General features: G+C 49.6%; 53 protein-coding genes and 1 pseudogene (1 of these 54 running past the window's edge). 7 read left to right on the top strand and 47 right to left on the bottom strand.

Annotated elements, in window-relative coordinates:
- Positions 1 to 21: 21 nt before the first annotated feature.
- Together feoB and PGS38_RS01590 are read right to left on the bottom strand one after the other, a co-directional pair.
- A complete protein-coding gene (gene feoB, locus PGS38_RS01595) occupies positions 22 to 2,367 on the bottom strand; it encodes a ferrous iron transport protein B (protein WP_055265179.1) in 2,346 nt (781 codons plus the stop codon).
- A 76-nt stretch (positions 2,368 to 2,443) separates the two neighbouring features.
- Entirely contained in the window at positions 2,444 to 3,973 is a 1,530-nt protein-coding gene (locus tag PGS38_RS01590; protein WP_117508985.1) for an ASKHA domain-containing protein, read from the bottom strand.
- Between the two features lie 213 nt (positions 3,974 to 4,186).
- Between PGS38_RS01590 and PGS38_RS01585 the strand changes: the two genes are divergently transcribed.
- Positions 4,187 to 5,665, top strand: coding sequence for a S1C family serine protease (locus tag PGS38_RS01585; RefSeq protein WP_118594762.1), 1,479 nt, complete (start codon positions 4,187 to 4,189; stop codon positions 5,663 to 5,665).
- Positions 5,666 to 5,783: 118 nt separating this feature from the next.
- Here PGS38_RS01585 and PGS38_RS01580 read toward each other — a convergent pair whose 3' ends face one another.
- Positions 5,784 to 7,445, bottom strand: a complete 1,662-nt coding sequence (locus tag PGS38_RS01580; RefSeq protein ID WP_055265183.1) for a Na/Pi cotransporter family protein — start codon at positions 7,443 to 7,445, stop codon at positions 5,784 to 5,786.
- A gap of 312 nt (positions 7,446 to 7,757) precedes the next feature.
- On the opposite strand from PGS38_RS01580, the gene PGS38_RS01575 reads away from it, so the two are divergent.
- The gene (locus tag PGS38_RS01575; RefSeq protein ID WP_118594792.1) at positions 7,758 to 9,173 is read left to right on the top strand and encodes an NCS2 family permease; all 1,416 of its coding nucleotides are present in this window, start codon (positions 7,758 to 7,760) and stop codon (positions 9,171 to 9,173) included.
- A gap of 98 nt (positions 9,174 to 9,271) precedes the next feature.
- On the opposite strand, the pseudogene hisI reads toward PGS38_RS01575, so the two are convergent.
- The 14 genes and pseudogenes from hisI to PGS38_RS01505 form a co-directional block, all read right to left on the bottom strand.
- A pseudogene (gene hisI, locus PGS38_RS01570) lies at positions 9,272 to 9,586 on the bottom strand (phosphoribosyl-AMP cyclohydrolase); the annotation flags it as partial.
- Positions 9,587 to 9,641: 55 nt separating this feature from the next.
- A complete protein-coding gene (gene hisB, locus PGS38_RS01565) occupies positions 9,642 to 10,232 on the bottom strand; it encodes an imidazoleglycerol-phosphate dehydratase HisB (protein ID WP_118600648.1) in 591 nt (196 codons plus the stop codon).
- A complete protein-coding gene (hisD, locus tag PGS38_RS01560) occupies positions 10,233 to 11,531 on the bottom strand; it encodes a histidinol dehydrogenase (protein WP_118659159.1) in 1,299 nt (432 codons plus the stop codon). It abuts the gene before it with no gap.
- Positions 11,528 to 12,166: an ATP phosphoribosyltransferase gene (gene hisG, locus PGS38_RS01555; RefSeq protein ID WP_022461875.1), complete on the bottom strand. Its 639-nt coding sequence runs from the start codon at positions 12,164 to 12,166 to the stop codon at positions 11,528 to 11,530. Before hisG ends, hisD begins: the two co-directional genes overlap by 4 nt.
- Before the next feature lie 21 nt (positions 12,167 to 12,187).
- Positions 12,188 to 13,429, bottom strand: a complete 1,242-nt coding sequence (gene hisZ / locus PGS38_RS01550) for an ATP phosphoribosyltransferase regulatory subunit (RefSeq protein WP_118600646.1) — start codon at positions 13,427 to 13,429, stop codon at positions 12,188 to 12,190.
- A 107-nt stretch (positions 13,430 to 13,536) separates the two neighbouring features.
- Positions 13,537 to 14,085, bottom strand: coding sequence for a Holliday junction resolvase RecU (locus PGS38_RS01545; RefSeq protein WP_117509155.1), 549 nt, complete (start codon positions 14,083 to 14,085; stop codon positions 13,537 to 13,539).
- A gap of 25 nt (positions 14,086 to 14,110) precedes the next feature.
- Entirely contained in the window at positions 14,111 to 14,689 is a 579-nt protein-coding gene (gene lepB / locus PGS38_RS01540) for a signal peptidase I (RefSeq protein ID WP_022461878.1), read from the bottom strand.
- Positions 14,686 to 15,672, bottom strand: coding sequence for an RluA family pseudouridine synthase (locus PGS38_RS01535; protein WP_055226359.1), 987 nt, complete (start codon positions 15,670 to 15,672; stop codon positions 14,686 to 14,688). The genes lepB and PGS38_RS01535 overlap by 4 nt, the downstream gene beginning before the upstream one ends.
- 12 nt (positions 15,673 to 15,684) lie before the next feature.
- Positions 15,685 to 16,302, bottom strand: coding sequence for a DUF4191 family protein (locus PGS38_RS01530; protein WP_118659158.1), 618 nt, complete (start codon positions 16,300 to 16,302; stop codon positions 15,685 to 15,687).
- 51 nt (positions 16,303 to 16,353) lie between these two features.
- Positions 16,354 to 18,297 (bottom strand): YgiQ family radical SAM protein, encoded by a 1,944-nt coding sequence (locus PGS38_RS01525; RefSeq protein WP_055226360.1) that lies wholly within the window; start codon positions 18,295 to 18,297, stop codon positions 16,354 to 16,356.
- Between the two features lie 3 nt (positions 18,298 to 18,300).
- Positions 18,301 to 19,059: a pseudouridine synthase gene (locus tag PGS38_RS01520; protein ID WP_119188455.1), complete on the bottom strand. Its 759-nt coding sequence runs from the start codon at positions 19,057 to 19,059 to the stop codon at positions 18,301 to 18,303.
- Positions 19,056 to 20,429 carry an RsmB/NOP family class I SAM-dependent RNA methyltransferase gene (locus PGS38_RS01515; protein WP_055218352.1) on the bottom strand — a complete coding sequence of 458 codons (1,374 nt, stop codon included), beginning with the start codon at positions 20,427 to 20,429 and terminating at the stop codon, positions 19,056 to 19,058. Before PGS38_RS01515 ends, PGS38_RS01520 begins: the two co-directional genes overlap by 4 nt.
- A gap of 24 nt (positions 20,430 to 20,453) precedes the next feature.
- Positions 20,454 to 21,266: a GTP pyrophosphokinase gene (locus tag PGS38_RS01510; protein ID WP_118659157.1), complete on the bottom strand. Its 813-nt coding sequence runs from the start codon at positions 21,264 to 21,266 to the stop codon at positions 20,454 to 20,456.
- 158 nt (positions 21,267 to 21,424) lie between these two features.
- The gene (locus tag PGS38_RS01505) at positions 21,425 to 22,885 is read right to left on the bottom strand and encodes an aminoacyl-histidine dipeptidase (RefSeq protein WP_082424449.1); all 1,461 of its coding nucleotides are present in this window, start codon (positions 22,883 to 22,885) and stop codon (positions 21,425 to 21,427) included.
- A 76-nt stretch (positions 22,886 to 22,961) separates the two neighbouring features.
- Between PGS38_RS01505 and PGS38_RS01500 the strand changes: the two genes are divergently transcribed.
- On the top strand, positions 22,962 to 23,912 hold the full coding sequence (locus PGS38_RS01500; protein ID WP_118659156.1) for a nucleoside recognition domain-containing protein: 951 nt from the start codon (positions 22,962 to 22,964) through the stop codon (positions 23,910 to 23,912).
- On the opposite strand, the gene PGS38_RS01495 is transcribed toward PGS38_RS01500, so the two are convergent.
- The 4 genes from PGS38_RS01495 to PGS38_RS01480 are packed head-to-tail and all read right to left on the bottom strand — an operon-like array spanning position 23,886 to position 26,050.
- Positions 23,886 to 24,509 (bottom strand): hypothetical protein, encoded by a 624-nt coding sequence (locus PGS38_RS01495; protein WP_055265193.1) that lies wholly within the window; start codon positions 24,507 to 24,509, stop codon positions 23,886 to 23,888. The genes PGS38_RS01500 and PGS38_RS01495 overlap by 27 nt on opposite strands.
- A gap of 11 nt (positions 24,510 to 24,520) precedes the next feature.
- Positions 24,521 to 25,033, bottom strand: coding sequence for a pantetheine-phosphate adenylyltransferase (coaD, locus tag PGS38_RS01490; protein WP_055265195.1), 513 nt, complete (start codon positions 25,031 to 25,033; stop codon positions 24,521 to 24,523).
- Positions 25,030 to 25,608, bottom strand: a complete 579-nt coding sequence (gene rsmD / locus PGS38_RS01485; protein ID WP_022461889.1) for a 16S rRNA (guanine(966)-N(2))-methyltransferase RsmD — start codon at positions 25,606 to 25,608, stop codon at positions 25,030 to 25,032. The genes coaD and rsmD overlap by 4 nt, the downstream gene beginning before the upstream one ends.
- Before the next feature lie 40 nt (positions 25,609 to 25,648).
- Positions 25,649 to 26,050 (bottom strand): methylglyoxal synthase, encoded by a 402-nt coding sequence (locus PGS38_RS01480; RefSeq protein ID WP_022461890.1) that lies wholly within the window; start codon positions 26,048 to 26,050, stop codon positions 25,649 to 25,651.
- Positions 26,051 to 26,346: 296 nt separating this feature from the next.
- On the opposite strand from PGS38_RS01480, the gene PGS38_RS01475 reads away from it, so the two are divergent.
- Positions 26,347 to 26,568, top strand: a complete 222-nt coding sequence (locus tag PGS38_RS01475) for an alpha/beta-type small acid-soluble spore protein (protein ID WP_022461891.1) — start codon at positions 26,347 to 26,349, stop codon at positions 26,566 to 26,568.
- 112 nt (positions 26,569 to 26,680) lie between these two features.
- Here PGS38_RS01475 and PGS38_RS01470 read toward each other — a convergent pair whose 3' ends face one another.
- The 4 genes from PGS38_RS01470 to PGS38_RS01455 form a co-directional block, all read right to left on the bottom strand.
- On the bottom strand, positions 26,681 to 27,199 hold the full coding sequence (locus tag PGS38_RS01470) for a DUF6465 family protein (protein ID WP_119188458.1): 519 nt from the start codon (positions 27,197 to 27,199) through the stop codon (positions 26,681 to 26,683).
- A 263-nt stretch (positions 27,200 to 27,462) separates the two neighbouring features.
- The gene (gene recG / locus PGS38_RS01465) at positions 27,463 to 29,517 is read right to left on the bottom strand and encodes an ATP-dependent DNA helicase RecG (RefSeq protein WP_119188459.1); all 2,055 of its coding nucleotides are present in this window, start codon (positions 29,515 to 29,517) and stop codon (positions 27,463 to 27,465) included.
- A gap of 18 nt (positions 29,518 to 29,535) precedes the next feature.
- Positions 29,536 to 31,215, bottom strand: a complete 1,680-nt coding sequence (locus PGS38_RS01460; RefSeq protein WP_022461894.1) for a DAK2 domain-containing protein — start codon at positions 31,213 to 31,215, stop codon at positions 29,536 to 29,538.
- Between the two features lie 24 nt (positions 31,216 to 31,239).
- Positions 31,240 to 31,596: an Asp23/Gls24 family envelope stress response protein gene (locus PGS38_RS01455; protein ID WP_022461895.1), complete on the bottom strand. Its 357-nt coding sequence runs from the start codon at positions 31,594 to 31,596 to the stop codon at positions 31,240 to 31,242.
- A gap of 244 nt (positions 31,597 to 31,840) precedes the next feature.
- Here PGS38_RS01455 and rpmB point away from each other — a divergent pair, with 244 nt between their 5' ends.
- Positions 31,841 to 32,026, top strand: a complete 186-nt coding sequence (gene rpmB, locus PGS38_RS01450; RefSeq protein ID WP_022461896.1) for a 50S ribosomal protein L28 — start codon at positions 31,841 to 31,843, stop codon at positions 32,024 to 32,026.
- Between the two features lie 393 nt (positions 32,027 to 32,419).
- Here the strand turns inward: rpmB and PGS38_RS01445 are convergent, their stop codons facing one another.
- The 11 genes from PGS38_RS01445 to ruvA form a co-directional block, all read right to left on the bottom strand.
- Positions 32,420 to 32,566 (bottom strand): hypothetical protein, encoded by a 147-nt coding sequence (locus PGS38_RS01445; protein ID WP_167622772.1) that lies wholly within the window; start codon positions 32,564 to 32,566, stop codon positions 32,420 to 32,422.
- A gap of 6 nt (positions 32,567 to 32,572) precedes the next feature.
- Positions 32,573 to 32,977: a GerW family sporulation protein gene (locus PGS38_RS01440; protein ID WP_119188460.1), complete on the bottom strand. Its 405-nt coding sequence runs from the start codon at positions 32,975 to 32,977 to the stop codon at positions 32,573 to 32,575.
- Between the two features lie 3 nt (positions 32,978 to 32,980).
- Positions 32,981 to 33,964: a DUF2953 domain-containing protein gene (locus tag PGS38_RS01435; RefSeq protein ID WP_119188461.1), complete on the bottom strand. Its 984-nt coding sequence runs from the start codon at positions 33,962 to 33,964 to the stop codon at positions 32,981 to 32,983.
- A complete protein-coding gene (locus tag PGS38_RS01430) occupies positions 33,961 to 34,290 on the bottom strand; it encodes a hypothetical protein (protein ID WP_022461899.1) in 330 nt (109 codons plus the stop codon). Before PGS38_RS01430 ends, PGS38_RS01435 begins: the two co-directional genes overlap by 4 nt.
- Positions 34,274 to 34,750 (bottom strand): NUDIX hydrolase, encoded by a 477-nt coding sequence (locus tag PGS38_RS01425; RefSeq protein ID WP_119188463.1) that lies wholly within the window; start codon positions 34,748 to 34,750, stop codon positions 34,274 to 34,276. Before PGS38_RS01425 ends, PGS38_RS01430 begins: the two co-directional genes overlap by 17 nt.
- A gap of 204 nt (positions 34,751 to 34,954) precedes the next feature.
- Entirely contained in the window at positions 34,955 to 36,313 is a 1,359-nt protein-coding gene (locus PGS38_RS01420) for a peptidoglycan D,D-transpeptidase FtsI family protein (RefSeq protein ID WP_270475827.1), read from the bottom strand.
- Positions 36,314 to 36,368: 55 nt separating this feature from the next.
- Entirely contained in the window at positions 36,369 to 37,883 is a 1,515-nt protein-coding gene (locus PGS38_RS01415; protein WP_117760323.1) for an FtsW/RodA/SpoVE family cell cycle protein, read from the bottom strand.
- Positions 37,884 to 37,909: 26 nt separating this feature from the next.
- The gene (locus PGS38_RS01410; protein WP_117508998.1) at positions 37,910 to 40,123 is read right to left on the bottom strand and encodes a U32 family peptidase; all 2,214 of its coding nucleotides are present in this window, start codon (positions 40,121 to 40,123) and stop codon (positions 37,910 to 37,912) included.
- 57 nt (positions 40,124 to 40,180) lie between these two features.
- Positions 40,181 to 40,612 carry a cell division protein ZapA gene (locus PGS38_RS01405; protein ID WP_055226374.1) on the bottom strand — a complete coding sequence of 144 codons (432 nt, stop codon included), beginning with the start codon at positions 40,610 to 40,612 and terminating at the stop codon, positions 40,181 to 40,183.
- A gap of 130 nt (positions 40,613 to 40,742) precedes the next feature.
- Entirely contained in the window at positions 40,743 to 41,753 is a 1,011-nt protein-coding gene (gene ruvB, locus PGS38_RS01400) for a Holliday junction branch migration DNA helicase RuvB (protein ID WP_022461905.1), read from the bottom strand.
- 40 nt (positions 41,754 to 41,793) lie between these two features.
- Positions 41,794 to 42,408, bottom strand: a complete 615-nt coding sequence (ruvA, locus tag PGS38_RS01395) for a Holliday junction branch migration protein RuvA (protein ID WP_022461906.1) — start codon at positions 42,406 to 42,408, stop codon at positions 41,794 to 41,796.
- A gap of 171 nt (positions 42,409 to 42,579) precedes the next feature.
- Between ruvA and PGS38_RS01390 the strand changes: the two genes are divergently transcribed.
- Positions 42,580 to 43,668: a ribonuclease H-like domain-containing protein gene (locus tag PGS38_RS01390; RefSeq protein WP_119188464.1), complete on the top strand. Its 1,089-nt coding sequence runs from the start codon at positions 42,580 to 42,582 to the stop codon at positions 43,666 to 43,668.
- A 64-nt stretch (positions 43,669 to 43,732) separates the two neighbouring features.
- On the opposite strand, the gene PGS38_RS01385 is transcribed toward PGS38_RS01390, so the two are convergent.
- From PGS38_RS01385 to PGS38_RS01335, 11 genes are all read right to left on the bottom strand, one after another.
- A complete protein-coding gene (locus tag PGS38_RS01385; RefSeq protein WP_055226378.1) occupies positions 43,733 to 44,809 on the bottom strand; it encodes a putative ABC transporter permease in 1,077 nt (358 codons plus the stop codon).
- A 147-nt stretch (positions 44,810 to 44,956) separates the two neighbouring features.
- Positions 44,957 to 46,858 (bottom strand): bifunctional 4-hydroxy-3-methylbut-2-enyl diphosphate reductase/30S ribosomal protein S1, encoded by a 1,902-nt coding sequence (locus PGS38_RS01380; RefSeq protein ID WP_117509002.1) that lies wholly within the window; start codon positions 46,856 to 46,858, stop codon positions 44,957 to 44,959.
- Between the two features lie 32 nt (positions 46,859 to 46,890).
- Positions 46,891 to 47,556, bottom strand: coding sequence for a (d)CMP kinase (gene cmk, locus PGS38_RS01375; protein ID WP_118719020.1), 666 nt, complete (start codon positions 47,554 to 47,556; stop codon positions 46,891 to 46,893).
- A 44-nt stretch (positions 47,557 to 47,600) separates the two neighbouring features.
- Positions 47,601 to 48,848: a BaiN/RdsA family NAD(P)/FAD-dependent oxidoreductase gene (locus PGS38_RS01370; RefSeq protein WP_118719018.1), complete on the bottom strand. Its 1,248-nt coding sequence runs from the start codon at positions 48,846 to 48,848 to the stop codon at positions 47,601 to 47,603.
- Positions 48,845 to 49,819, bottom strand: coding sequence for a MurR/RpiR family transcriptional regulator (locus PGS38_RS01365; protein WP_117509159.1), 975 nt, complete (start codon positions 49,817 to 49,819; stop codon positions 48,845 to 48,847). The genes PGS38_RS01370 and PGS38_RS01365 overlap by 4 nt, the downstream gene beginning before the upstream one ends.
- Before the next feature lie 230 nt (positions 49,820 to 50,049).
- Entirely contained in the window at positions 50,050 to 51,459 is a 1,410-nt protein-coding gene (locus PGS38_RS01360) for an oxaloacetate decarboxylase subunit alpha (RefSeq protein WP_117804070.1), read from the bottom strand.
- 49 nt (positions 51,460 to 51,508) lie between these two features.
- Positions 51,509 to 52,660, bottom strand: a complete 1,152-nt coding sequence (locus PGS38_RS01355) for a sodium ion-translocating decarboxylase subunit beta (RefSeq protein ID WP_022462333.1) — start codon at positions 52,658 to 52,660, stop codon at positions 51,509 to 51,511.
- 33 nt (positions 52,661 to 52,693) lie between these two features.
- Entirely contained in the window at positions 52,694 to 53,071 is a 378-nt protein-coding gene (locus tag PGS38_RS01350) for a biotin/lipoyl-containing protein (RefSeq protein ID WP_117509004.1), read from the bottom strand.
- 14 nt (positions 53,072 to 53,085) lie between these two features.
- Positions 53,086 to 53,859, bottom strand: coding sequence for an OadG family protein (locus tag PGS38_RS01345; protein ID WP_118659149.1), 774 nt, complete (start codon positions 53,857 to 53,859; stop codon positions 53,086 to 53,088).
- A 15-nt stretch (positions 53,860 to 53,874) separates the two neighbouring features.
- Positions 53,875 to 55,308 carry an acyl-CoA carboxylase subunit beta gene (locus tag PGS38_RS01340; protein WP_022462330.1) on the bottom strand — a complete coding sequence of 478 codons (1,434 nt, stop codon included), beginning with the start codon at positions 55,306 to 55,308 and terminating at the stop codon, positions 53,875 to 53,877.
- Between the two features lie 270 nt (positions 55,309 to 55,578).
- Entirely contained in the window at positions 55,579 to 56,802 is a 1,224-nt protein-coding gene (locus PGS38_RS01335) for a 6-phosphofructokinase (protein WP_055226388.1), read from the bottom strand.
- A 268-nt stretch (positions 56,803 to 57,070) separates the two neighbouring features.
- Between PGS38_RS01335 and PGS38_RS01330 the strand changes: the two genes are divergently transcribed.
- On the top strand, positions 57,071 to 57,671 hold the start of the coding sequence (locus PGS38_RS01330; protein ID WP_055226390.1) for an MATE family efflux transporter. It continues 782 nt past the right edge of the window; the window shows 601 of its 1,383 coding nt (coding positions 1-601); its start codon is at positions 57,071 to 57,073; its stop codon lies beyond the right edge, outside the window.

The following is a 57,671-nucleotide window of genomic DNA, read 5'->3' as shown; positions in this document are numbered from 1 at the left end:
TTTCTTATTTAACGTTCTTTTTTACATGCCAAACAGCAGTGCAAAGCCATGTACGACAAAAGCTGCCAGCCAGGCGATCACACACTGGGAAACGACAACACCGGCTGCCCATCTGCCGCCAAGCTCCCGCTTGATGGAAGCGACTGCCGCCACACACGGCGTATAGAGGAGGCAGAAAACCAGAAGGCTTAATGCGGAAACCGGTGTCAGGATTTCGGTCAGCTGCGCGGTCGTGCCGAACAGTACGGAAAGTGTCGAGACGACACTCTCCTTTGCCATAAATCCGGTTAGAAGGGCGGTCGATACTCTCCAGTCTCCAAATCCAAGCGGCCGAAAAACCGGGGCGAGACGGCCGGAGACAACGGCGAGAATGCTGTCCTTGGAGTCCTCCACGACATTGAGATGCGTTCCAAAGGTCTGTAAAAACCAGATCACAATCGTGGCAACAAAAATGACGGTGAATGCCCGTTGCAGGAAGTCTTTTGCCTTATCCCACAAAAGCTGTCCGACATTTTTTGCCCCCGGCATGCGGTAGTTTGGAAGCTCCATGACAAACGGAACGGCTTCCCCCTGGAATAAAGTTCCCTGCATCAGCATCGCCATCAGGACAGCCATGAAGATACCACCGAAATACAGAAGAACCATCACAAGGGCACTGTATTTCGGGAAGAATGCGGCGGTAAAGAACGCGTAAATCGGAAGTTTTGCCGAACAGCTCATAAACGGAGTTAATAGGATCGTCATTTTCCGGTCACGCTCGGAAGGCAGGGTGCGGCTCGCCATGACGCCCGGCACGGTACAGCCAAAACCGACCAGCATCGGCACGATACTGCGGCCGGAGAGGCCGATTTTCCGGAGCAGCTTATCCATCACAAATGCCACGCGCGCCATATAGCCGCTGTCTTCCAGAATGGACAGGAAGAAAAACAGGGTGACGATGATCGGAAGGAAGCTTAAGACACTTCCGACGCCGTTAAAAATACCGTCAATCACAAGGGAATGAAGCACCGGATTGACGCCCCATGCTGTCATGGCGCTGTCCACGAGCTCGGTCAGTTTTCCGATCAGAACCTCCAGCACACTCTGCAGCGATGCTCCGATCACATGGAAGGTCAGGAAAAAGACAGCCGCCATAATCCCGGCAAAACATGGCAGAGCCGTATATTTTCCGGTCAGCACACGGTCAATTTTTGTGCTCCGCACATGCTCGCGGCTCTCTTTTGGTTTTACCACGGTCTCACGGCAGACTTTTTCAATAAAATTAAAACGCATATCCGCAATCGCCGCCGCGCGGTCCAGGCCACGCTCCGTCTCCATCTGACAGACGATATGCTCGAGCATCTCTTTCTCGTTTTCATCGAGGGCCAGCTGCTCCAGGATCAGCGCATCGCCCTCTGCCAGCTTGCTCGCCGCAAACCGCACCGGAATATCCGCCCTTGCGGCGTGATCCTCGATCAGATGCATGATCGCATGCAACGCACGGTGGACGGCACCGCCGTGGTCATTCGCCTCACAGAAGTCCTTTCTGCCCGGTTTTTCCTGGTATTTGGCCACATGGACAGCATGGGCAACCAGTTCATCGATTCCCTCGTTTTTTGCAGCGGAAATCGGGATAACCGGGATGCCAAGTCTCTCTTCCATCTGGTTCACGAGCACAGAACCGCCGTTTTCGCGTACCTCATCCATCATGTTGAGGGCCAGTACCATCGGAACGTCGAGTTCCATCAGCTGCATCGTCAGATACAGGTTTCGTTCGATATTTGTCGCATCTACAATATTGATGATGCCGCGCGGATGCTCGTTCAGAACGAAATTCCGGGTGACGATCTCTTCGCTTGAATACGGCGACATCGAATAAATGCCGGGAAGATCGGTGACCAGCGTGTTTTTCTGGCCGCGGATTTCACCGTCCTTCCGGTCTACGGTCACGCCGGGGAAGTTTCCGACGTGCTGGTTGGATCCCGTTAATTGGTTGAACAGGGTGGTCTTGCCGCAGTTCTGGTTTCCGGCCAGCGCAAAGGACAACAGCTCTCCTTCCGGCAGCGGATGCTCCTCTGCCTTATTGTGGTACTTTCCGCCCTCTCCAAAGCCGGGATGCGGAATTGCTTTCGCATCCGGCTGCTCTTTTTCTTTTACAGCGTCCCGCATCTCATCAATGGCAATCCGTCCGGCATCGGCGAGGCGGAGTGTCAGTTCATAGCTGTGAATCCGCACTTCCACAGGGTCTCCCATCGGTGCATACTTTACCATCGTCACTTCCGCCCCCGGAATGATTCCCATATCTAGGAAGTGCTGCCGCAGCGCGCCCTCTCCTCCTACCGTGCGGACGGTCGCTGTTTTGCCGATCGGCAGTTCTTTCAGTGTCATATATTTCACTCCTTATTGATTCTCATTATCAATAGTAAGTATATGACACAATTCGACTGCGGTCAAGCAATTGCCATTATTTCTCTTTTTGTTTTTCTTCGAGCTTCTTCTGTACACTCGGAAACAGCTCCAGATCCGTGTGTGGGATTGCCTGGGCCGCTTTCATCATAGAGATGAAAGCGGCGACCTGGCCGAACTGGATGTAGACCATCTCGTCCAGAATGCGGTCAATATCGTCGATGCAGGTCCGATCCAGCAGGATTTTTTCTGCTCCCGCAAGCGACGTATTTCCGGCGCAGATCAGGCGGCTGCGGTCCATATCCGGGTACATGCCGATCGTGATGGCGGATTCCTTTGAAACGTGCTTTCCAAATGCACCAGCCGCGTAAAACCGGTCAATTTCTTCCATGGAAATGCCGGATTCACGCATCATGTACTCAACCATCGTGTAGGCCGCTGACTTTGTACGAAGGAATTCGGCGATATCACTCTGATAGAAGCACAGCCCTTCACTATATTCAACGCACCACTCTCCCGTCTCCGGGTCTTCCTTGATCTTTTCGGACCGCTCCGGCTGCAGGGTACCGAACAGGTTGATCCAGCCATTTAGGAATAATTCCGCGAGCAGATCGATAATGCCGGAACCGCAGATGCCCTTTGGCTTACCCTCTCCGATTACATGGCACTGGATTTTCCCGTCTTCTATTTTTACCGTATCAACAGCGCCTTCTGCAGCTCGCATGCCGGTTTTGACCACGCCGCCCTCGAGCGCCGGACCGGCAGCGCCTGCGCCGCAGAGCAGAAATTCCCGGTTTCCGACGACAAGCTCGCCGTTCGTTCCGATATCAAAAAAAACGCTGATCGTTTCTTTTTTATAGAGTTCCGTTGCGATCATACCGCTTAATATATCACCGCCCAGGTAATTGGATTTTCCCGGCACGCAGTAGACACATCCCTTCATGGGAAATCCCATCTCTTTCGCCGGAAGGAATCCGACGCGGTCTGCGCGCACGGCGTACGGGGATGAAAAGACGCAGAACGGATCCAGTCCCAGCAGGAAATGGATCATCGTTGTGTTGCCGGATACGACCATTGAGAGAACATCCGACGGCGCAATTCCTGTCTTTTGGCGAAGTTTTTCAAAGAGCAGTGTAAATGTCTCCATCGTACACGCACGGATGTCCTGCAGTACCTCCGGTTTATCCTTACAGGCAAAGATTCTCGTCAGAATATCGGTTCCATAGGCAGTCTGGCGGTTGTATTCGCTCTCCTCGGCAAGCACAGTACCGTCGCTGCAGTTTACCAGGCGCACAACGACGGTCGTACTTCCAAGATCAGCGGCATAGCCGTAATGCTCTGCTGCTGTATCGCCCGCTTCCAGATCAACCACCTGCCAGATGCTTCCATTCCATGCGAGGGAAACCGTTATGTTATAGTCTGCCTCATCGCAGATGGGATACAGTTTCTGCAGCGCTGGAAGGGTAAATGATGCGGTGATTCCTTTCTCTTTTAATGCATCCAGTATCCGCATCTGGCTGGAGCGGGCGTCCTCCTCCGTCGGCGGGACCAACCCCAGATACTGTTTCTGTGTTATTCCTCTATTCATTATTACTTCCTCATTTCCTGATCATTTTTCTGTTTCTTATTGTAGCACTTTTCTCTTTTCCAGAGAACTTATTTTTTTCACATTTTTACTACATTTCCATCACAGATTCCCATTATACTGCAAAGCATAGAAACAAAAAAGGAAGCAAACAAAACCGGAAGCCGATTCCGGAACACAGTTTAAAATACAGATACCAGAAAGGAAGCATTTATTATGATGGACTACAGAAACAACTACAATAACGAAAACGAAACCAATAATGAGAACATGATGGCAGCAGAGCAGAACAGCTTCAACGGAAAGAAACCTTCTTCCAAAAACAAAAAAGCTGCTAAGCTTGCAAAAAAAATCGGAGCCATCGCCTTAAGCGCAGTTCTGTTCGGCGGTGTTGCCGGCGGTACCTTCCAGGCAGTCAACCACTTTGCCGGAAGCACGACAGCCACTGCAACAACAACCACTGCACAGCAGACGACTTCCAACAGCAGCCTCTTAAAAGCCGCTGCCACATCCTCAAGCTCCACTTCCACCGGAACGATGGATGTTTCCACGATTGCGAAAAACGCAATGCCGTCGATCGTCTCCATCACAAACCAGTCCGTACAGGAAGTACAGAACTACTTCAGCATGTTCGGTTACGGTGCCCAGACTCCGCAGACCGAGGAGACCACAAGCTGCGGTTCCGGTATCATCATCGGAAAGAATGACACCGAGCTTCTGATCGTCACCAATAACCATGTAGTAGAAGATGCCGATACTCTTTCTGTTAGTTTTGTAAACAATCAGGTCTGCAAGGCAAATATCAAAGGTACCGATGCCGATAACGATCTTGCCGTCATCGCCGTTCCGCTCTCCGAGATCCCGGATGACACGATGAGCAGCATCGCTGTTGCCACGATGGGCGATTCTGATTCCGTTGAGGTCGGCGAGCAGGTCGTTGCGATCGGCAACGCACTCGGCTACGGCCAGTCCGTTACGACCGGTATCATCAGTGCTGCAAACCGTGTGATCGACAGCGATTCCTCTTCTGACGGAAGCTCCGATGGAACAACGGCAGATACTTCTTCCACTGATACAACCGGAAAGACCTACTTACAGACCGATGCAGCCATCAACCCTGGCAACAGCGGCGGCGCTCTTCTGAACATGAACGGAGAGGTCATCGGTATCAACTCCGCAAAACTTGCTTCTACAGAGGTAGAGGGCATGGGCTATGCAATCCCGGTCTCCCGTGTTTCCGATATCATTGAAAATCTGATGAATGAGCAGACCAGAACAAAGGTTGCCGCAGAAGATCAGGGAACGATCGGCATCAAATGCCTCGATGTCAGCAGCCAGATCCAGCAGGCATACAATATGCCGGCCGGCATCTATATCTCCGAAGTAACCTCCGGCGGTGCCGCTGAAAATGCAGGTCTGAAATCCGGATACGTTCTGACCAGCTTTGACGGACATTCCATCACCTCCACCAGCGAGCTGAAATCCCTGCTGCAGTATTACTCTGCCGGCGAAACCGTCGAGGTGGAAGTACAGGTTCCAGACAACGGATCCTATGAGACAAAGACCTTCTCCCTGACCCTCGGAACGAGCATCAGCTCTTCGGATGATCAGCAGAGCGATTCCCAGCAGAATGCGGGTTCATCCCGCTCTGCAGAGGGAGGAAATACCCTGACCTCCGCTACTCCTTCGATCTGACTGCCCGCTCTCCCGTGAAAGAAATCCATAAATAAAAAACATCATAAGCATGAAAGAAAGGCCCCGAAACATAACTCCAATGTTTCGGGGCCTTTCTCCTATTCTCTTAATCCATTTCTTATTTTTCTGCTCCTGCAACTGCCTCGCGGGCTGCTTTCTCTTCCGGATCTTCATCCAGAATGGAGAATGCAATATTGGTTGCATGGTCCGCGACACGCTCGAGTCCGGATACAAGATCGGAGAAGATCATGCCGGCTTCCGGCGTACATTCGTTGCGGGTCAGACGCTCTACATGCTTCTGCTGCAGATCCCGCTCCTCCTGATCAATGGAATTTTCAATATCAATGATCTCCTGCAGGTGCTGCAGATCATTCTTTGCAAACATTTCGATCGACTCATCGAGAATTTTTAATACCATATCCAGCATCTCGGAAAGATCCAGTTCGCCCTGTTTGCTGAAGGTCACATTGTCATTCGTCATCTGCACAGCAGAATCTGCGACATTTTCGGCATGATCACCAATCCGCTCGATATCATTGACCACATGGAACAGCGCACCGATGCGCATAACGTCTGATGTCGGCAGCGATGCCTGATTTAAGTGAACCAGATAGTTCGTAATCTCTTTGTTCAGGAAATTAATATTTTCCTCGACACGGTAGACCTCGTCGATTTCTTTCTGATCGCGGGTCACCAGCGTATTCATCGCGCGAATCAGGTTGGTCTCTGCCATCTGTGCCATACGCTCCATCTCACGGACAGCCTGCAGAACTGCAGTCGTCGGGGACATCGCATGTTTCGAGCTGATGTAGGCAAGCTCGAACTTTTTGTCTTCCTCGTCATTTCCGCGGATGATAAAGTACGTTGCCTTCACCAGAAGCGGGGTAAACGGCAGCATCAGGAGTACCTGGCATACTTTGATGATCGAGTTTGCATTTGCGATCATACGGCCTGCTTCGTTTCCGGAAATACCCATAAAGAAGTCAACTACCTGTTTTCCAAACAGCAGGAAAATAATGGAGCAGACAATCGTTCCGGAGATGTTGAACAGCAGGTGGACACATGCCGCACGTTTTGCATCTTTTTTGCAGCCGAAGCTGGCAAGAATCGCGGACATCGTACATCCGATGTTGCATCCAAGCATCATAAACAGACAGATCGGAAGTCCCATCAAGCCCTCTCTTGCAAGAAGCATGATGATTCCGACCGTTGCAGAGTTACTCTGCAGAATCGCGGTAGCCACCCAGCCGACTAAGAACGCAAGAAACGGATTCGTCAGGGATCCGAGGGCGTTAACGACTGCCGGGATCTCTTTTGCTTCGTTCAGGGCTCCTGAGATACCGGAGATACCCATAAACAGAATACCAAATCCCAAGATAACCTCGCCGAGACGGCTGATCGTCAGATTGTTCTTTACGAACATAACCATCAGAACACCGATGATGACAAACAGCGGCGCGATATCCGCAAGGTCAAACGCAATCAGCTGTCCGGTAACTGTCGTACCGATGTTTGCTCCGAGGATAATTCCAGGAGCCTGTGCCAGTTTCATCAGACCGGAGTTTACGAAGCTGACCACCATAACGGTTGTAGCGTTGGAGGACTGAATCAGCGCGGTAAAGAAAATACCGACCAGAAGACCGATCACACGGTTCTTCGTAAATACCTCCAGAATGCTTCTCATCTTGGATCCGGCAACCTTCTGCAGTCCTTCACTCATCAGCTTCATTCCATATAAGAAGAAGCCCAGACCGCCCATCAAAGACACTATTACACTCATATTCTTTTTTCTTCCTTGTCTTTTTCTGATGTCTTTTCAAAATCCCTGTCAAAGCATTTTCATGTTTTGGTCTCAATATTTTACATTTCCTTAACGCAGATTTTACAAGACACCTTTTTTATCATAAAAGAAATCATGACATTTGTCTATAGAAAAATTAAAAATTTCGACAAGAAATTTTCAGATTCTTTTCGTTTCTTTCTTGCATTCTACTTGATAATATTGTAACATTTAGGATGTTTCCATATTATGAGGCGACATTTCCGCCTACAAAATTCAAAAGGAGAGAAAACTATGGAAAAGTTTAGCAAGCTGATGGAAAACACATTCAAGCTGCGGGAAAATGGAACAACGGTCAAAACCGAGATCATCGCCGGTGTCACCACGTTCATGACGATGGCGTACATTCTTGCCGTCAACCCGAACATCCTTTCCTCCACCGGCATGGACCACGGCGCTGTCTTTACCGCAACGGCTCTGGCAGCCTTCCTTGGCACCCTGCTCATGGCACTTTTCGCCAATTATCCATTCGCTCTGGCACCAGGAATGGGCCTCAACGCCTATTTCGCCTACACCGTTGTTCTCGGCTACGGATATAGCTGGCAGGCAGCCCTGACCGCCGTTTTTGCAGAAGGTATCATCTTTATTGTACTTTCTCTGACCAACGTCCGTGAGGCGATCTTCAACTCCATTCCGGTCAGCCTGAAATCTGCAGTCAGCGTCGGCATCGGTCTGTTCATCGCATTCATCGGACTTCAGAATGCAAAAATTGTACTGTCGAACTCTTCAACCGTGGCAGGCCTCTATTCCCTGTCTTCCTACAATGCCAACCTGCAGTCTGCAGCCACATTAAACGGAACAGAGTATGTGGCAGGAACGTTTAACGATGTCGGAATCACCGTTCTGCTCGCAGTCATCGGTGTTATCCTCACCGCCGTTCTTGTCGTACGCAATGTAAAGGGAAACATCCTCTGGGGAATTCTTGCAACCTGGATCCTCGGCATGATCTGCCAGGCATGCGGTCTCTACGTTCCGAACCCGGCAAACGGCTTCTACAGCCTGTTCCCGGATTTTTCCAACGGACTTTCCATTCCAAGCCTTGCCCCGATTTTCGGAAAACTGGATTTCTCCATTCTGAAAACAGGCGAGTTCTTCGTGATCATGTTTGCATTCCTGTTTGTCGATATGTTTGATACCATCGGAACTCTGATCGGTGTATCTTCCAAGGCAAACATGCTCGACAAAAACGGAAAACTTCCGCGCATCAAGGGCGCGCTGATGGCAGATGCTGTTGCTACCTGCGCAGGTGCTGTTCTTGGTACTTCTACCACAACGACTTTCGTTGAGAGTGCTTCCGGCGTTTCCGAAGGCGGCCGTACCGGTCTTACCGCTGTTACCACTGCAATCCTCTTCGGCCTCGCTCTGTTCCTCTCCCCGATCTTCCTTGCCATCCCGTCCTTTGCAACGGCTCCGGCACTGATCGTGGTAGGCTTCTACATGCTGACCAACGTAGTCAACATTGATTTCAGCGATCTTTCCGAGGCGATTCCGTGCTACATCTGCATCGGAGCAATGCCATTCTTCTACAGCATTTCCGAAGGTATTGCCATGGGAGTTATCTCCTACGTTGCAATCCAGATCCTGAGCGGAAAAGCAAAAGAAAAAAAGATCAGCGTGATCATGTACATCCTGGCTGTTCTGTTTATCTTAAAATACCTTCTTCTGTAATGGCTTTTTAACGATACAGAACTGCATAAAAAGGCTCCTGTCCTACAGATTTTATTCTGTGAAACAGGAGCTCTTTTTATGCTCTGAATCAAAAATTTTTATTCTGCCAGGGTCCGGTAAAAGCAGGTACGGTTTCCGGTGTGGCACGCTGCGCCGACCTGTTCTACTTTGGCAAGAATTGTATCGTTGTCGCAGTCAATCAGAAGCTGTTTTACATACTGCACATGGCCGGAGCTCAGTCCTTTCGTCCAGAGCTCATTGCGGCTTCTGCTCCAGTACGTCATTTTTCCAAGGCGCAGTGTCGTCTCAAACGCTTCTTCATTCATGTAGGCGAGCATCAGCACTTCGTCATTTTCCGCATCCTGTACAACAACCGGAACCATGCCGTCGCTGTTTGTCTTAAAATCCGCCCAGGTAAAATCACATTTTAATGCTTGTTTCATGTCTTGTTCTCCTCTTTTTCTGCTCTTACAGGCTGCCCTTGGTCGAGAGCACGCCGGCAATTCTCGGATCGAAGGAAGTTGCCTCATCGAGTGCCTTCGCAAATGCTTTGAACATCGCCTCGATGATGTGGTGGTTATTTCCGCCGTCAAGCACTTTGATATGCAGATTCATCTGCGCCGCATAGGAAACGGCGTAGAAGAATTCTTTTACCATCTCGGTCTCCATCTCTCCTACTTTCTCCCGCGTAAATTCTGCCTGGAAAGAGAGATACGGTCTGCCGCAGAGGTCAACGGCCGAGAGCACCAGTGTCTCGTCCATCGGAAGGATTCTGTCGCCGTAGCGGCGGATGCCCTGTTTGTCGCCGACTGCCTCGCGGATTGCAGTTCCGAGCACGATACCGGTGTCCTCGATCGTGTGGTGGCCGTCTATATCAAGGTCTCCATCTACAGAAACGGAAAGGTCGAAAAGACCGTGGCGGGCAAAGCCGTCGAGCATATGGTCAAAAAAGCCGATGCCGGTGTGGATGTCGCTCTTTCCCGTTCCATCCAGATTTAATGTCATGCGGATCTTTGTTTCTTTTGTCACGCGTTCTACGCTGGCTGTTCTGTTCTCCACTTACTCTTCCCCCTCAAAACGGACGGCAATCGAATTGGCGTGTGCCGTCAAGCTCTCTGATTTTGCAAAGCTCTCGATATCCTCGTGGATCTCGGAAAGGGCTTCTCTGGAATAATAGATGATGCTGGATTTCTTCACGAAATCGTCTACGGACAGCGGGGAGAAGAATTTTGCGGTTCCGTTCGTCGGCAGGATATGGTTCGGGCCGGCAAAATAGTCACCGAGAGGCTCGCTGGAGTTCTCGCCGAGGAAAATAGCACCGGCGTTATGTACCTTCATCATATCCTCAAACGGGTTCTTCGTCACGATCTCGAGGTGCTCCGGTGCGATGGCATCTACGGTGTCGATCGCTTCCTGATGCGAATCGGTGACAAGGATGTAGCCGAAGTTGTCCAGTGATTTGGAGATGATGTCGCTTCTGGAGAGGACTTTTAAGAAACCGTTTACCTCTTCACTTACCTTCTCTGCCAGTTCCTGGGAGGTGGTAATGAGGATCGCACTTGCAAGCTCATCATGCTCAGCCTGGCTTAAGAGATCGGCTGCCACGAACCGCGGATTTGCAGTCTCATCAGCAAGGACAAGAATCTCACTTGGGCCTGCGATGGAGTCGATGCTGACATTTCCGTATACGGCTTTCTTTGCAAGGGCAACGTAGATGTTTCCAGGTCCTACGATTTTATCGACTTTTGGAATGCTCTCGGTTCCGTAAGCAAGGGCTGCAATTGCCTGTGCACCGCCGATTTTAAAGACGCGGTCCGCACCGGCTTCTTTTGCTGCCGCAAGGACAACCGGGTTGACTTTTCCGTCTCTGCCGCACGGCGTTGTCATGCAGATTTCTTTGACTCCTGCCACTTTTGCCGGAAGAATGTTCATCAGAACAGAGGACGGATACGCTGCCTTTCCTCCCGGAACGTATACGCCGACACGGTTCAGGGCGGTCAGCTTCTGGCCAAGCATCGTTCCGTTCTCGGTAGAGGTGAACCAGCTGTTCTGTTTCTGTTTTTCGTGGAACTCACGGATATTTTTCATGGATCTGCGGATGACACCGATCAGCTCTGGATCTACGATGTTGTACGCCTCATCAATCTCTTCCTGTGTTACTTCTACGGTAGAAGCATCGAGTACCGCGTGGTCGAATTTCTCGGTATATTCGAAAACGGCTGCGTCTTTTCTTGTTTTTACATTCTCAATGATCTCCTGCACGGAAGCCTCGTACGTTCCGTACTGTGTCGGGCTTCGTTTCAGCATATTCTCCAGAATATTTTCTGTGGTCTCTTTTGTCAGTTTTACGATTCTCATACCAGTGCTCCTTTCAGATCCTGAATTAATTTGGTAATTCTCTCATTTTCCATCCGCATGCTCACCTGGTTGACAACCATGCGCGCAGACAGCGGGCAGACCTCCTCGAGAACGGTCAGGCCGTTTTCCCGTAAAGTGCTTCCTGTCTCTACAATATCCACAATCACTTCGGAAAGTCCGACAATCGGTGCCAGCTCGATCGAGCCGTTCAGCTTGATCATCTCAACGGTCTGGTGCTTGCGGTTGTAGAAGTAATCCTTGGCAATGTTTGGGTACTTCGTTGCCACACGGATCTGCTGGTTGTGCTGCAGCAGCTCACGCGCGGACTCCGGTCCGCAGACACACATGCGGCACTTGCCGTAGCCAAGGTCCAATACCTCGTAGAGGCGTCTTCCTTCCTCCAGAATCGTGTCCTTTCCGACGATTCCGATATCCGCTGCGCCGTACTCCACATAGGTCGGCACATCCGGACCTTTGGCGAGGAAGAAACGGAGCTTATGCTCTTCGTCCGTGAAAATCAGCTTTCTCGTATCTTTATTTTTCATTTCATCGCAGGTGATGCCGACTTTTTCCAGCAGCTCCAGCGTCTGGTACGCCAGGCGTCCTTTTGTCAGTGCAATGGTCAAATATCTCATCTTTTTCGTACCCTTCCTCTCCTACAGCTCCACCGGCTGTACTTCTCCTGTCGACAAATCGATAGCAAGCACCGAATCGCTCTTCTGAATATAGACAATGCCGCCGAACTGGTTCTTTCTGCCGTATTCTTCATAATCTGCAAGAACCTTGTCCCTTGCAAAGCAGACCAGCGCGACATCCATGCCCTTGCTTCTGTGCTCGTTAGCAAGTTTTACGGCCAGCGGCTGAAGAAAATCCGGGTAGAGCAGCATCGTTTTCGTATTGGCAATCGGAAGAGAAATTTTCTGGCGCTCCAGTGCATTCATCAGAGATTCCATGACAGTACAGAATCCGATCGCCGGCGCTTTCTTTCCGAAGTGCTGCAGCAGTGCATCGTAGCGGCCGCCTTTTACGATCGGCTCGCCGGTGCCGTAGGTGTAGGCCTGGAAAATAATACCGGTGTAGTAATGGAATTTGCTTAAAAGGCCGAGATCGAAGAAGACGTATTTTTCATAGCCGTAATCTTTAACGATCTCATAGATCGTAGCCAGACGATCGAGTGCCTCTCTTGCCGCCGGATTTCTTGTAAGGCCTTTTGCCTTTTCGAGAATCTCTGCATTTCCGAACAGTTGCGGAACATCACGGAGTGCTTCAAACAGATCACTTCGAAGGTTCTGTTTTGCCAGCAGCTCCTCGGCGCCAAAATGATTTTTAATGGAAATCAGTTCTTTTAATTCGTTCAGAACATCCTCGGCGAGCGCAGCTTCCTCGGCGAGCGCCTGGAAGAAACCTACGTGGCCGATGCTGATCTGGAAATCGGTAAGACCGGCATCCAGCATAACTTTTACGGTCATCGCAATGATCTCTGCGTCTGCCATTGCGGAATCATCGTTTAAGAGCTCGACGCCCATCTGGGTGGACTCTTTTAAGCGGCCCTGATAGCTGCTGCTGTTGACGAAGCTGCTTCCTCTGTAGCAAAGGCGGATCGGCATCGTCTCTTCCATGAAATACATGGAGGCTGCGCGTGCAATCGACGGGGTAAAGTCCGGACGGAGCACAAGGGTGTTGCCGTCGCGGTCAAAGAATTTGTAGAGCTCGCGGGACGGTGTTGTTCCCACTTCTCTTCCGAATACATCAAAAAACTCGAACGTCGGTGTTTCAATATCCTGATATCCAAACGCATGAAATACCTGCTCAATCTGATTCTCCAGGTATAATTTTTTCGTACATTCCTGATTGTAGACATCCCGGACGCCTTCCGGGGTATGAATTAATCGATCCATGTTTTGTTGTCCTCACTTTTTCGCTTTAGTTCACTACCATATTACCATATTGAATTTAAAACTATGGTTAGTATATCGGAAAACATTTTCCCTGTCAACTCAAAATTTTAATCCGCTTTCGAATCCCGTATCTCCAGATCCTTCTGGATTCCGTTCAGGTACGGGACGAGAACGCTGCTTCCCGTTCTGGGAAGGAAGAATGACGTTTCAAGCTCGGTGTAGGAAAAATGCTTCTTTCCGCCGTTCTGTCCGCGGTCCCAGAAGGTTTTCATCGTCTCATACCGCAGGTAATAATATTCGTCCCGCGCCGTAAAATACAGCAGCAGGAAGGAAATCCCCCCCTGCTGCTCGAAATCTTTCATAAACGTGACCTGGTGCTCGTGGATGTTTGCGAGCGGAAAGGAATCCGTTTTGCACTCTTTGGCATCGAAGCAGACGGGAATGCCCTGTACAGCGCCGATGTAATCAACGGTACTCTTCTTTTCAAAATAAGCCAGCGTGATGTGTCTGCTCTCCTTATCTATTTTGATCGGGGTGATCGGCGTCGGCACCTTCTGGATCAGTGCCAGATGCTTGTCACGGTACTGCTCGTTTGTGCGGTTGATCATTTCCTCCAACGTTGATCCGCGGAGTCCCCTCGATGTCCATGCCATAATTCCTGTCCTCGTCTTCGTTCTGTTCTTATTCAATCAGAGAAATTTTGTTCAGCGGCCAGTAGCGCAGAAAGGCCTTGCCGATGATCTTGTCTTTCTCTACGTACGGATTCAGCCAGTAGCGGGAATCCTTTGATACGTTCCGGTTGTCGCCGAGCATAAAGTAGCAGCCCTCCGGCACCTCATACGGTCCGAAATCGCCGACCGGTGTTTCCGGGCAGAAATCATCGCGCAGCGGCTCGGTGGAATCGTTGATATACACCTTTCCGTCGCGGATCGTAACCGTCTCTCCCGGCAGTCCGATGACGCGCTTGATAAACTTCTGCTTCTCGTCGTCCGGATAATAGAAAATAACGATGTCATACCGCTGCGGATCGCTCTTTACATAAGCAAGGCGGTTACCGAAGATCTGGTCTCCGGTCATAATCGTGTTTTCCATGGAAGGAGACGGGATTCTTGCGTTGATGACAATGACCTGCTCCACAAAAACAACGACTGCCACGACAATGGCGATCATTTTTACATATTCCCAGATTTCCCGTCCGATGCTCGTCTCCTCCGTTTTTCTTGGTTTTGTTTCTTTCTTTTCGTTGTCTTTTCGGCTCATAATCCTTCTCCCGTCAAATGTTCTCCCTGTAAAATCCGGCGCACGGATGATGGCAGGGGCGCTGTAAAGGTTTTTCCGGACAGATCCGATAAGGTGCCCGTAAGCTCTGGAAATACCGCCTTCCACGAATGGAGAAGTTGGTATTTCAGTCCGTATTTTTCCCGGAAGCGGCGGTTAAACTCCGCATCCCCGTATTTCGTATCTCCCGCAAGCGGATGACCGATGCTCGCGAGATGGCTGCGGATCTGATGGCTCTTTCCGGTCACCAGCTCAACCTCCAGCAGCGTACAGCCTCTTCCGGCACAGAGCGGCCGGTATGCGGTTTCTATGTAAACAGCATCTCCCTGCTGCTCTCTCTGAATCGAAACACGGTTTGTCCTCTCATTTTTTGTGAGATATCCGCGGATCCGCTCTGTCTCTGTCACGGTTCCTTTTACAACCGTCAGATAGTATTTTCCAACAGCCCGCTCTGCGATCAGTTCTGAAAGCTGCTGCGTCGCCGCAACGGTTTTTCCGGCAAGAATCAGACCGCTGGTGTTCCGGTCCAGACGATTGCAGAGTCCGGCGCGGAACATGGTCTCCTCCCCGGCATTTTTTTCCGAAAGATAGGCGCCGAGCGCTTCGGTAAGGCTCACATCCGTCTCTTTCGCCTTCTGTGAGAGGACACCTGCCGGCTTGTTCAGGAAAATTACTTTTTCGTCTTCATAGACGATATCCAGCTTCGGATACTTTACCTGTTTTCCAGCCGCCGGTTTTTCCGGTGTTTTCCGAAATTTTTCGATGGTCTCTTCCGCCAGATACAGCCGGATCGTATCGCCTGTTTTCAGCTTTTCACTGCCGTCCGCCTTTTTCTGGTTCAGCACAATGTTTTTCTTTCGCAGCATTTTATAGAAGAAACTCTTTGGCGCCTCCTCCATATATTTGGACAGATATTTGATGAGCTGCTGCGCGCAGTCTTTTTCTGTCACGGTCAGTTCTCTCATAGCAATGGTCTCCTACAGTGCCAGCGCCAGCATCGTGTGTTTCACCAGTTCCGTGCGGGACAGATCCGGGTACCGCTCATCCGGTTTGAAGTTTTCACTGGCGCCCTTTTCCAGCTCATCGTAGTTGCGGTTCAGGGAATCGAGGCGCTCCAGAAATGCTTTTTCCCGATCAAAAATCTTCACATGGCATTTGTAGCCGTTGGCACGGATGATCTTGTTCAGATACGTAGCGCAGTCCTCGATCTGTTTCTGGTCTTTGGCGCGCGTGGTGTAGCAGGCGATCTCCTCACCGCAGAACGCCGCTGCTTCGATCATCAGACTCGATTTTTCCTGTGTGATATACATTTCATATCCCATCAGCAGTTTTCCTTTTTTTGCCTCAATGGCATCGTACACTGCTTTGTCCACTGACTTTTGCATAACCATCATGATAAAACCGACGGCGGCGCGGCAGCCCGGCAGACAGCCTACTACGGCGACAACCGTAAAAATGTTGCTCTTGTTTCCGTCTGCAAGCACAAGCCCGACAATAAAAACGATGGCCGGAAGGACGAACAGTCCCAGTGTCACAAGCAGTCTTTTTTTCTTTTCCCGGCGGATATAGCCGTAATCCCCTTTTCTGATCTTCATTCTTCTGTCATTTCCCTTCTTCGATAAGATCCCCGCTCATCTTCTGCGTGTTTATTTCTTTTTGTGCACGTTGCGGAGCGTCTTTTTCGGCCGTCCGCCTGTTTTGGCTTTTCCCTGTCCGGAACGGTCATTCGCCGTCTTCTGGCCAAAGCCTTTTCCGTTGGACCCTTTTCCTCTTGACGGTTTTCCTGCCTCCCCGGCCATCTTTCTCGGTCGTACGAGACATTTCGGTCCGAATCCGATCAGATCCTCCCGGTGTGTCCGGCGCAGTGCCTCGCAGACGAGCTCATAGTTCTCCGGATTCCGGTACTGAATCAGCGCACGCTGCATCGCCTTCTCATGCGGCGATTTCGGCACGTAAACCGGATCCATCGTCCGCGGGTCAAGACCGGTATAGTACATACAGGTGGAAAGTGTGGAAGGCGTCGGATAGAAGTCCTGTGCCTGCTCCGGGATAAATCCCATATCGCGGATGTACTCGGCAAGCTCCACCGCATCCTCCAAGTCACACCCCGGATGGGACGACATAAAATACGGAAGTGCGTACTGCTGCTTCCCCGTCTTTTTGTTGCACGCATCGAAGCGGCGGATAAATTCCTGATATACTTCGTGGCGCGGTTTTCCCATATAGGAAAGCACACGGTTCGAAACGTGCTCCGGCGCAACGCGGAGCTGACCGCTGACGTGATCCTTTACCAGCTCGGAAAGGAACGTCTGGTCTTTATCGGCCAGGACATAGTCAAAACGGATGCCGGAGCGGATAAAGACTTTCTTCACGCCCGGAATGTCTTTTAATTCCCGCAGCAGCTTCACATAATCTCTGTGATCTGCCACCATATTTTTACACGGCTCCGGGAAGAGACAGTTCCGGTTCGGGCAGGCGCCTTTGGTGAGCTGCTTTTTGCATGCCGGACCGCGGAAATCCGCCGTCGGGCCGCCGACATCGTGAATATAGCCTTTAAATTCTTTTTCCTGAACCATCTGCCGCGCTTCCGCCAGAATGGATTCGTGGCTTCTTGTCTGCACAACGCGTCCCTCGTGGAACGTCAGCGCGCAGAAACTGCAGGATCCAAAGCAGCCGCGGTTGCTCGTCAGACTGTATTTGATTTCCCCAAGCGCCGGCACACCGCCGTCTTTTTCATAGCTTGGGTGATAGGCGCGCATGTATGGAAGCGCATAGACATCATCCATCTCCTGCTCTGTCAAAGGACGGGAAGGCGGATTCTGTACAATGTAGCCCTGGCCCTCATACGGCTCTGCCATCGGCTTCGCATTGATGGCATCGGTATTTTTATACTGAATCGCAAAGCTCTCCGCATACGTCCGCTTGCTCTCCCGCACCTCCTCGAATGACGGCAGCACCACCGGGTCAATCAGGTGATCCAGCGTTTTGCTCCGATAAACGGTTCCCGGAATAAAGGTGACATCATGAACGTCAATGCCGGCCGCAAGTGCATCTGCAATCGCTACGATCGAAAGTTCTCCCATTCCGTACGAAATCAGATCCGCACCGGAATCGAGAAGGACGGAGCGGCGCACCTGGTCAGACCAGTAATCGTAATGCGAAAGGCGCCGGAGCGATGCCTCGATGCCGCCGAGGATCATCGGTGTATGTTTATACGTTCTCCGGATCAGATTGCCGTACACGGTAACCGCGCGGTCCGGCCGTTTTCCCATGACACCGCCCGGCGTAAAGGCATCTGTTTTTCGGTGCTTTTTCGCCACGGTATAATGGTTGACCATGGAATCCATATTTCCGGAAGAGACAAGAAAGCCAAGACGCGGTTCACCGAAAATCGAAATGCTGTTCTCGTCCTTCCAGTCCGGCTGTGAGATGATGCCGACGGAATAGCCGTTCGCCTCGAGCACACGGCTGATGATTGCCGGTCCGAACGAGGAATGGTCCACGTAGGCATCTCCGATGACATAGACAAAGTCAAACTGTTCGATTCCCCGTTCCTTCATCTCTTCTCTTGTAATTGGTAAAAAAGGCATGCTTTACTTTCCTTTCTGTGTTTCGGCGTCCGCTATGCCAAGCGCCGCTTTTTCTTCCTGCGTCAGGAGACGGGCACTGCCCTTTGGCAGCGCCGGATCAAGTTTCAGGCTCCCCATCGACAGCCGTTTCAAATAGACGACCGTTTTTCCGACCTTCTCAAACATGCGCTTGATCTGGTGGAAGCGGCCCTCACAGATGGTAATGCGGATCCGGCTTTCAAAAATGCCAGGCTCTTTTTCTGTCGTTTCCAGAATGGTAAGCTCGGCCGGAAGTGTCGGTTTGTCGTCCCCAATGTCGAGCCCTTCGGCAAATGCCTGCCGATCTTCTTCTGTCACTTTTCCGTCAATCACGGCCTCATACACTTTCGAGACATGCGATTTCGGAGAGAGCAGCCGGTGGGAAAGGGCTCCGTCGTTCGTAATCAGCAGCAGCCCTTCGGTGTCCTTGTCGAGCCGTCCGACCGGAAAGAGGTCTTTTCTTGCCGCATCACTTAAAAGATCGAGTACGGTCCGGTCACGGCGGTCCTCCGTCGCAGAGACGACACCCGCCGGTTTGTGGAGCATCCAGTATTCCATTTTCACATAGGAAATGCTGTTTCCGTCCACAGTCACCTGCGCTTCATCCGGGTCGACTTTCAGTTCCGAGGCTTTTGCCGTAATTCCGTCTACGGCCACCCGTCCCTTCCGGATCAGGGCCTTTACTTCCTGGCGTGTTCCCACACCCATGTCCGCCAGATATTTATCGAGTCGTAATTTACTCATACCATCCGCCATCCTGCATAATATTTATTCTTTAACGTTCCGTTGTTTATTTTTCCCCAGCCAAGTGGGAAATCATCCAGGCACACAAGCACCCAGCCCTTTTTCCCCTGACACTCTTCTTCGGAAAACGAGAGTGTCTCACCCTTTAAGTAGCGCATGACACGGTCATCTCCCTTGGGAATGGTCAAACACGAAACGTATTCTTCTTTTTTCAGATACGCCGCCAGCGCCTGGGACGGCTCGAAGCGGTTTTTCTTTACGGTGCCAAGCGAAAGTCCGGTCCGCAGATAGCGCAGACCCTTTGCCGCACAGACACCTTCCGGCAGAAAATAGAGCTGGTCTTTCACAAGGGCAAACGAACCATTCTTCCAGTCCACGCGCACGCCAGCAAGAAACTCTTCCGCCTCTTTCGGCAGCTTCTTTGTCGTTTCCAAAAGGCGGGACGGCTGCCGTTTCCGGCTCTCTCCCTGCTTTTTCAGGAGCGCCACGAAATGGCCTTCTCCCTCCATCCGCTGCGGGAAAATATGAACGCACCGGGAAAGATCGCGGCCATTCACGGATACTCCCGGCGCAAACCCTTCGTAACCCGGGGTAATTTCCTGCACTTCCATATCCGGATGCGCATCCAGCAGCCCTGCGATGACCTCTTCGTTCTCCTTTACAGAAAACGTACAGGTAGAGTACAGCAGCTCTCCGCCCTCTGCAAGCATCTGATACGCCTGCTCGATCAGTTTTTTCTGGATCGGCACATAATGCTCCGGCCCATTTTCACTGTAGTAGCGCAGCATTGAGCTCTCTTTTCGGAACATGCCCTCCCCAGAGCACGGCGCGTCAAGAAGGATCTTGTCAAAAAAGGCCGGATACAAGGTTACTAATTTTTCCGGATCCTCGCTCGTCACGAGAAGACGTCCCACTCCCTGGATTTCCAGGTTGCGCAGCAGCGCCTTCGCCCGCGAATTGCTGATATCGTTTGCCAGCAGCATGCCGCCCTCACCGATCCGGCTTCCCAGCTCCGTTGCCTTTCCGCCCGGTGCCGCACAGAGATCGAGCACACGGTCATCCGGCTCAATTGGAAGGCGGGATGCCGGTGTCATCGCACTCGGCTCCTGCAGATAATACAGGCCCGCATAGTAATCGGCATCCTTTGCCGGATTGCAGCTCTCTTCATCGTAATAAAATCCATTTGGGATCCACGGAACCTTCTTAAGCGGAATATCGGTCCGCCTAAGAAACTCTTCTGTCGAAATTTTTCCGTTGTTTACCCGCAGTCCTCTATGTACCGCCTCGTCAAATGTCTTGCGGTATGCCTCATATTCTTCCTCACCGAGCAGCTGTTTCATCTCCTGCTCAAAGGCTTCCGGCAGTGTGATCATATCCGTTTATCCCCTTTTGTTCTAAAGTTCGTCTGTAATTGCCTGTGCGCGGTATCCCTCTGCAATTAGATCCAGTTCTTTGTGGAACCGTTTTAACTCCTGCAGATCGTTCTGCGCATAGATGTGATAAAACTCATCCTGAATTTTTTCTATTTCGCGTTTGTTCGTCACCTTGTAAAGATTCTCGATATTATTCAGGATATCCGTGATCAGATTCCGCTGTATCTGGGAGGAATTCTGTGCATCCATAATCTCACTCCGCACAGAGGACATCTCATTATCCAGCACAATAATCGCCTTTGCAGCTGCACTTAAGCGCTCCCGGATGTGATCCGGAATGTTTGCCTTATATTTGTACTGCAGCGAGTGCTCAATCGTCGCCCAGAAATCCATCGCCATCGTGCGGATCTGGATTTCCACCTGGATGCGCTTCGGGCCGTTCATCGTCTCCACGGTATAGTAAACAATGAGGTGATAGCTCCGGTAACCGCTGTCCTTCATGTGGCGGATGTAGTCTTTCTCGCTCTTAATCTCAATATCCGACCGCTTCTGGATCAGGTCGGCAACCTTTTCGATATCTTCAACGAACTGGCAGATGATGCGGATGCCCGCGATATCCTCCACCTGCTCCTCCATCTCTTCGGGCACAATGCCCTTTCTCTGCATTTTTTCCAGAATACTGGAAACACTCTTCACACGGCCGCTCACGCTCTCGATCGGTGAGTACAGCCCTTTTCCGTGGTGCTCCTTGATCAGATGCCGGAATTTCACCTGTAATTCCTTGACAGCCAGCTCGTATGGTTCCAGAATCTCATGCCATAACAGTATATCCATGTCCCCTAATCTCCTTTTTTGCTCCTGCTTTCAGCCATTTTTCTTATCGGATGGTAAACGCTTTGGAAATTCAATCCCCACCCTGTTACTTTATGCCTGTCTTTTCTGTTTTATGACTGTTTTTCAGAAACTTTTTTGAAATAGACACGGGCAGTTTTTTATGCCTGCCGTTTCGAAAGCTGCTCCAGAACGCGGCACAGGTACTGATACGTTCTCTCCACGGAGGAAATCGAAAGCCGCTCCTCGGTCGTGTGGATTGCTTTCATGTTCGGGCCGAAAGATACACAGTCAAGACCGGAAAGCTTTTCATAGAACAGACCGCATTCCAGTCCGGCATGAATCGCTTCCACTGCCGGTTTCTGTCCATACATGGCTTCATATTCCGCCACCATCAGATCGCGGAGGGCAGAATCCTCTTTATACTCCCATGCCGGGTACGCGCCCTCTACGTGGAACTCACCGCCCAGGAAACCGATCAGATACTCCAGCTTGTCGGAAAGGGCTTCCTTTGCACTTCCCACGGAGCTCCGCACACTTGCACACGCATGCAGGTGATCCGGCTCTAATTTCAGAATACCGAGGTTCAGGGATGTTTCCACCAGTCCCGGGATCTGGCCGCTCATCTTCTGTACCCCGTTCGGAAGATTCATCAGGAAAAAGACGGTTTTCTGCAGGCTGACCGGATGAAGCGCCGGTGCAGCGCCCTCGCCTGTTTTCTCTACCGTAACGGTAATACCGTCATCTGTTCCGCTGTACTCTCTGCAAAGATTTTCGGTGAAGCGTGATGCTTCCTCTTTTAAGATCTCTTTCTCTCCGCCGTCGATGGCAAGAAGCATGCGGGTTGTCCGCGGAATGGCGTTGTCTTTTAAACCGCCCTCCAGCTCGATCAGGGCATAATCCATCTTTCCTGCCAGTTCGTACAGGAAACGGCCCGCCAGAATGTTGGAGTTGGCACGGTTTTTGTGGATTTCCGTACCGGAATGGCCACCGGCAAGACCGGAAATCGTCACTTCCATCTGCTCACCCATCACTTCGCTTCTGCGCACCGGCAGATCCATCATGGCTGTCATACCGCCTGCGCATGATACAGTGAGAATGCCTTCCTCTTCAGAATCCATATTTAACAGTGTTCTTCCCTTTAATTCATTCCCGTTTAATGCTGCTGCGCCGAGCAGTCCGATCTCTTCATCCGTCGTAATCAGTGCCTCGATGGCCGGAAGCTGCAGATCATCCGATTCCAGCACAGCCAGCATATAGGCAACGGCAATTCCGTCGTCTCCGCCAAGCGTCGTGTCCCTGGCATAAATCTCATCGCCGTCGATGTGAAGCTCAAGGCCGTCCTTCGTAAAATCGTGGCTGCTGCCCGGCTTCTTCTCGCAGACCATATCGCAGTGGCCCTGCAGAATCACGGTCGGAGCCAATTCACATCCCTTCGATGCCGGGCGGCGGATGACCACGTTGTTGGACGCATCCTGATACCAGGATAATTCATGGTCCCTTGCAAACTGAACCAGATAGTCGCTCACTTCTTTTGTGTTTCCGGAGCCGTGCGGAATGCGGCAGAGCTCTTCAAAATAATAAAATACACGTTCTGGTTTTAATCCTGCTAATACGCTCATTTTTTCTTCTCCCATCTTCTTTTTTTCAAAGCTTCGTCATACTCTATTTTAGAAAGCGGGAGGAGGTTCGAACGTCATGAAAAAATCACTTTTATTTCTCTCTTCCCTGCTTCTTTTTTTCTGTCTTCTTATCTTTCCCGCGCGGACTTTTTTCTATGCCTGCGAGGGTGTCAATCTCTGGTTTCATACCATTCTTCCGTCACTTCTGCCGTTTCTGATTCTGACATCTCTTCTTCTGGAAACAGGAGCCGCACGGCGGATCTCTGCCCGTGCAGAAGTTTTTTTTCAAACGGTTTTCGGTCTTTCCCCGGCTGGGTTTTATGCACTTTTTCTCGGTCTTTTCTGCGGTTTTCCCATGGGAGCGCGCATCACTGCCCAGCTCTATGAGGCAGAAGAAATTGACCGGAACGAAGCGTGCTATCTTTTAACCTTCTGCAGCAGTCCGAGTCCTGCCTTTCTGTCTTCCTATGTTATCTTAACTGCGTTTTCCGGACAGATCCATCCCGGCTTCGTCTTCGGCGTGCTTTACGGTTCCAATTTTCTAACTGGTTTTCTGTTCCGGCTTGTTTTCCGCCGCTTCCGCCTGCACCGGCACACCGCCCATCGGACACATTCCATGGAAAAAAAAGAGATGTCAAAACAGACTTCCAAAGGAAACCTGCTGGACACCTCTATCATGAACGGATTTGAAATCATTACACAGCTTGGCGGATACATCATCCTGTTTTCCATTCTGTCCGGACTTCTGATGGATCTGCATCCGTTTGGTTCCGCCTCGCCCCTGCTCTGCGGCGTGCTGGAAATCACGACGGGAATCGCACAGCTTGCCGCGTCCTCTCTTCCTTACGCCGGAAAAGTCTCTGCTGTCCTTACCTGCGCCGCCTTCGGCGGTCTCTCTGTCGCTGCCCAGACAAACTGTATGATCCATAACAGCGGTCTGCCCCTCTGGCCTTATCTTGCCGGGAAGCTCTGCTGTGCTGCTTTCGCAGGAACGCTTGGTTTATTCCTCTTCGCTTTCCTCTTCTGATGCCGGATCATATTCCGGTACGACAACTTCTTCCTCTGGCTGCTCTTCTTCCGGAGCACCCTGCGGGGAGAGCTCACTTCTGTTCTGAACAACGGTATTGTAGCAGCTTGTCAGGGATTCTACAAAGCTGTTGTATTTCTCTCCTGCATCGTTTAATGCAGTCGTCATAATATTGCTTAAGTTGGCAAGCATATCATCGGTATATCCGATGGCACCGAGACGGATGCTGTTGGCATCGTTGGTTGCAGCATCCAGGATTTCCTGTGCCTGCTGGTTTGCATTGTTGACGGTCTCATTTGCCTGTGCGTATGCTGACTGCATCACTTCACTCTGCTCTACCATCTCTCTTGCCTTTGCCTGTGCCTCTGCAATGATGGCATCTGCCTTGTTCTGTGCATCTGCCAGAATCGCATCTTTGTTGCTGATGATCTTCTGGTACCGTTTGATCTCGTCCGGTGTTTTCAGACGGAGCTCACGGAGAAGCTCTTCTAATTCTTCTTTATTTACAACGATTTTGGTGGTAGACAGCGGCTGATATTTACAGCTCTCTACATACTCCTCAATTTCTTCGATGATCTGTTCAATTCTGCTGCTCATTTTAATTCTCCTTATCTTTTATCCTGCGGCATTCCTTCTGAATTTCGGGCGGCATACTTTGCGCGGATTTCTTTTTCCACAAAATCCGGAACAAATTTGTGAATGTCGCCGCCAAAAGCAGCTACTTCTTTTACTACCGTGGAGCTGAGGTACGCATACTCCAGCGAGGTAATCAGAAACGTGGTATCTACTTCCGGTTCCAGAACGCGGTTCGTCTGTGCCATCTGCAGTTCATATTCAAAGTCTGTGATCGCGCGGAGTCCGCGGACGATCGTATGCGCCTGGCATTCCTTCGCAAAATCAACAGCGAGCCCGCTGAAAGAACGGACTTCGACATTTGGAATGTCCTGGGTCGCTTTCTTTAGTATATTAACACGTTCTTCCACAGAAAACAACGGAGATTTTGAGGAATTATGTAAAACTCCCACGATTACGCGGTCAAAAAGCTTGGATGCACGCAAGATAACATCCAGATGACCATACGTTACAGGGTCAAAAGTTCCCGGGTATACGGCTGTCTTCATGATTCTTTTACTCCTTCGTGTTTGCTTTTCGGGGTAAGGAATACATGGACATTTGTCTTATAGATTTTTTTCTTCAGAATTTCGTATCCGGCATCCTCCGCCCAGTCGAAATCAGTATTCAGCGATGCTTCTACAATAATTAAGGTATCCTCACCGATAAAAGAGGCGTCGCGGAACGCATACAGCACGTCCTTTTCCAGTCCCTTATCGTATGGCGGGTCCATAAAAATGCAGTCAAAAGGCTCCTGTCCCTGAAGCGACTGCAGAGCTGCATGCGCTTCCATGGGCAGGAGCACTGCCTGCTGTTCCAGCTTCGTAAATTTTAAATTCTGCCGGATACAGTCTGCTGCAGCTTTGTTCTGCTCTACGAACCACGCGCGCTCGGCGCCGCGGCTCAACGCCTCGATTCCGATCGCCCCGCTTCCGGCGAACAGATCGAGAAAACGCGCATCCGGCAGATACGGCTGAAGCATATTAAATAAGGTTTCTTTGATCCGGTCCGTCGTCGGCCGGGTCTGTCTGCCGGGAACCGTCTTTAATGGAAGACTCCGGCATTTTCCTGCTATTACTCTCATGTTGGTCTTATTTTCGTCCTTACTGTTTTTGTTTGATGGATCAGTCGGCTTTCAACTGCTCTCTCCAGTCCAGATCTCCTCTTGCAAGTCCCAAAATCAGAGACTCCGCGGTTCCGATATTTGTTGCAATCGGGATATTGTACTGGTCGCAGGTACGGATAATTTTGTAGACATCCGGCTCTTTCGGATTGATCATCGTCGGATTGTAAAAGAAAATTACCATATCCATATCGCCGCGTTCAATCATCTCGGTAAACTGTTTGTCTCCGCCTACGCTTCCAGGCAGAAACTTGTGTACATGAAGGTTCGTCACCTCTTCAATCCGCCGTCCGGTGGTTCCGGTGGCGTACACCTCATGTTTCATGAGGATTCCCTTGTATGCAATACAGAAATCCTCGATCAGACTCTTCTTGCTGTTGTGTGCTATGATTCCAATATTCATTACTGCAAACCGCCCCTTCTCCTGTTTTTACTACCATGTACAGCAATTATAACAAATTTATTTTCAATACGCAATTCTTTTTGTGAATTTTTTACACAGTTTTTATATTTTTTTCTGCCGTTCCATTTTTCCTTCTTCTTTTACTTTCTCCGCTTTTCCGGAAAAAATACAGAATCTGGAAGTTTATTTTTGTTTTCTTTCCACATACTATGACCGTAGCAGAACAGATGAAAAACACATCCGGATCTGCTTCACAGCAGCTTTTAACAAGCACAAAGATAAAGGAGGGAATGAACATGGCGAATCGTTCATCGAATACCGCAGCAGTACCAGAAGCAAAAGGCGCTCTGGACAAATTCAAATTTGAGGTGGCAAGCGAACTCGGCGTGCCGCTCAGTGATGGCTACAACGGTAACCTGACTTCCAAACAGAATGGTTCTGTCGGAGGTTATATGGTCAAAAAGATGATTGAGCAGCAGGAACGCCAGATGTCCGGCGGTTCTTCTGGCCAGTACTAATCATCCCGGTATAACATCCTGATGCCGGAACAGGCATCAAAAAGCGTGAGCTCTTTTCTTTTCGGAAAAGCTCACGCTTTTTTCTTGCTCCTGCAGAGCTGGTACATAATACTTACAGATCAATGCTTCCGGTTACATCATCATTGATTACGTAGTAAGCAGTAAATTCCTCCGGTTTTACATAAACCTTCAGGCTCTTTAATTCCTCTGCTTTCTTGCCATATCCTTCGATCCAGATCTGCTGGATTCTCTCGTACAGATCTTTCTCCTTGATTTCTCTTCCGCCGAACTGCAGAATCATCTCCTGCTCCGCTTCTTTCTTTGCTGCTTTTGCAGGTGCTTTTTTCTCTGCCGGCTTTTTCACTGCTGCTGGTTTTTTCGGTGCAGCCGCTTTCTTTGTCGTTGTTTTCTTTGCTGTTGTGCGGGTTGTTTTTGCAGCTTTTGCTGCCGGTTTTTCTTCTGCTTTTGCAGGTGCTTCCTCTGCTGCTGCAGTTTCCTTTACAACTTCTTTTGCAACTTCTTTTACAGTTTCTTTCTCTGCTGCGGTTGTTTTTTCTGCTGCTTTGGTCTCTACTTTTACTGTCTCGTTCTCTGCTGTCTTAGCCTGGGCAGCTGGTTTTTTCTTTACCATATCTGTTTCCTCCCATTTGGACCGGCCCTGTATATTTTGGAAGAGCCGTCCTGCGAACTATCATTCAGGCGAACGCTTGACACTCACGGTCCGCACATTTTTTGATTCCTTGTTTATGATACATGAATTTTTTTGTCATTTCAAGTAATATCTGATTTCGCACGAATTTTCCACGAAATTGTACAGTCATTTTCCATACTATCCAATCAGGCTGTTATTTTTATCCGATTTTGCATTTTAAAGCCGGATTTTTTTGTAACTTTTCACAATCCAATGTCGTGGTTTTCCAGATCAAGATACGATTTCATTACCTTTTTCAGCAGTTCATGCTCCGGTTTTTCAAAATAAGGATCGTCGGCAAGCAGTTCTGAAGCCGCCTCACTCGCTTTCTGCAGGATATCGGCATCCCGGAAAATATCTGCCATCCGGAATTCCATATCCCCGCTCTGGCGCGTTCCCAGCAGATCGCCGCTGCCGCGCAGTTTCAAATCTTCCGAAGCAATATAAAACCCGTCGTTCGAATGGTTCAGGATTTCCAGACGTTTGGCGGTCTCCTGATCTTTGTTTCCGCGGATGAAAATACAGTAGGACTGATGCTCTCCTCTTCCGACACGTCCGCGGAGCTGATGGAGTTGCGCAAGGCCGAACCGTTCGGCATTTTCCACCATCATCACCGTCGCATTCGGCACGTTGACACCGACCTCCACGACTGTCGTCGAGACGAGTACCTGGATTTCTCCGCTGGCGAACCGCTCCATGATCTCGTTTTTCTGCGCCGCCTTCATCTGTCCGTGCAGCATCTCTACTGTGATGCCCGGCAGCTCTTTTTTCAGGAGCTGTGTATAGTCGGTGACGTTTTCCGCTTCCAGACCCTCGCTCTCCTCCACCATCGGGCAGATCACATACGCCTGACGGCCCAGTTCGACCTGACGCGTGATAAAGCGGTAAGCTTTTGGACGGTAAGACGTATCCACCACACAGTTTTTGATCGGCAGACGCTTCGCCGGAAGTTCATCAATCACAGAAATCGAAAGATCTCCGTACAGAATGATAGCCAGGGTTCTTGGAATCGGCGTTGCACTCATAACGAGAACATTCGGCGGTTCCCCTTTTTCAGCAAGTGCCGTTCTCTGCCGGACACCGAAGCGGTGCTGTTCGTCTGTGATGACAAGCGCCAGATTTTTGTACTGTACCTTTTCCTGAATCAGTGCATGTGTGCCGATCACCATTTTGCAGCTTCCGTCTTCCAGACTGGCATAGATTTCCCGGCGTTCTTTTGCTTTCGTGGATCCAGTCAGAAGGCGGGGATTGTATTCCGTCAGATTGTTTTCTTTCAACAGAGTGCAGAGCGATTCATAATGCTGCCGCGCCAGAACCTCCGTCGGAACCATCAGCGCCGACTGGTAGCCGTTCTCAGCTGTCATAATCATTGCAAGGAATGCCAGAATCGTCTTTCCGCTTCCGACATCTCCCTGTACCAGCCGCGCCATGCGGGTATGACCTTTTAAGTCCCGCTCCAGTTCACCCCACACACGCATCTGTGCATTCGTGAGACGGTACGGCATATTTTCGATGACTTCCTCCGTCTTCCAGACGGCGCGGATCGGGAACGCATTGGTAATTCCCTCCGTCTGCTCTTTTAACTGCCGCAGGGACAGGATGAAGAGAAAAAACTCTTCGAACACAATTCTGCGCCGCGCCGTTTTCAGATGCTCCTGGTCTTTTGGAAAATGAACCTCATGGAGGGCATAATTGATTTCACAGAGTTCATACCGGGCACGGATTTTTTCCGGCAGATAGTCCTGCGCAGGTGCGCATCGTTCCAGCACCTGTGCGACGGCCTTGCTCACCATCTTGTTCGTGAGACCGGCTGTCAGTCCATAAACCGGCTGAAGACTTGCCAGAAGCTCATGGTATGCGGCAGGAGTGAAGATTTCCGGCTGCTCCATCACGAGACGGCCTGATTTTTCCTGTATCTTTCCGCGGAAGATAAAAACACTGCCTTTCTTCAGCGTGCTCCGCAGAAACGGCATATTAAACCAGGTAAGCTGCAGCCGCACCGGCTCCTCGTAGAGTTCCAGGACAACGACGCTCTTTCTCTGGTTTCCTTTTACCGACGGACTGTGGACAATTCTTCCGTATACCGCATTCTTTTCCTCTTGTCTGCATTCGCGAAGGGGAACCGGCTCTGCATAGCAGTCATAATCTCTTGGATAATAATGCAGAAGCTGCTGCAAATTGTAGATTCCTATTTTTGCAAACAGCTTCTCCGTTTTTTCACCGATCCCCTTCAGTGTTGTCAGGGGTTCCGTATTCATATTTTTCTTTCCTTACTCTTATTCAACCGAAACGACACAGTAGTAAATCGGCTGTCCGCCATAGTTTACTTCCACATCGCAGTCCGGATATGCCTGCTCGATTTTTTCGCCAAGGCTTTCGGCATCTTCCTCACTCATATCTTCACCGTAGTAGATGCTGATCAGCTCGCTGTCCTCATCGACCATGGCGCGGATGGTTTCTTCTGCAACGGTAAGAATATCCTGTCCGACAGCGAGAAGTCCGTGATCGCCAAGTCCCATGATGTCGCCCTGATGGATCTCTTTCTCATCGATGTGGGTATCACGTACCGCGTACGTTACCTGACCGGTTTTCACCATCTGGATGCCCTCTGTCATGGCCTCCTCGTTCTCTTCTGCAGATTTCTCCGGCACATAGCTGATCATGGCTGTGATGCCCTGCGGAACGGTTTTGGTCGGAACAACGATGATATTTTTGTCCTCAGTCATGGCTTTTGCCTGATTTGCTGCGAGGATGATATTTTTGTTGTTCGGCAGAATAAAGATATTCTTTGCATTGACCTTCTCAATTGCAGTCAGCATATCCTCGGTGCTCGGGTTCATGGTCTGACCGCCCTCGATCAAGTAATCAACACCGAGTCCCTGGAAGATCTCTTTGATTCCCTCTCCGATGGACACGGCGATGAATCCGTTCTCCTTCGGCGGCTGTTTTGCTGCTTCTTTTCTCTTCTTATCTTCCTCTGCCTGCTGTGCTGCGATCTTTTCTGCGTTCTTGATCAGGCGCTCCTGATGCTCCTCACGCATGTTGTCGATCTTCATTCTGGTCAGCTGTCCGTACGTCAGCGCCTTGGAAATTGCTTTTCCAGGATCGTTGGTATGTACGTGTACCTTAACCAGCTCATCGTCTGCAACGAGAACGATCGAATCTCCGATTCCGTTCAGGAAATCTTTGAATGCATAAACCTCTTCATCCGGAAGCGGGTTTTCCAGCATAATGATAAACTCGGTACAGTAGCCGAATTTGATTTCTTTTTCTGTCTCTTTGGACGGTCTGACAAATTCTGTCTTTGCTTCCGGCATCTCGAAATTCAGATCAATCTCTTTCCCGAGGAACGCGTCATATGCGCCCTGCAGTACGGTTAAGAGACCCTGTCCGCCGGAATCCACAACGCCTGCCTCTTTTAATACCGGCAGCATCTCTGGTGTCTGGGAGAGCACGTACTCTGCATGCGCGAGAACGTCCTCGATGAATGCGTTCAGATCTTCGCTTTCCGGTGCAAGCTCTGCTGCTTTCTCTGCTGCTCCCTTTGCCACGGTCAGGATGGTACCTTCTTTTGGCTTCATAACGGCTTTGTATGCAGTCTCGACTGCTTTTTCCATTGCCTCTGCAAGAATCTCTGCATTCAGCTCTTGATAGTCGCGGATCTTCTTGGTAAAGCCACGAAGGAGCTGGGAAAGAATAACGCCAGAGTTACCTCTGGCACCGCGCAGAGAACCGGAAGAGATTGCCTTGGAAAGGTTGTACATGTTCACTTCTGTGAGCGAGTTTACTTCCTTGACTGCGGACATGATCGTCAGCGTCATGTTGGTACCTGTGTCGCCGTCCGGTACCGGGAACACGTTCAGCTCATTGATCCACTCTTTCTTTACTTCCAGATTTTTTGCACCAGCCAGAAACATTTTTGCCAGTAAGCCGGCATCAATTGTATTTGTAGCCACTTTCTTCATTTCCTCCTATTACCATCAGTCGATGACGCGAACGCCTTCAACCAGGATGTTGATTTTTTCAATTTCCATTCCGGTGAACTCTTCCACCTTGTATTTCACATTATTGATCAGGTTATCTGTTACGGCAGAAATACTGACTCCGTAAGAAACAATCACGTGGAAATCCAGGGAAATTTTATTTTCCGAAATCGATACATTAATTCCGTGTGTCAGACTCTCTTTTTTCAGAAGTTTGACCAGTCCATCTTTCATGTTTACCGCTGCCATTCCGACAATGCCGAAGCACTCCACAGCAACGCTGCCCGCATACAGGGCGATTACATCCGGATTGATTACGATTTCTCCCAAGCCTGTATTCATACGACCTTTCATGCCTTGTATCCTCCAATTCCATCATACTATTCAAAACACATGGAGACAGGAATAACTGACTCCACTCTACGATACATTATAACCGCTTTTCCGCAAAAAAGAAAGTTTAAAATGAAAAACCTTCAAAATTCATATAATTTTTTCATTTTTTACTTGCAAAACCGGTATAGATCTGTTAGAATGACTTATGTTGTGAGTCTAAAATGCGTTTTGACTCAAGTACGTATGTCAAGGAGGTGCAATCATGGCAAAGTGTGCAATTTGTGAGAAGGGTGCTCATTTCGGAAACAACGTAAGTCATTCACATAGAAGAAGCAATAAAATGTGGAAATCTAACGTAAAATCTGTCAAAGTTAAAGTTGACGGTGTACCGCAGAAAATGTACGTATGTACTTCCTGCTTAAGATCCGGAAAAGTAGAGCGTGCATAAGTTGAATGGTTAAAAGGCCTTTCCAGTCCGGGAAGGCTTTTTTGCTGTTCAAAAATAGAATTAAGATTTTAAAAAAAGTTCTGGGAAGAGCAAACAGGACATAAGTTTTCGCTTATGCCCTGTTGTGCTCTATTTTTTATATTTTAAAAGGGAGAAAAAAATAGCGTGGTCTCTTAAGCTGAACCTGCCAACGATCCATATGCTTAGCAAAAGAAAAAGAGCATCCTACCGAAACTTTCGTTCTGGTAAGACGCCCTCGTCTTGATCTATGATATTAGTATAGTTGGCTGATTCATTTAAGATGGACTTATTATAGCGCAGCTTTCTTCATTTTGCAAGTATTTCTCTGTACAAATCAGCCAGTTCATTTCCGATCTTTTTGTGTATTTTTCACTATTCCCCTGTATTGCAGAACAGATGATATCCCACGCACAGCAGCAAAGCGGCCGCAAGAACCGTAAGAAATGAGCTGCGGATCATCAGGCTGATGAGAAGCCCGACCCCCATCCAGAACAGCAGAAAACCTAAAATTCTGCACAAACGAGCTTACTCCTTATCCGCCTCTTGGTTTATTATATGCTCTACTTTCTCTGCGGTATACCCTTCCTCTTCCTTTTTGCCGGTAAAGCGGCTGATCAGATCCGGAGCCATGTCAATGATTTTGGTGACAGCATCCTGGTTTTTGATGTTGACCAGACGCGTTCCGTTTTTGCTGATGACAAGAACGGCGCTCGGAGAAATTTTTCCGCCCATACCGCCTCCTGCATTGTTCTTTGCATTTTCTGCGAATGCACCCGCTCCCACGCCGAAGGAAACGTCTACCAGCGGCAGAAGAATCGTATCCTCAATGTGGATCGCCTCACCTACGACCGTCTTTGTTGTGATAAAGCTGTCCATTCCGCGGAACAGTGCTTCTACGGTATTCTGAAATGTGTTGTCCTTTTCTGCCATCTTTTAGGCCTCCTTGTGTTTGAAATGTCGTATGGTTTTCCGAAGATTCTGATCCCGGAATAATCGAAGTGCAATGCCGGCTGCTGTCACAGCCTGAAAACTTCCTTTCATCCGGACATCGCCCCGGAGAATTTCCTGTTCGAAATCCGGCTGGATGGAAAGGTCTTTCGGCAGTTTTCCATAAATCATACCCAGAATGCCGAGTGTCTCTCCGGTCAGTGCCGGATCGTCAAATCCGAACCGGACTGTGCCGGTTACTTTTTTCGGTGCTGCTTTCTTCAGGAAATAAAGCACTTCTTTCTTTGCATGGAGCAGTGCCTCACGGAACATCTTCGAACGGAAGAATTTTTTCACACTCTCCCACTTTCTTTTTAACCGTCTGCCTGCCTGGATTTTCTGCTCCAGTTTTTCAAGCAGACGGAACGGAAGTTCCAACAGCCGGAAAGCTGTCTGCAGCAGACGGCTGGCAAGATTCAGCAGTTTTTCCGGAAGATATTCGATCCTTCCGAAAAACCGTTCCAGAATGCTTTTTTTCGGCGCATCCGGTTCCTGCTCTTGCTCTGGCTGCTCCTTCTGTGCTGTCACCTTCTGCTGCTTTTCTTTCTGGTCCGGTGCTTTCTGCTCTGCTGTTTTTTCTGCTTCCGGCGCATTTTCTGTCTCATTTTCCTCCGTCCGGGGCACGGACGCTTCTCCCCGGCGGATCTTTTTCAGCCGCCGTTTCCATGTTTCCAGTGATGCCCCGAAAAGCAGAATCTGCGCCTCCGGCTTCTGTTCCTCATACGAGGCCGTCAGCGCGACAGCTCCGAAAAGCCACGATACTCTTCCGCTCGCTTTTACGCAGGCAAATCCCTCTTCTTCTTTCAGAACCTGCGCCCGGTAGCAAAAAGGAAGAAACAGGACGGTGCAGACGATAAGAAGCACGAGAAACAGTAAAACAAGGAGTAAAATCCCCAGTGCCTTCAAAATCATGAATAGTATATGTATCATTCACATCCCTCAATCCGGTTCAGCAGCCATTCCCGGATTTTTACTTCTCCGGTTTCCCGATAAGTTTCCAATGCGATCGCCTCCACAAGCTCAAAAGCTTCCTCGCGCGACACGGCAAGTCCGACAATCATCGGACAGTTTCTCCGCACGGCCGGCTGCAAAAGCAGATCCGCCGGAATTACATCCAGATTGTTCTGCTGATTGGAAGGCAGTGTGAGGAGCCAGACTCCCGGAACTGCTTTTTTGTTCTCAATCCGGCGCATCCATTTTTTCTGTTTCTTTTTTGCAGTATCCCCGACGTACAGATTTTTATACCAGTTTACCATATTTTCCCTGAGCCTGTGGCTGAACCTTCCATAAATTTGCTCTCTTCAGTTCCAGATACTCCTGATAGGCCTTTTCCAGAATCTGCCGTTCATTGGAAAACTTCAGCAGATGATATGCTTCGTGATACTTGTAATAGCCCGAATCCACAAAGTATTCTTCTCTCTGTGGACAGCTGTAGTAGCCGGATGAGACCATCAGATACCAGTGCACCTCTTTTTCCACGGTGTCCTCCGGAATGCTGAAGCTGTACTGGCTTTTTCCCACGTACTTGATGATGGTTCCGTGCACGCCGGACTCCTCATATACCTCGCGGACAGCGGTCTGTTCATGGGTTTCTCCCGGCTCAACGGTTCCTTTCGGCAGAACCCAGCCTTCATATTTGTTACGGTAGCTTTTGTAAAGCGTCAATATTTTTCCACGGTAGATTACGATACCTCCGCAGCTTACTGCTTCGATCATACGTTTTAAGCTCCTTCTGGCTTTTTTCCATTCCCTGACAGCTCTTTTCTTCCCGCTTGCCGCCAGATCTTCTGTTAAAAAGTATACCTCTTTTCCCGCCCCCGCGCAACCTTAAAACCGCATCCTTTTTCTAACATTTTTCTAAAAATTCAGAAAACGCGCCCGAACCCATCCTTTCCGGTTCGAACGCGTTTTTTTCATCGTTTACTGCTGTGCATAATATGCTTCAATTACCTGTCTTGCAATCGGTACAGCGACTTCACTCGAATATCCGCCGTTTTCTGCCACAACAGCAATGACAATATCAGGATCATCCGCATTGGAGAATCCGACAAACCAGGAATGCGGTGTCTCTCCGTCGCTTCCGTGTTCTGCGGTTCCTGTTTTACCGGCGATATTGTACGGCAGATCCGAAAGTGAAACTGCAGTTCCGCTCTGGACAACGCCTTTCATCAGCTCTGTCAGCGTATTGGCTTCGCTCTCGGACATTACCGTGCCAAGAGACTCTTTGTAAAAGGTTTTGACTGCCTGTCCGTCCGCAGACACAATGTTGTCCACATAACGCGGTTTGATCATTTCTCCATCATTTGCAACCGCGGAGGCGATCAGTGCCATCTCCATCGGTGTTACCAGCGTATCGCCCTGGCCAATGGAGGTCTGCATCACAAGAGCATCCGCCGTTGTCGAATCAAGGTCGAAAGAACTTTTGCTGGTCGGAAGCTCCAGATCCAGACGGCTGTTCAGATACAGGGAATCCGCCAGCGAGCGGAAGGCATCTTTATCCAGCCAAAGGCCAATCTGTGCAAAGGCAGAGTTGCACGAATGTGCAAACGCACCTGCAAAATCTTCCGGTCCATGCACTTCACCGCCGGAGCAGTGAATCGTATAGTTTCCTGCTGTCAGCTCACCGTCACAGTCGAACGAAAAACCGTCCAGTGTGCCGTTCTGACGGAGATACGCAAGCGAAGTAACAATCTTGAACGTAGATCCCGGCGGATATCTTCCCTGCAGACCGCGGTTCAGAAACACGCCGCTCTCATCGTCTGCGTTCAGTGCCTCCCAGTCCTCATCAATCGTATTGGGATTAAAAACCGGATTGCTCACATTGGCAAGTACACGGCCCGTTTTTGCCTCCAGCACGACAACTGCACCGCGGTATCCGTCCAGTGCATCGGCCGCGGCCTGCTGGAGTGTTGTATTCAGCGTTGTATAGAGACTGTCTCCCGGGTTCTTCGCATCGCTGAATTCATTCTTTACCTGCTTTAACTTACTTGTATGGGACTCCATCAGCATATAGTTGTAGGAAGATTCGAGGCCGCTGTTTCCTTTTCCCGTGTAGCCAACCACCTGCGCAAACAGGCTGCCGAACGGATACGTTCTTACCTCATCCCCGTTTTCATCTGTCGTCGTCTTTGCCAGTTCCTGGCCGTCCGCAGAATAGATTGTTCCGCGGATCACGCGCTCTGCATAGTTATTCTGTCTCGTATTGTAAGAACTATTCAGAAATTCTTCTTTCCGCACGGCATTAAAGTAAACGAGATACGCGATCAGCCCAAGAAACATGGCCACGAACAGGAACGAAACGATCAGATACGGCCCTGCGCCGTTGTTTGCCGCCTTACCAGTGGAGGCTGTTCTCGGTCTGCTCTTCGATCCGCCGTTCGAATTCATCCGGCTGCTCGCGGTACTTCTGGCGGGTTCCCTGTCCGTCGTTCCGGCTGCCGCTCTTCTTTCGTCTTTCGGTCTCTTCGTCCGGGCGTCGTTTTTTCTTGGCGCCTGGGTCGTTTTTCTGCTGGTTTCGTTTCTTCTTGTTTTGTCTTTTCTCAAGCTCCTCACCTTCGTCTTCCCTTAAGATGTACAATCCCTGAATGATCGACAGCATCAGCACCGTGGAGAACATAGAGCTTCCTCCATAGCTGACCAGCGGCAGCGTGATACCTGTCATAGGAATAAATTTAATGGTTCCTCCGATGGTGAGGAACACCTGTGTCGCATATTCCGTTCCAAGACCCATGGCAATCAGTTTGTAGAACCGTTTGCTCATCTTCATGGAAATATTGATAATCAGAAGGAATGTGGACATGCACAGCAGAATCAGGCAGATTCCGAAGATAATGCCCATCTCCTCACAGATCGCACAGAAAATAAAGTCTTTCGTTGCAACCGGGATAATGTCAGGCCGTCCCTCGAAAAGGCCGGTTCCGAACCATCCGCCGGAGCACATGCCGAAGAGTCCCTGTGCTAACTGGCTGCTGATATCCCAGTTTCCGATCGGATCCTGCCAGAGTGCCACACGGTTCCGTACATGGGAAAACAGGAAATACGCCACAACGCAGGCGGCACTCATTCCCGCAAGTCCCAAAAGCGGATATCTGGCTTTTCTCGTTGCCACATAGATTACAACCACGTACGCCATAAAGAAGACGAACGCAGTTCCAAGGTCGGTGGATGCAACAAGGATCAGCACATGAACTGCCGCAATGACCGTTGCTTTCACAACGTTTCCAAAGGAATTATCCTCGCGCAGCATGCCTGCCATAAAGAACACGAGTGTGATCTTGGCAATCTCGGAGAGCTGGAACGTAATGCCGTGGATTTCGATCGACAGCTTCGCACCGCCGGAAGTAAAGCCAAGCACCATAACGACGGAAAGCATGGCAATTCCGAGCACAGCGTAAATCCAGGTCAGATTTTTCAGAAACTTGCCCTTTCGGACAATGACCGGAATGATGAAGCAGAGCAGTGTGGATGCCGCCAGAATTTTGTACTGGGACATCGCCTTTGACACGCTCAGTCTCGTCAGAATAATCATGCTGATCGAGAGCAGCATACACATGTTGTTTACCAGGATCATCGATGCCTTCCGGTAAATCAGGCGGTACAGGATCTGTACGCCCAGGATATACGCCATCGTGAGCAGAAACATCTGAATCGTTGATACTTCGCCTTCCTGCAGGAACATCACGAAGAAACAGATGAAATTCATCAGAATGATCATGATGATCTGCCGCATCAGAATGTAATGGCGCTCATCCTCATCCCGCTCTTTGAGTGCAGCAAACGACTGCACGGTAAAACAGATCATGAGGAAGGTAATCACATATTTTGATAACTGAACAATGGTATTTTCCATAAATTCCCCTTATTTTTTCTCACCGTTTACTCTACTTTCCGGCGGAAATGGCCTTTGGTATATTCCTGTTCGGCCGGAACTGCGATTCCTTTACAGTACGTTCCAGCAAACGCAGCGGCGATTTCTTTTGTCTCCTCCAGTGTCTCGATGGTAAAATTCAGCCGCACCGCAGCCGGATGCATGGACCGGATCTCATCGGCTTCTTTTACCAGGCCGAGCGGAAGGCTGTTGTAGATCACACTGTAGCACGAGGTGCAGTAACTCTTCACCGGGAAGTATTTTCCCATCCGGTCTTTTAAGCGTACCAGAGAATAACTGTGATTGCAGCCGTTCAGGTTCTTCTGGACACACTGGGCGGAAACCATCATCGGAAGGTAGCCGTAGACCACCATTTCGCTGTTCGTATTGTCACGTTTTCCGATTTCCCGCTCGTTCAGCTCATACGGAACGGTATCACGCTGCACGCCCTGCTCCTGCCAGAATGCCTGCGCACGGCTGTTGTACGTGTAAACGCTGTAATCGAGCCGGATATCCTTTTCCATTCCCATCTCTTTCAAAAATGAAAAGCTTTCGAGATTGCGGATCAGGAAACCGCCAAGACCGATCTCCTTCAGACAGCGGAACGTGTCGCGGTATTCCTTCAGATCGCCTTCACGCACAACGTGCGGCAGCATCAGATAAACCTGTTTTCCCAGTTCTTTCGCCTGCAGGATTCCTTTTTCCGCCTGTTCTTCGAAGATTTCCCGTTTGAAGCATCCCATGCCGGCGTAGATCGTCGTGATCTCCGGAATCTCGAGCAGCGCATTCCACTGGGCTCTCGTCTCGGCAGATGCGGTCAGCTCCATTTTCTTTTCTGCCCTGTTCTCCTGGTCCGGTTTTCCAGATGCTTTTGCTTCCTGTTCCGGCTTTTCCGCTGCTTTTCTGCGGTATGGCTCTGTCATCTCTTTCACCAGCTGGTCCGAAACGCCTCTCCGCAGCTCGTTTAACGTCTGCATCGGCACGAAACAGTTGTCATCCATACAGACATCGAGTTCTTTGAAATAGAATGGTGTCTCGCCTGTCTTTTCCAGCTGTGTTTTTACGCGTTCCTCTGTCAGCGGCTGCTTCTTTGCCGGTTCTACCATGCCCGCCTCTGCTGTTACGCTGTATTTTCCGCTTTCTGCACTTAAGAACGCCGGCTGGCCCGGATACAGGGTCAGAAAGCCGGAAATCGGCTCTTTTGCCTCAGTCTCGATATAATCTCTCTGGATCTCATAAAAGAGCTGCTCATTTCTGCGCTGTTTCTTTTTATTTTCCTGCTCTTTTTCGTTCTTCAGCGCCATCATATCGCGTCCGTTTCTTACGGTATAATAGCTTTTGTTGAAACCGTCACGGTTATACAGCTCATACAGCTTTTTCATGTCCTCCGGCAGAACGTGGAAACGGGACGGCTTTTTTTCGTACAGATCGAGGTATTTGCGGTAAATGCTGACAACGCCCGCTGTATACTCCGGCTTTTTCATTCTGCCTTCGATTTTGAGGGACATAATCCCGGATTTTACAATCTCCGGCAGCAGTTCTACCGTACACATATCCTTCGGGCTTAACGGATAGCGGTCGCCCGGCTCCCCCATGCGGTGGTTGTCTTTATCGTACGCTTCGTACGGCAGACGGCACGGCTGCGCGCATCTTCCGCGGTTTCCGCTTCTCCCGCCGATCAGGCTGGAAAAAAGGCACTGTCCCGAATAGCAGTAGCAGAGCGCCCCGTGGACGAAGCATTCAATTTCAAGGTTGGTCGTCCGGTGGATTTTCTGGATCTCCGCAAACGAAAGCTCACGGGCTGGTACCACACGCGTCGCGCCAAGGCTCTCCAGGAAACGCGCTCCCGCAGATCCTGTCACTGTCATCTGTGTGCTCGCATGAATGTCGAGATCCGGGAACCAGGAGCGGACCGCCTTTAAAACGCCCATATCCTGGACAATCACGGCATCCAGTCCCTGCTCATAGTACGGACGCAGATACGGATACAGTTTCTCTTCCAGTTCCTCCTCTTTTAAGAGGGTGTTGACCGTCAGATACAGTTTCCGGTTCCGCAGATGGACGTAATCGATGGCTGAGAGAATCTCCTGCTCATCCAGATTTTTTGCATACGCTCTTGCGCCGAATGCGGCTCCGCCGAGATAGACGGCATCCGCACCGGCGGAAACCGCCGCTTTTAACGCTTCCATCGAACCGGCTGGTGCTAATAATTCTGTCTTCATCTTTATCTCCTAAAAACGGGCGATTACCTGTTCCGCAATCCCCCGTTTTTCCTTCTTTTACGCTTTTAATAAATCTTCCAGATCCTTATTTGCCTTATCAAGCTGCCGCTGCAGTTCTTCCATCTCGCCGCGCACATGTTCCAGCTCGATTCGTTTCTCTTCCAGCTCTTTTTTCAGATCGCCGGCCTGGATTTCCGCTGCGATCAGATCGTGCTTCATATCGTAGGTTTCCCGGTCTTTGGCTTCCATATCCTCTTCGAGGGTATCTACCTGGCTTTTTGCTTTGAAATAGTCGTCTGCAATGTTCAGTGCAAGCAGTGTGTGCTTCGTATCCACCGACAGGCGGTTGTATCCGGCTGACTGGGAAAGTTCGCTGATCTTCTGATTCAGATAAGCAGCTACTTTCTGCAGATATTCCGGGCTCTCATAGCCTCCCAGTGTGATAATTTTTCCATCTATTAAAACCTGTGTTGTATTTTTTACAGCCATTCTTTTGCTTTTCCTCCACTGAATTTAACCGGACCAAACTTCCGGCTAATATAACCTATCATATACCGAAAATGGAAGAAAAACAACCTTTTTCTGCAAAAAGCGACAGAAAATGAAAGATTCAGGGCTTTTACTCTTCGATCTTACGCGGTGCCTCCAGCCCCAGGTGGTGCCAGGCAAATTCCGTTGCCACTCTTCCGCGCGGAGTGCGGTTGATAAATCCGGATTTGATCAGGAACGGCTCGTAGACATCTTCGATGGTTCCGGCATCTTCTCCAATCGATGCTGCCAGGGTATCGAGTCCCACCGGACCGCCCTGGAACTTTTCCATAATGGTGGTAAGAAGCAGCCGGTCAGTCTGATCCAGTCCGTAACGGTCTACTTCCAGCAGATCGAGAGCAAATGATGCGACCTCTTTTGTGATTCTTCCATCGTATTTCACCTGGGCAAAGTCGCGGACACGCTTTAAAATCCGGTTTGCCAGACGCGGTGTTCCCCTGGAACGGCGCGCCATCTCAAGCGCTCCCTGCGGGTCCACCTCCACATTCAGTACTTTTGAGGAGTGCAGGATAATGTTGGCCAATTCTTCCTCCGTGTAAAATTCCAGATGGTGGATGACACCGAACCGATCGCGGAGCGGAGCAGTCAAAAGACCTGCACGCGTTGTTGCGCCGACCAGCGTAAACTTCGGCAGATCCAGGCGGATCGAGCGCGCCGAAGAGCCTTTTCCGATCATGATATCAATCGCAAAATCCTCCATCGCTGGGTAAAGAACCTCCTCGACCTGGCGGTTCAGGCGGTGGATCTCATCAACAAACAGGACGTCGCCCTCCTGCAGATTGTTGAGGATCGCTGCCATCTCACCCGGTTTTTCGATCGCCGGGCCGCTCGTTACCTTCATATGGGTTCCCATCTCATTTGCAATGATGCCCGCCAGCGTTGTTTTTCCAAGTCCCGGAGGGCCGTAAAACAGCACATGATCGAGAACATCACTTCGCTGTTTTGCTGCTTCAATATATACTTTCAGGTTCTTTTTCGTCTTTTCCTGTCCGATGTAGTCGTCCAGGTGCTGGGGACGGAGCGAACCTTCGATTTTCACGTCCTCCTCGAGAACGTCAGTTGTGATAATTCTTCTTTCCATCGTTATAAGGTTTCCTTCTTCCACAATTTAGGACCATCTGCTAAAACATATGCTTCAATGCCGCTTTCAGCACAGCCTCGCTGTCCATGCCTTCGGTGATTTCGACTTTCTTTACTGCCTGCAGTGCTTCCGTTCCGGAGTAGCCAAGCGCAGTCAGCGCCTGTACCGCATCCTGGAAGGCATCCGGTTCGCCTGCCTGCCGTACCGCCGCAGCCGCCTGATTTCCTGCCAGCTTCTGCTCGAACGCTTCCTGCAGGTCGAATTTGTCTTTTAATTCCAGAATCAGCTTCTGCGCGGTCTTCTTTCCGATGCCCGGTGTTTTGGCAATCGCCTGGACATCTTCCGAGAGGACGGCAAAGCGCAGATTGTCTGCAGTAAGCGTGGACAGCACCGCAAGCGCCGCTTTTGGTCCGATGCCGCTTACGCCGATCAGCATACGGTATATTTCAAGATCTTCACGGGACAGAAAGCCGAATAGGGAAATTCCGTCTTCCCGCACACTCATATGGGTATATATCTTTAACTCCTCTCCCTCCCGGATGCCTGCGTCGAACATACTCGCTGGAATATTCAGCTCATAGCCGATTCCATGGCTTTCGAGAATCATTTTTCCTTCCGAAAGAGAATCTACAGTTCCTTTGATAAATGCAATCATGTTTTTCCTCCAAAGCGCCGTTTTTTTTTTCGAAAGCGAACGCACATTCTATTATAGCAGAACTTTTCTCATCACGCAACGATTAGTCGCTGTCTTTCTTGCATGTCAGATTTTTTCGTCTTATAATATCTTTAGATTCAAAAAAGTTTTTCAAAGGAGACAAAAAACCTTATGCAGATCATAGATTCTACCCCCGCTGCTCTCTCTGCCAATCTTCAGATGTATCTGAGAAACGGCGATGTCTTTTTCGATATTGAGACGACCGGCCTTTCCTGGCGTACCTCGCATCTCTATCTGATTGGTGCGCTGTTCTTTGACCCGGCCGCGGATGCTTTCACACTGCGCCAGTGGTTTCTTGATCGACCGACCGAAGAAAAAGAGATGCTTGTCTCTTTTTTCACGTTTCTTTCCGACGTGAAGCGGCTGGTGCATTTTAATGGAACGACATTTGATCTTCCTTACCTCACACACAAAGCACTGTTTTATCAGATGGAAGATCCGCTTTCGTCAATCGCATCCCTGGATCTTTATCAGGCACTCCGCCCGTTTCAGTCAATCCTGGGACTTTCTTCAATGAAACAGAAAAATGTGGAACAGTATCTCTCATTCCCACGGAAGGATCAACTTAACGGAAAACAGTTGATTTCTGTTTACCACGACTATCTTCAGACACTGGATGAAAAGAAACTGGAACTGCTTTTCCTTCACAATTATGAGGATGTCCTCGGCATGGGTTCTGTTCTGGAACTGCTCGCGCTTCCTGCCCTGTTTCACGGCGATTTTTCTGTCCAGTCGTGTCGTTTTACCGGACAGACACTGGAAGTTTCACTGCAGCCCGAGCGGGAAGTTCCGGTTTTCCTCTCCCGTGTCTGCGCGGATGGTTCTCTTACAGCCTTTGGTTCACGGGTTTCTCTCTCCCTGCAGACGCATACGGCGGAGCTGAAATATTTCTTCCCGGACTATAAGAATTACTATTATCTTCCGCTGGAGGATCAGGCTGTTCACAAGAGCGTTGGCGCGTTTGTCGATCCGGAACACCGTCAGAAAGCAAAGGCTGCCAACTGCTATCAGCGGCGGACCGGTACATTTCTTCCGCAGCAGAAAGAGTTTTTCACCCCGGCCTTCCGCGAGGATTTCAAAAGCCGCCCTTACTATTTTGAGTGGTCCGATGCCTTTCTTTCGCAGGAAGATCTCCTGAAAGAGTATCTCTGTTCCGAGCTTCAGCTCTTTTTCAAAGACGATAGCAAAACCAGAAAATAAAACAGCCGTACACGTTTTTGCATGCACGGCCGTTTTTCCGGGACTGTCCTTTCCAAGCAGTCCTTTATTTTTTCTCTTCTTTCTCTTCTACCTTTTTTTCTTCCTTTTTCAGAGAAGCATGATGCGTTCCCTGCAGATGCGGATAGGCGCGCAGATAACGTTTCGTTGTCAGGCGCATCAGCCAGTTGGTCGGAAGCTGCGGTTTTGTCATCTGGTCAAAGCGCTCCAGCAGCTCTTTAAGATCCGGCATCTTATCACTGCGCACATCAAATCCAAGTGCCGCAAACCGTTCTTTCTGCTCTGCTCCGAACTCGGTCAGGCGTTCCTTCTGCTCTGCTCCGAACTCCATCAGGCGGTTCTTCGACTCGAAAAGCGGATTTCTTCTTCCCTCGGCTTCTTTCCGCTCCTTCTCCAGCTTCTGCATCTGCTCCATTGCCTCAGACAGTGTCTGGCGCTTCTCGGCCAGATATTCTTTCATCTTATCTCTGGAATACTCTGCACGATACTGCTGTACTTTCGCATTCATCTCCTCGGCAAGCTGGTTAAAGCGGGATTTCTGCAGATATTTCAGAAATTCTCCCCACGTTTTCTCCAGACTGCGCATCTTCTGTCCCAGCTGGAATGCTGCGGCTGCGGAAAATCCAAAATCTACCAGATAGCAGACGGTAACAACGGAAACAATGATCTCTCCTGTAGTATCCGAAACAAGATTCACTACTTTCACGGCAATCGGCTGCAGAATATAGAACAGCCCCAGTGTAAAGAATCCCCAGGCAATCGAACTGCTGAGGCAGATCTTTCCCTGAAAATTAAACTTCTGATTGCTGTAGTCCCACCAGTGCGCATGAAAAATGGTCTCCATCAGCACGCCGGTTACATATTCCAGAACCGTCGCTACAATGACACCTCCGAAATACAGTGCCCAGACGTTCGCTTCAAACGGGCGCAGGATCAAGTATACCATAACAGCGCCGGTGCCGTACAGTGTCAGCAGCGGACCATTGACAAAACCGCGGTTGACCAGTTTTTTCTGCCGGATCGATACATAGGAACTCTCCCAGATCCATCCGCAGAAGCTGTACAGCCAGAACCATGCTAGAACGTGGTACAGATCCACACCCAGAATCTTCGTCTCCCACATAAACTTTCATCCCCTTTTTCTTTTCTGGTGCCAAAAACAGGATGATAAGAAAATACCGCAGGCAACAGGTTTCCTGTCTGTTCAGGAAACCCGGTTGTCTACGGCATTCTAATCATCCAACTGCAGCACCTGCAAGTTAAATTATTCTTACTCTTCTACTGGCTCTTCGTTTTCCAGAGCTTTCATGCTCAGAGAGATTTTTTTGTCTTCCTCGTTGAAATCAACTACTTTTGCAGTGATTTCCTGTCCGATTTTCAGTGCATCAGACGGTTTCTCAACATGCTCTCTGGAGATCTGGGAAACATGAAGCAGAGCATCTACGCCCGGCTCAAGCTCAACGAATGCACCAAAGTCAGTCATACGGGCAACACAGCCTTCTACTACGTTGCCTACAGCGTATTTGTCAGCAGCGTTCAGCCACGGATTCTCTTCCGGGAATTTCAAGGAAAGAGCAATCTTGTCGCCGTTGATGTCTTTGATCAGAACTTTTACAGTCTCACCAACTTTGAATACTTTTTTCGGGTTCTCTACGCGGCCCCAGGACATCTCAGAGATGTGAAGCAGTCCGTCAGCTCCGCCCAGATCGATGAATGCGCCGAAATCGGTAACATTCTTAACAGTTCCCTCTACAACATCGCCAACTGCGATGCGTGCGAACAGTTCTTCCTGCAGTTTCTTCTTCTCAGCAACGATGAGCTGTTTGCGGTCACCGATGATGCGTCTTCTTCTCGGGTTGAACTCGGTAATAACGAATTCAATTTCCTGATCTGCATATTTAGACAGATCTTTTTCATATACATCAGATACAAGGCTGGCCGGAATGAATACTCTGGTCTCCTCAACAACTACGGATAATCCTCCGTTCAGTACCTGTGTTACTTTTGCTTTCAGAACTTCATGATTCTCGAATGCTTCCTCGAGTCTCTTGTTGCCTTTTTCAGCAGCAAGTCTCTTGTAAGTAAGAAGGACCTGTCCCTCTCCATCATTTACTTTCAGAACTTTGACTTCCATTTTGTCACCTGGCTGTGCAACGGTGTGAAGATCGATGGAAGAATCGTTGGAATATTCGTTTTTGGTAAGAATACCATCGGCTTTGTATCCGATATTCAGGATAATCTGATCGTCTTTGACATCGATTACAGTACCCTCAACGACTTCTCCGTTTCTGATTGTTTTAAATGATTCATCCAGCATTTGTTCAAAACTCATTTCTGACATTTTTTGAACCTCCTCAATTATTTTATTCGGGGTGGATGCCCCAGCTGTAATACCTACGCGACCAAATGATTGAAAAGGCTTAGATTCCAAATCAACGAGTGTCTCTATAAAGTAAGTATTTTTACATTCTTCTTTACATATCTCATACAGCTTTTGCGTGTTTGAACTATGTCTGCCTCCCACGACAAACATGGCATCAACCTTCCTGGCAATTGCTCTCGCTTCCGTCTGTCTTTCCTCGGTAGCGTTGCAGATAGTCTTTAAAACAGTACTATCATAACTCTTTTTCAAAAAAATTTCAACTAAATCTTTAAATTTGTTGTAATTAAATGTCGTCTGTGCCACAATAGATATTGGTTTTCCATTTTCGGGCACAAAACTTTCCGCTTCTTCGGCGGTATGCATCACGGTAACCGGGCCGCTCGCCCATCCCATGATGCCCTGTACCTCCGGATGATCCGCGCTTCCGATGATGACGACGTGGCGGCCTTTTCTGCCCTCCTCGTCCACAATCCGGTGGATCTTCTTGACAAACGGGCACGTCGCATCTACAATCTTCATGCCGCGCGCTTCGATCTTTTCGCAGACATCCCGCGACACGCCATGCGACCTGATCACAACGGTTCCGCCGGAAAGCCCCTCTAGTTCATCTTCCGAATGGATCACCTGCACGCCGCGGTTTTCGAGATCCTCCACAACCTGTTCGTTGTGAATAATCGGCCCGAAGGTGTAGACCGGCTTTTCACCGCTCTCAATTTCACGGTATACCGTATCGACCGCCCGTTTGACGCCGAAGCAGAAGCCTGCACTTTTTGCAACAGTTACTTCCATCTGTTTTTCTTCTCCTCTTTTCTCTGCCGCGTTTACATGCGCTCGCGGGCAAGGCTTAAGATCTTTTCCACAACCTCATCGATCGTCATTTCAGAGCTGTCAACGAGTACGGCGTCTTCTGCCTGTACCAGCGGGGAATGCTCTCTGTGCATGTCCTGATAATCACGCTCATTGATATCTTCCTCGATTTTCGCAAGATCGGCTGTCTGTCCCTTTTCGGTCAGCTCTTTCCAGCGGCGCAGTGCGCGGACATGGGCACTTGCTGTCAGATAGACTTTCAACGGTGCGTTCGGCAGAACGGCAGTTCCGATATCGCGGCCGTCCATCACAAGATCCGTATTCTCCGCCATCTCCTGCTGCAGCTCCACGAGTTTTTTCCGTACTTCCAGATAGGCGCTTGTCGCGGATGCCATCTTTCCAGCCTCCTCGGTGCGCAGTCTTCCGGTGACATTGACGCCGTTTAAATAAACCTGCTGCTCTCCGTTTTCGTAGGAAATGGAAATTTTCACATCTTTGCAGGCTGCCTCAATTTTTTCCTGCTTTTCCGGTGCAATGCCAAGATCTGAAAAATAGATGCCCATGGCACGGTACATTGCTCCTGTATCAACGTAGACAAACGAAAGCTCCTTTGCCACACGTTTTGCGATTGTACTTTTGCCAGCGCCTGCCGGTCCGTCAATTGCAAGATTAAATCTCATCTTCTCTCTTCCTCCTGAAAATTCTAAAATCTGTGATCCATATTTTATTCCTGTTCTTCCTTTGCCCGGATCTCTTCGGCTGCAGCATGGGCACTTACCCAGGCAATCTGCAGATTGAAGCCGCCGGTCAGTGCATCGAGATCGAGCACTTCTCCTACGAAGTACAGACCTTCTTTTTTCTTTGCCTCCATCGTGCCCGGACGGATCTCTTTCACGGAAACACCACCCTGTGTGATAATTGCTTCACGGAAACCCCGTGTTCCGGTTACTGTAAACGGGAAATGCGTGATCAGCTCTTCAAAGTGCTGACGCTCCGCTTTCGATACGGCATTGACCTGTTTGTACGGGTCGATCCCGCCAAGAGAGAGCATCACCGGAAGCAGTTTCGCCGGGAACAGACTGTTGATCACGTTGCGGAACTGTTTGTTCCGGTTTTCCTCAAATTCACGCAGGATCCGCGCATCCAGCTGTTCTTCCGTGAGTGCCGGCTTCAGGTTCAGATATCCTTTCAGCGGCTGCTGTTCCAGTGCTTTTCCGATGTAGGAGCTCGCAGAAAGCCCCAGCGGGCCGGAAATTCCGAAATGTGTAAACAGCATCTCGCCGAATCCATCGAACAGCGTCTTTTTGCCGTTTTTAATCGTCATCGTCACATTTTTCAGGGAGAGTCCCTGCAGCTCACGGATGTACGCTTCCTCTGTTTCCAGCGGCACCAGCGCCGGGCGGAGCGGAGTGACGGCAAGTCCTGCCTCTTCTGCGAAACGGTAGCCGTCTCCATCCGACCCCGTCGTCTGGTACGACATACCGCCGGTTGCGACAACGACATCATTGTAAAAAAGCTCTTTCCCGTTTTCCAGGCGGATTCCTTTCACGCGGTCTCCTTCGAAAAGAAGCTCTTTTACTTTTGTATTCTTATGCACCTGAACATTTTTCCGTTTCAGTTCCGTCTCCAGCGCGCGGATAATATCCGAGGAGTGATCTGACTCCGGGAAGACACGGTTTCCGCGCTCCACTTTTAAGCGGACACCTGCCGCTTCGAAAAACTCCTGCACCTGGGCGCTGTCAAAGCTGTAGGCGGAGCTGTACAGAAATTTCGGGTTTGTCACCACATTCGTGAAGAACTCTTCTGTCGGGCAGTCGTTTGTCACATTGCAGCGGCCCTTTCCTGTGATAAACAGCTTCTTTCCCAGCTTTTCATTTTTTTCATAGAGATGAATCTCTGTCTTTTCGCCGGCGGCAAGCACGGCGGTCATCATTCCGGCGGCGCCTCCGCCGATTACTGCTGCTTTTCTCATGCTTTCTCCTTTACCGGCAGAGCTGCCTTTTTTCCGCCCATAGGACGTGCATCGTCCAGCCCGTTGATTTCATCGTTGCTGTAAACCTGGTACTCATCCCACAGTTTTTCCATGCTCTCAAGTGTCTTTTTCACATCCGCCTGGCGTTTCATGCAGAGCGCCACGACAAGCGCATTGATTACACTCAAAGGGGCCACCAGAGAATCGACGATCGATGCCATATCGCTCTTGGCAATCAGCGTACAGGCTGCATAAACATTCATCGGTGAATGCACACTGTCTGTGATCGTAATCACCTTCGCTTTGCGGCTGTTCGCAAATTCCAGTGCCTTCATCGTACGCATCGAATACCGCGGGAAGCTGATGCCGATCACCACATCATCCTCCGTGATGCGGATCATCTGCTCGAAAATCTCGCTGGAACTGTTTGTCTGTACCTGGCGCACATCCGGGAAAATCATATGGAAATAGAACGCCAGAAAGCTCGCAAGCGGCGCGCAGCTCCGAATGCCGACAATGTAAATTGTCCGCGCAGAAAGAATCGTATCCGCAGCGCGCTCAAAGGCGCTCCGGTCCACTTCTTCCAGCGTCATCTTGATTTTTTCAATATCCGACTGCAGGACGGTCTCCAGAATTTCTCCCTGCGGCACGCGGCCATACGTAAACTGCATCCGCTGCACTGAATTCAGACGATTCATCACCATCTCCTCCAGTGCGCGCTGGAACTCCGGATATCCCGCGTAGCCAAGCTGCATCGCAAAGCGAACCGTTGTCGATTCGCTGACGCCGACCTGCTGTCCCAGGCGCGCTGCCGTCATCGATACGGCCTGGTCATAATGTGCCGTAATAAAATCTGCCAGCCTCTTCTGTCCTTTGCTCAACTTTCCGTAATTTTGATTCAGACGAATGAGGAGATTCTCGTTCGCTGCCTTCTGCTCTTCTGAAGAAGACTGTTCTTTTTCTTTTTTCATGTTATTTTCTTCCTGATTTGTTTTTCCGATCTGCAAATGCCGTTCGGCATCCACATTTCTTCTTTTGGGGGCATCCTGATTCTTTTTCGGACACACCTCAATCTTTTGAATTATAACACGAATAAATTACTGGCGCAATGGCTGAAAAGCTGAAAAGGAAAGCCGGTGTTCTGCATTCCCTTTTTACGGGGAACACAGAACACCGGCTGATTTTTTTACTCAGATTTTATTTAGACCGGATATGCGCCGTCTTTTTTGTCAGCGGCTGCCGGATCTACTTTTGTCTGCTGTGCTTCACGATATTTGAAGAAGTCTACAGCTACCTGCGGGAACAGAGCATAGGTTAATACATCCTCATCCTGCTGTTTCCACTGCTCGATCTCTTTCTCCAGTTTTGGAAGCTCCGGCTCAAGCAGGTCTGCGTAGCGGCAGGTGATCGGCTCGGTATCGCCGATGCATTTCTTCTGTACTTCCGGATTGAACGGTTTTACAGTTGCACCGTATTTTCCGGCAAGAACGTCTTTTGTCTCTTTCGTTACCATCTTGTAACGCTCGCCCATCAGGACATTGAATACAGCCTGGGTACCAACGATCTGGGAAGACGGAGTAACCAGCGGGCACTCGCCGAGGTCTTTTCTTACGCGCGGTACTTCTTCGAGTACATCGTAGTATTTGTCCTCTGCGTGCTGCTCTTTTAACTGGCTTGTCAGGTTGGAGAGCATACCGCCCGGTACCTGATACAGAAGAGTCTTGATATTTACGCCAAGGTTCTTCGGATTTAAGAGGCCTGTATCGAGCGCTTCGTCTCTCATCGGACGGAAGTAATCTGCGATCTCAGCCAGTTTGTTCTGATCCAGACCAGTATCGTATGGAGTGCCTTTGAAGGTTTCAACCATAACCTCAGTTGCCGGCTGTGAAGTACCCATAGCGAATGGAGACATTGCGGTATCGATGATATCAACACCAGCCTCTACTGCTTTCAGGTACGTCATGGATGCAACACCGGAAGTATAGTGGGTGTGCAGCTGAATCGGAAGATCGGTTGCTTCTTTCAGCGCGGTTACCAGCTCAGTTGCCTTGTACGGAACGAGCAGGCCTGCCATATCTTTAATACAGATGGAATCTGCACCCATCTCTTCGATTCTCTTTGCCATGGTGGTCCAGTAATCCAGGGTATAAGCATCTCCTAAAGTATAGGAAAGTGCTACCTGTGCGTGGCCTTTTTCTTTGTTTGCTGCGCTGACAGCGGTCTGCAGGTTGCGCAGATCGTTCATACAGTCAAAAATACGGATGATGTCGATTCCGTTTGCAATGGATTTCTGTACGAAATACTCTACTACGTCGTCTGCGTACGGACGATATCCCAGGATATTCTGTCCACGGAACAGCATCTGCAGTTTTGTATTTTTGAATCCGTCACGGAGTTTTCTCAGTCTCATCCATGGATCTTCATGCAGAAAACGTAAGGAAGCATCGAAAGTTGCACCTCCCCAGCACTCTACTGCGTGATATCCGATTTTATCCATTTTATCGATGATCGGAAGCATCTGTTCTGTTGTCATTCTCGTCGCGATCAGGGACTGATGTGCATCACGCAGAACAGTTTCCATAATCTTGACAGGTTTCTTTTCTACTGCCATTTCTATCCTCCTAAATTAAGTGTTTCTCACTTTTGTTTGTCTTAAGAAGTTATACACCGAAGATCGCCATGAAGGTACCGGCCGCTACGGCTGTACCGATAACACCGGCTACATTCGGTCCCATTGCATGCATCAGCAGGAAGTTCGTCGGATCTGCCTCCGCACCGACTTTCTGGGATACACGGGCTGCCATAGGTACCGCAGATACACCTGCAGAACCGATCAGCGGGTTGATTCTTCCGTGGGTTGCCTTGCACAGTACCTTTCCTAACAGGACACCGCCTGCGGTACCGAATACGAATGCGATCAGACCCAGGGCAACGATCTTTAAGGTGCTGACATTTAAGAATGCCTCAGCACTTGTGGATGCACCAACGGAAGTACCAAGAAGGATAACTACAATGTACATCATGGCATTGGAAGCTGTCTCCTGGAGCTGTTTTACAACGCCGCACTCACGGAACAGGTTACCAAGCATCAGCATACCTACCAGCGGAGCGGTAGATGGAAGGATCATGCAGACAACGATGGTGATAACAATCGGGAACAGGATCTTCTCGAGTTTGGATACGGAACGAAGCTGCTCCATTTTGATTTTACGCTCTTTCTCTGTAGTCAGAAGCTTCATGACCGGCGGCTGGATGATCGGCACCAGTGACATATAGGAATATGCTGCTACGGCGATCGGTCCCATCAGATGCTGCTGTCCGAGTTTATTCAGAAGGAAAATAGAAGTCGGGCCGTCGGCACCGCCGATGATGGAGATAGCAGCTGCCTCTCTTCCATTGAATCCCATGAAAATAGCGAAGAAGTATGCCAGATAGATACCAAGCTGTGCTGCTGCACCCATGATAAAGCTGATCGGGTTTGCAATCAGCGGACCGAAGTCTGTCATCGCACCTACACCCATGAAGATCAGGGACGGAAGGATACTCCACTCGTCCAGAGTAAAGAAATAGTAGAACAGACCGCCCGCATGCTCAAGACCCTGTACGTCGGTATAAGGCTCAGCCATGATGTCCGGGTAAATGTTTACAAGCAGCATACCGAATGCGATCGGTACAAGAAGCAACGGCTCAAATTCATGCTTAATCGCAAGATACAAGAAGAAGCAAGCCACTGCGATCATAACGTAATTGCCCCAGTCCAGATTAAAAAACGCCGTCTGGTGAAGCAGGTTGTTTAAAGTTTCAGTAATCATTTTTTCACCTCCGGTTTTTTCTTACAACGGGCATTAGTTCATGGTTGCAAGAACGTCACCGGATTCTACTGCATCGCCTACTGCTACATTGATGGTTGCTACTGTGCCATCCTGCGGTGCTACAACCGGGATTTCCATCTTCATGGCTTCCAGTACAAGAACAGCATCTCCTGCTTTTACAGCGGTGCCTGCTGCTGCTTCGATTTTGCAGATTTTACCAGGTACAGAAGCAGTAACCTCTACGCTGCCTGCTGCGCCTGCCGGAGCTGCTGCTTTCGGTGCTGCCGGTGCTGCTTTTGGTGCCGGTGCTGCTTTTGCTGCGCTGACAACTGGAGCTGCGCCTGCTGTGGTTCCTTCTTCTACAGTTACGTTATATACATTTCCGTTTACGGTAATGGTGTAGTTTTTCATTGAAAATTTCCTCCTTAAGCTCTTTTGCCTTTTCTGCGGATCGGACGTGCAACATAAGCATCTCCGGATGCAGAAGCCATATCTTCTTCATACATGGCGATTGCAGCTGTAATAACAGCCTGCAGCTCCATATCGTCTGCTTCCGGTGCTGTCTCTTCAACAACCGGTGCTGCGACAGCCTTTGGTGCTTCCTGTACAGGTGCTGCCGGTGCTTTTTTCTTCTTCTTGTCTCCCAAAATGTAATCAAACGAAGAAATAACGAAAATCAGGAAAATCAGCATAACAAATACGGTACCGATTCCGATGATGGTGTTCATGCCGGCCTGGCCGATCAGAACGCCCTTTGACTCCTCAACGGTGATGGTGAGGTCGGTCGGAACTGGTGTTCCGGTGCTGATGTTCCAGAATACGCGGACAATACCAGGATTTTTTTCAAATTCACCCGGAATTGTGCAGGTTACAAAATCTCCGTCTACTTCGAGAGTACCGTCTTCCAGGCTTTTTACCTCTCCGAGGTCAGCCTTTGCCTCTTCCCATGCCTCAGCTGCTCTTGCATAGAACTGCTGGTCGGAAGCTTCCATATTGGCAAGATCGTCATCGCTGTAGGTCATCAGGCTCTGTCCTACCCACTGAACACTGGAGGAGAGCAGAGAATCTACCGTAGATGCCTCAACCGGTGAATAAGCCGGTGTAGATGCCGCATCCGCAAAAACAGGAGCTACGGTCACAACCATGGTGCAGGCTGCGGTAAGGACGAGACTTACTAATTTTTTCCAGTTCTTTCTCATCGTATGCCACCTTCCTTAGACTGTTCCGTGTTTTCTGTCCGGTCTGTCTTCTCTCTTGGTATACAGCATCTCGAATGCGCCGATAACATATTTTCTGGTGTCTTCCGGCTCGATGATGGTGTCCACATAGCCTCTTCTGGCTGCGGAAGTTACATTGTTCTGAAGGGTTGCATATTCAGCTGCTTTCTCGTTGATGGTAGCAGCGTCAGATCCTTCGTACATGATCTTTGCTGCAGATTTTGCATCCATCATTCCGATTTCTGCGTTCGGCCATGCAAATACCATGTCTGCTCCGATGGATTTGCTGTTCATGACAACGTATGCGCTTCCGTATGCTTTGCCGACAACAACGTTTACTTTCGGAACGGTTGCGTTTGCGAAAGCTGCGGTCAGGGCTGCTGCGTTCTTAGCCATGGTTCTCTCAGAGCATTTGGTTGCCTTGAATCCGGTTACGTTTGTGATGGTAAGTACCGGGATGCAGAAAGCATCGCAGAAGTTTACGAAATCTGCTGCTTTTTTGGCCCCTCTTGCGCTTAAGGTTCCATCCATTTTCTCTTTTACAGTTCCGTCCTCGCCGTAGATTTCAGAGCGGTTTGCAACTGCTCCTACGGTTGCTCCGTTTAACTGGATGAATGCGGTTACAACATCTTTTCCGTAAGCGGCTTTGGTCTCAAAATAGATGCCGTTGTCGCTGAGCTGGGAAAGAAGGATTCCGGTATCGCCTGCGCAGTTTGCAAGGTCTGCACATGCACGGTTCAGATCATCCTCGCACTCGGTGTATGCTTCGTCCTCGTTGTTTGCCGGAAGCATAGATACCAGGTTTCTGATCTGTCCGAGGATTTCTTCCTCGGTTCCAGCAAAGTCAACAAGACCTGCTTCTTCGCCCTGGAAATCTGCGGATGCGGTATCACATTTGGATACGTGGTTTCCGTCCAGTGCGTTCGGGGAGTTTACGAAAAGTTTTCCGTTTTTAGACTCCATGAACGTGAAGTCTGTCATAGCCGGGATGAGTGCCATACCGCCGCCGCAGGTACCAAATACTGCTGTGATCTGTGGAATCACGCCGGATGCCATTGCCTGCGCCATATAGATTTCGCCGAAACCGTTCAGAGCATCAGTTGCCTCCTGCAGACGCATACCGGCACAGTCTACCAGTCCGATGACCGGAGCACCTGTTTTCTGTGCAAACTCATACAGTCTCGCGATTTTTTTTGCATGCATTTCGCCGATGGTACCGCCCATCACAGACGCATCCTGGCTGTATACGTATACCAGGCTGCCGTTGATCACACCGTAACCAGTAATTACACCATCGGATGGTGTCTCCATGCCGGCCATGTTGAAATCTGTGCTTCTGGCAGTAACCTGTCCGCCGATTTCCACAAAGCTGTTTTCATCCAGCAAAGAGGCGATTCTTGTGCTCGCTAAACTTTGTGCTGTGTTACTCATTCTTCAAACCTCCATCTTTCTATTTTCATTATAAAATTTTAAACAAATTTTATACAAGTCTATCATATCTGTTTTTTCGTTTTTTTTCAATACTTTTTCTCACCTTTTTGACAGAAAATAGACAGAAAAATTTCAGATTTTTCCTATTATAAATGGAAGGTCAAACTTGATTTTTCCCGGCCTTTCCTTTTTCAAAAAGTCCTGTTTTCTTTCCGCATCGTACAAAAAAGCCGCCCGGCGGCGGCTTTTCTTACACGTTTTTCCTTCGGTTTAATATAGTTCAATGTGAACCGGAATTCCATTCTCATACTGCATCGCCGGTTCGCCAAGAATCAGCGGACGAAGATACGCCATCATCTCCTCGGTCACATCATGACCATCTTCTGTAATCCAGGAAAGCGGCACTTTCTTTTCTTTATTTGCCACTTCCGATACCGGAACGGAGGTATACTCCACGCGGTAAGGATCCGCGGAGATTCTTCGGATCGATGCCATCTGTCCTCCCTGTTTTTCCAGTGCACACTGGCAGGCTTTCATGCCGAGCATACGGGACTCCTCAAGATCGGTCGCACTCGCAAGATGAGCCGCGCACCGCTGCATCAGGTTCAGTTCAATCGATCTTACCTTACAGCCGATACGGTCACGCACCAGCTCTTCGAGTACTTTTGCAGAACCTGCAATGTAGCTGTGCCCAAACTGATCCTGTGCATCGCTCTGCACCTGCTCAGAAACATAGCGGCCCTCGCTGTCATGGATGCCCTCGCTGATTGCAACCAGAACACTGTCCTTCTGTTCCAGTTTTTCCTGCACATCCTTTAAAAACTGTTCGGTGTCAAAGACCGGCTCGCAAAGATAGATCAGGCTCGGCCCTTCTCCGCCGTTGACACGGGACAGTGCAGACGCTGCCGTCAGCCATCCTGCGTTTCTTCCCATGACCTCCACGATGGTCACAGCCTTCTTTTCATATACATGGCAGTCTCTCTCCAGCTCTGCAAAGGTTGCTGCCAGATATTTTGCCGCAGATCCAAAGCCCGGGCAGTGATCCGTTTCGACAAGATCATTGTCAATCGTCTTTGGCGCCCCGACAACAAACACATCGTCCACACCGTTTTCTTTGCAGTACTTTGACATCTTGTCTACGGTATCCATCGAATCATTTCCGCCGATATAAATAAAATAACGGATCTCATGTCTGCGAAAAATTTGAAGTATTTCTTCAAAATCCTCCTTGTTTTCTTCCGGATCGCCCAGTTTATAACGACAGGAGCCAAGCGCTGCTGCCGGGGTCTGCATCAGAAGAGAGATTTTTTCTGCTGAATCCAGTTTTTTTCCAAGATCAAGAAATTTTTCTGCAAGCACGCCTTCAATTCCATTTACCGCACCATAAATATGATCTACTTTTCCGGACAGTACAGCACAGGAAACAACTCCTGCCACCGTTGCATTGATCGCCGCGGTCGGTCCGCCAGACTGCGCTACTAACAGATTTCGCATATGATTTTCCTCCATCTATTCCCACTACTTTCTAAAAGTTTTTCACGAAATCACTTTCGCTTCGTCCTATAGCGTACCATATTTTTTTTCTTCCGTACACCCTGTTTTGCGTTTCCGGGAAAAGCCTGTAGACTTTCACAACGGATTGCAAAGTTTTTCGTTTTTTTCTTGCAGGATTGCCCTTAAAAAGCTATAATAGAAGCAATGTCCACGAAAAGGACGCAGAAAAATATACGTTTCATCAACAAAAAAACTGGAGGTTTTTTTCATGCAGACCAAGCAAGATGGCCGTCTCGGCACCGAAAAAATCGGGAAACTGATGCTCGAACTGGCCCTTCCCTCTGTCCTCGCACAGATTGTAAATGTACTATATAACATTGTAGACCGCATTTATATCGGCCGGATTCCTGATGTTGGTTCCCTGGCACTGACCGGTGTCGGCGTCACGTTTCCGATTATCACAATCATCTCCGCCTTTGCCGGATTCGCAAGTGGAGGCGGTGCTCCTCTTGCCGCCATCGCACTCGGACAGAAAAACCGGGACCGCGCAGAAAAAATTCTTGGAAGCTCCACTTCCCTGCTGCTCTTTTTCTCCGTGTGTCTGATGGCGTTTTTCTTTTTCTTTCAGACACCGCTTCTGTACCTTTTTGGTGCAAGCAGTAACACAATCCGATACGCTTCCACGTATATTTCCATTTATCTTGTCGGAACCGTATTTGTCGAGCTGGCTGTCGGATTGAATACTTTTATCAGCTGTCAGGGACACGCACGCACGGCCATGTGCTCCGTTCTCATTGGCGCTGTTATCAACATTGGTCTTGACCCGGTTTTCATCTTCGTTCTTCATATGGGTGTTTCCGGGGCCGCAC

This window comes from Fusicatenibacter saccharivorans (assembly GCF_027667425.1).
In the GTDB taxonomy this organism is placed as follows: Bacteria; Bacillota; Clostridia; order Lachnospirales; family Lachnospiraceae; genus Fusicatenibacter; species Fusicatenibacter saccharivorans.
This window is presented reverse-complemented; position numbering and strand designations above follow the sequence as displayed.

Excerpts from the sequence above, each read along its gene's own strand:
- hisZ (WP_118600646.1), bottom strand. The coding sequence starts at position 13,429 with ATGGATCGATTAATTCATACCCCGGAAGGCGTCCGGGATGTCTACAAT.
- PGS38_RS01475 (WP_022461891.1), top strand. The coding sequence starts at position 26,347 with ATGGCGAATCGTTCATCGAATACCGCAGCAGTACCAGAAGCAAAAGGC.
- PGS38_RS01365 (WP_117509159.1), bottom strand. The coding sequence starts at position 49,819 with ATGAAAAAAGAAAAAGAACAGTCTTCTTCAGAAGAGCAGAAGGCAGCG.
- PGS38_RS01435 (WP_119188461.1), bottom strand. The coding sequence starts at position 33,964 with ATGATACATATACTATTCATGATTTTGAAGGCACTGGGGATTTTACTC.
- PGS38_RS01360 (WP_117804070.1), bottom strand. The coding sequence starts at position 51,459 with ATGGCAGTAGAAAAGAAACCTGTCAAGATTATGGAAACTGTTCTGCGT.
- PGS38_RS01495 (WP_055265193.1), bottom strand. The coding sequence starts at position 24,509 with ATGAGCAGCAGAATTGAACAGATCATCGAAGAAATTGAGGAGTATGTA.
- PGS38_RS01585 (WP_118594762.1), top strand. The coding sequence starts at position 4,187 with ATGATGGACTACAGAAACAACTACAATAACGAAAACGAAACCAATAAT.
- feoB (WP_055265179.1), bottom strand. The coding sequence starts at position 2,367 with ATGACACTGAAAGAACTGCCGATCGGCAAAACAGCGACCGTCCGCACG.
- lepB (WP_022461878.1), bottom strand. The coding sequence starts at position 14,689 with ATGAGCCGAAAAGACAACGAAAAGAAAGAAACAAAACCAAGAAAAACG.
- PGS38_RS01340 (WP_022462330.1), bottom strand. The coding sequence starts at position 55,308 with ATGAGTAACACAGCACAAAGTTTAGCGAGCACAAGAATCGCCTCTTTG.
- PGS38_RS01370 (WP_118719018.1), bottom strand. The coding sequence starts at position 48,848 with ATGAGAAAAGCAGCAGTAATCGGCGGAGGCGCCGCCGGAATGATGACC.
- PGS38_RS01350 (WP_117509004.1), bottom strand. The coding sequence starts at position 53,071 with ATGAAAAACTACACCATTACCGTAAACGGAAATGTATATAACGTAACT.
- rsmD (WP_022461889.1), bottom strand. The coding sequence starts at position 25,608 with ATGAGAGTAATAGCAGGAAAATGCCGGAGTCTTCCATTAAAGACGGTT.
- PGS38_RS01505 (WP_082424449.1), bottom strand. The coding sequence starts at position 22,885 with ATGAGCGTATTAGCAGGATTAAAACCAGAACGTGTATTTTATTATTTT.
- PGS38_RS01590 (WP_117508985.1), bottom strand. The coding sequence starts at position 3,973 with ATGAATAGAGGAATAACACAGAAACAGTATCTGGGGTTGGTCCCGCCG.
- PGS38_RS01535 (WP_055226359.1), bottom strand. The coding sequence starts at position 15,672 with ATGAGAGAACTGACCGTGACAGAAAAAGACTGCGCGCAGCAGCTCATC.
- PGS38_RS01390 (WP_119188464.1), top strand. The coding sequence starts at position 42,580 with ATGCAGATCATAGATTCTACCCCCGCTGCTCTCTCTGCCAATCTTCAG.
- hisD (WP_118659159.1), bottom strand. The coding sequence starts at position 11,531 with ATGAGAATCGTAAAACTGACAAAAGAGACCACAGAAAATATTCTGGAG.
- PGS38_RS01385 (WP_055226378.1), bottom strand. The coding sequence starts at position 44,809 with ATGTGGGAGACGAAGATTCTGGGTGTGGATCTGTACCACGTTCTAGCA.
- coaD (WP_055265195.1), bottom strand. The coding sequence starts at position 25,033 with ATGAAGACAGCCGTATACCCGGGAACTTTTGACCCTGTAACGTATGGT.
- PGS38_RS01345 (WP_118659149.1), bottom strand. The coding sequence starts at position 53,859 with ATGAGAAAGAACTGGAAAAAATTAGTAAGTCTCGTCCTTACCGCAGCC.
- PGS38_RS01410 (WP_117508998.1), bottom strand. The coding sequence starts at position 40,123 with ATGAAGACAGAATTATTAGCACCAGCCGGTTCGATGGAAGCGTTAAAA.
- PGS38_RS01420 (WP_270475827.1), bottom strand. The coding sequence starts at position 36,313 with ATGTTTCTTGGGCTGATCGCGTATCTCGTTTACTTTAATGCCGTGCGG.
- PGS38_RS01480 (WP_022461890.1), bottom strand. The coding sequence starts at position 26,050 with ATGAATATTGGAATCATAGCACACAACAGCAAGAAGAGTCTGATCGAG.
- PGS38_RS01470 (WP_119188458.1), bottom strand. The coding sequence starts at position 27,199 with ATGGTAAAGAAAAAACCAGCTGCCCAGGCTAAGACAGCAGAGAACGAG.
- PGS38_RS01355 (WP_022462333.1), bottom strand. The coding sequence starts at position 52,660 with ATGATTACTGAAACTTTAAACAACCTGCTTCACCAGACGGCGTTTTTT.
- PGS38_RS01455 (WP_022461895.1), bottom strand. The coding sequence starts at position 31,596 with ATGAAAGGTCGTATGAATACAGGCTTGGGAGAAATCGTAATCAATCCG.
- PGS38_RS01580 (WP_055265183.1), bottom strand. The coding sequence starts at position 7,445 with ATGAGTGTAATAGTGTCTTTGATGGGCGGTCTGGGCTTCTTCTTATAT.
- cmk (WP_118719020.1), bottom strand. The coding sequence starts at position 47,556 with ATGAGATTTAATCTTGCAATTGACGGACCGGCAGGCGCTGGCAAAAGT.
- PGS38_RS01520 (WP_119188455.1), bottom strand. The coding sequence starts at position 19,059 with ATGAGTAAATTACGACTCGATAAATATCTGGCGGACATGGGTGTGGGA.
- ruvA (WP_022461906.1), bottom strand. The coding sequence starts at position 42,408 with ATGATTGCATTTATCAAAGGAACTGTAGATTCTCTTTCGGAAGGAAAA.
- PGS38_RS01335 (WP_055226388.1), bottom strand. The coding sequence starts at position 56,802 with ATGCGAAATCTGTTAGTAGCGCAGTCTGGCGGACCGACCGCGGCGATC.
- hisG (WP_022461875.1), bottom strand. The coding sequence starts at position 12,166 with ATGAGATATTTGACCATTGCACTGACAAAAGGACGCCTGGCGTACCAG.
- PGS38_RS01500 (WP_118659156.1), top strand. The coding sequence starts at position 22,962 with ATGAAAAAATCACTTTTATTTCTCTCTTCCCTGCTTCTTTTTTTCTGT.
- PGS38_RS01405 (WP_055226374.1), bottom strand. The coding sequence starts at position 40,612 with ATGGCTGTAAAAAATACAACACAGGTTTTAATAGATGGAAAAATTATC.
- ruvB (WP_022461905.1), bottom strand. The coding sequence starts at position 41,753 with ATGGAAAGAAGAATTATCACAACTGACGTTCTCGAGGAGGACGTGAAA.
- PGS38_RS01380 (WP_117509002.1), bottom strand. The coding sequence starts at position 46,858 with ATGGAAGTAACTGTTGCAAAAAGTGCAGGCTTCTGCTTCGGCGTCAAA.
- PGS38_RS01430 (WP_022461899.1), bottom strand. The coding sequence starts at position 34,290 with ATGGTAAACTGGTATAAAAATCTGTACGTCGGGGATACTGCAAAAAAG.
- rpmB (WP_022461896.1), top strand. The coding sequence starts at position 31,841 with ATGGCAAAGTGTGCAATTTGTGAGAAGGGTGCTCATTTCGGAAACAAC.
- PGS38_RS01415 (WP_117760323.1), bottom strand. The coding sequence starts at position 37,883 with ATGGAAAATACCATTGTTCAGTTATCAAAATATGTGATTACCTTCCTC.
- PGS38_RS01510 (WP_118659157.1), bottom strand. The coding sequence starts at position 21,266 with ATGGATATACTGTTATGGCATGAGATTCTGGAACCATACGAGCTGGCT.
- PGS38_RS01530 (WP_118659158.1), bottom strand. The coding sequence starts at position 16,302 with ATGAAGATCAGAAAAGGGGATTACGGCTATATCCGCCGGGAAAAGAAA.
- PGS38_RS01440 (WP_119188460.1), bottom strand. The coding sequence starts at position 32,977 with ATGGCAGAAAAGGACAACACATTTCAGAATACCGTAGAAGCACTGTTC.
- recG (WP_119188459.1), bottom strand. The coding sequence starts at position 29,517 with ATGAATACGGAACCCCTGACAACACTGAAGGGGATCGGTGAAAAAACG.
- PGS38_RS01525 (WP_055226360.1), bottom strand. The coding sequence starts at position 18,297 with ATGCCTTTTTTACCAATTACAAGAGAAGAGATGAAGGAACGGGGAATC.
- PGS38_RS01425 (WP_119188463.1), bottom strand. The coding sequence starts at position 34,750 with ATGATCGAAGCAGTAAGCTGCGGAGGTATCGTAATCTACCGTGGAAAA.